General features: G+C 44.2%; 55 protein-coding genes and 1 riboswitch (1 of these 56 running past the window's edge). Of the genes, 35 read left to right on the top strand and 20 right to left on the bottom strand.

The window, feature by feature from the left end:
- From nqrF to ung, 13 genes are all read left to right on the top strand, one after another.
- Positions 1 to 715 carry the 3' portion of an NADH:ubiquinone reductase (Na(+)-transporting) subunit F gene (gene nqrF / locus BB427_RS20755; protein ID WP_010372196.1) on the top strand. 512 nt of this gene lie to the left of the window's left edge, so only the last 715 of its 1227 coding nucleotides appear in the window; its start codon lies off the left edge, out of view; it ends in the stop codon at positions 713 to 715.
- A 108-nt stretch (positions 716 to 823) separates the two neighbouring features.
- Complete coding sequence (locus tag BB427_RS20750; RefSeq protein WP_069022995.1) at positions 824 to 1855, top strand: FAD:protein FMN transferase; 1032 nt, start codon at positions 824 to 826, stop codon at positions 1853 to 1855.
- Between the two features lie 100 nt (positions 1856 to 1955).
- Entirely contained in the window at positions 1956 to 2168 is a 213-nt protein-coding gene (nqrM, locus tag BB427_RS20745) for a (Na+)-NQR maturation NqrM (protein WP_010372193.1), read from the top strand.
- 80 nt (positions 2169 to 2248) lie between these two features.
- Positions 2249 to 2848, top strand: coding sequence for a histidine phosphatase family protein (locus tag BB427_RS20740; protein ID WP_069022993.1), 600 nt, complete (start codon positions 2249 to 2251; stop codon positions 2846 to 2848).
- A gap of 18 nt (positions 2849 to 2866) precedes the next feature.
- Positions 2867 to 2994: riboswitch (cobalamin riboswitch) on the top strand.
- A gap of 69 nt (positions 2995 to 3063) precedes the next feature.
- Positions 3064 to 3861: an ABC transporter ATP-binding protein gene (locus tag BB427_RS20735; RefSeq protein ID WP_069022991.1), complete on the top strand. Its 798-nt coding sequence runs from the start codon at positions 3064 to 3066 to the stop codon at positions 3859 to 3861.
- The gene (locus BB427_RS20730; protein WP_045987679.1) at positions 3858 to 4883 is read left to right on the top strand and encodes a FecCD family ABC transporter permease; all 1026 of its coding nucleotides are present in this window, start codon (positions 3858 to 3860) and stop codon (positions 4881 to 4883) included. The genes BB427_RS20735 and BB427_RS20730 overlap by 4 nt, the downstream gene beginning before the upstream one ends.
- Positions 4876 to 5931, top strand: coding sequence for a nicotinate-nucleotide--dimethylbenzimidazole phosphoribosyltransferase (gene cobT, locus BB427_RS20725; RefSeq protein ID WP_069022989.1), 1056 nt, complete (start codon positions 4876 to 4878; stop codon positions 5929 to 5931). The genes BB427_RS20730 and cobT overlap by 8 nt, the downstream gene beginning before the upstream one ends.
- Entirely contained in the window at positions 5931 to 6713 is a 783-nt protein-coding gene (locus BB427_RS20720) for an adenosylcobinamide-GDP ribazoletransferase (RefSeq protein WP_069022987.1), read from the top strand. The genes cobT and BB427_RS20720 overlap by 1 nt, the downstream gene beginning before the upstream one ends.
- On the top strand, positions 6713 to 7252 hold the full coding sequence (cobU, locus tag BB427_RS20715; protein ID WP_069022985.1) for a bifunctional adenosylcobinamide kinase/adenosylcobinamide-phosphate guanylyltransferase: 540 nt from the start codon (positions 6713 to 6715) through the stop codon (positions 7250 to 7252). The genes BB427_RS20720 and cobU overlap by 1 nt, the downstream gene beginning before the upstream one ends.
- On the top strand, positions 7249 to 8721 hold the full coding sequence (locus tag BB427_RS20710; protein WP_069022983.1) for a cobyric acid synthase: 1473 nt from the start codon (positions 7249 to 7251) through the stop codon (positions 8719 to 8721). Before cobU ends, BB427_RS20710 begins: the two co-directional genes overlap by 4 nt.
- 1 nt (position 8722) lies before the next feature.
- Positions 8723 to 9319, top strand: coding sequence for a cob(I)yrinic acid a,c-diamide adenosyltransferase (gene cobO / locus BB427_RS20705; RefSeq protein ID WP_010606109.1), 597 nt, complete (start codon positions 8723 to 8725; stop codon positions 9317 to 9319).
- A complete protein-coding gene (locus BB427_RS20700) occupies positions 9319 to 10170 on the top strand; it encodes a cobalamin-binding protein (protein WP_069022981.1) in 852 nt (283 codons plus the stop codon). The genes cobO and BB427_RS20700 overlap by 1 nt, the downstream gene beginning before the upstream one ends.
- Positions 10167 to 10835 (top strand): uracil-DNA glycosylase, encoded by a 669-nt coding sequence (gene ung / locus BB427_RS20695; RefSeq protein ID WP_039493728.1) that lies wholly within the window; start codon positions 10167 to 10169, stop codon positions 10833 to 10835. Before BB427_RS20700 ends, ung begins: the two co-directional genes overlap by 4 nt.
- A 196-nt stretch (positions 10836 to 11031) precedes the next feature.
- Here the strand turns inward: ung and BB427_RS20690 are convergent, their stop codons facing one another.
- Together BB427_RS20690 and tal are read right to left on the bottom strand one after the other, a co-directional pair.
- Positions 11032 to 11223: a DUF3545 family protein gene (locus BB427_RS20690; protein WP_010372168.1), complete on the bottom strand. Its 192-nt coding sequence runs from the start codon at positions 11221 to 11223 to the stop codon at positions 11032 to 11034.
- A 405-nt stretch (positions 11224 to 11628) separates the two neighbouring features.
- Positions 11629 to 12579 (bottom strand): transaldolase, encoded by a 951-nt coding sequence (gene tal, locus BB427_RS20685; protein ID WP_045964644.1) that lies wholly within the window; start codon positions 12577 to 12579, stop codon positions 11629 to 11631.
- Between the two features lie 272 nt (positions 12580 to 12851).
- On the opposite strand from tal, the gene yaaA reads away from it, so the two are divergent.
- Positions 12852 to 13628, top strand: a complete 777-nt coding sequence (yaaA, locus tag BB427_RS20680) for a peroxide stress protein YaaA (RefSeq protein WP_069022979.1) — start codon at positions 12852 to 12854, stop codon at positions 13626 to 13628.
- Positions 13625 to 13903: a hypothetical protein gene (locus tag BB427_RS24255; RefSeq protein WP_130163554.1), complete on the top strand. Its 279-nt coding sequence runs from the start codon at positions 13625 to 13627 to the stop codon at positions 13901 to 13903. The genes yaaA and BB427_RS24255 overlap by 4 nt, the downstream gene beginning before the upstream one ends.
- A gap of 9 nt (positions 13904 to 13912) precedes the next feature.
- Here the strand turns inward: BB427_RS24255 and BB427_RS20675 are convergent, their stop codons facing one another.
- The 5 genes from BB427_RS20675 to BB427_RS20655 form a co-directional block, all read right to left on the bottom strand.
- Entirely contained in the window at positions 13913 to 14698 is a 786-nt protein-coding gene (locus BB427_RS20675; RefSeq protein ID WP_069022977.1) for a hypothetical protein, read from the bottom strand.
- 59 nt (positions 14699 to 14757) lie between these two features.
- Positions 14758 to 16737 carry a flavohemoglobin expression-modulating QEGLA motif protein gene (locus BB427_RS20670; protein WP_045988952.1) on the bottom strand — a complete coding sequence of 660 codons (1980 nt, stop codon included), beginning with the start codon at positions 16735 to 16737 and terminating at the stop codon, positions 14758 to 14760.
- A complete protein-coding gene (gene gshB / locus BB427_RS20665) occupies positions 16721 to 17767 on the bottom strand; it encodes a glutathione synthase (protein WP_010372154.1) in 1047 nt (348 codons plus the stop codon). Before gshB ends, BB427_RS20670 begins: the two co-directional genes overlap by 17 nt.
- 147 nt (positions 17768 to 17914) lie before the next feature.
- Positions 17915 to 19555: a methyl-accepting chemotaxis protein gene (locus BB427_RS20660; RefSeq protein WP_069022975.1), complete on the bottom strand. Its 1641-nt coding sequence runs from the start codon at positions 19553 to 19555 to the stop codon at positions 17915 to 17917.
- A 375-nt stretch (positions 19556 to 19930) separates the two neighbouring features.
- Positions 19931 to 22162 carry a S9 family peptidase gene (locus BB427_RS20655; protein ID WP_069022973.1) on the bottom strand — a complete coding sequence of 744 codons (2232 nt, stop codon included), beginning with the start codon at positions 22160 to 22162 and terminating at the stop codon, positions 19931 to 19933.
- A 112-nt stretch (positions 22163 to 22274) separates the two neighbouring features.
- On the opposite strand from BB427_RS20655, the gene BB427_RS20650 reads away from it, so the two are divergent.
- Both BB427_RS20650 and BB427_RS20645 read left to right on the top strand, forming a co-directional pair.
- A complete protein-coding gene (locus tag BB427_RS20650) occupies positions 22275 to 22667 on the top strand; it encodes an HIT domain-containing protein (protein WP_069022971.1) in 393 nt (130 codons plus the stop codon).
- Between the two features lie 136 nt (positions 22668 to 22803).
- Positions 22804 to 23085 (top strand): hypothetical protein, encoded by a 282-nt coding sequence (locus BB427_RS20645; RefSeq protein ID WP_069022969.1) that lies wholly within the window; start codon positions 22804 to 22806, stop codon positions 23083 to 23085.
- Positions 23086 to 23132: 47 nt separating this feature from the next.
- Here BB427_RS20645 and BB427_RS20640 read toward each other — a convergent pair whose 3' ends face one another.
- A complete protein-coding gene (locus BB427_RS20640) occupies positions 23133 to 24833 on the bottom strand; it encodes a dipeptidyl-peptidase 3 family protein (RefSeq protein ID WP_069022967.1) in 1701 nt (566 codons plus the stop codon).
- Between the two features lie 393 nt (positions 24834 to 25226).
- Between BB427_RS20640 and BB427_RS20635 the strand changes: the two genes are divergently transcribed.
- On the top strand, positions 25227 to 26066 hold the full coding sequence (locus BB427_RS20635) for an HDOD domain-containing protein (protein WP_069022965.1): 840 nt from the start codon (positions 25227 to 25229) through the stop codon (positions 26064 to 26066).
- 75 nt (positions 26067 to 26141) lie between these two features.
- On the opposite strand, the gene BB427_RS20630 is transcribed toward BB427_RS20635, so the two are convergent.
- From BB427_RS20630 to BB427_RS20620, 3 genes are all read right to left on the bottom strand, one after another.
- Positions 26142 to 27035 (bottom strand): EamA family transporter, encoded by an 894-nt coding sequence (locus tag BB427_RS20630; RefSeq protein ID WP_069022963.1) that lies wholly within the window; start codon positions 27033 to 27035, stop codon positions 26142 to 26144.
- 349 nt (positions 27036 to 27384) lie between these two features.
- Positions 27385 to 28299, bottom strand: a complete 915-nt coding sequence (rdgC, locus tag BB427_RS20625; protein WP_069022961.1) for a recombination-associated protein RdgC — start codon at positions 28297 to 28299, stop codon at positions 27385 to 27387.
- Positions 28300 to 28456: 157 nt separating this feature from the next.
- A complete protein-coding gene (locus tag BB427_RS20620; protein ID WP_010372128.1) occupies positions 28457 to 30217 on the bottom strand; it encodes a sensor histidine kinase in 1761 nt (586 codons plus the stop codon).
- Positions 30218 to 30415: 198 nt separating this feature from the next.
- Here BB427_RS20620 and BB427_RS20615 point away from each other — a divergent pair, with 198 nt between their 5' ends.
- The 14 genes from BB427_RS20615 (at position 30416) to BB427_RS20550 (ending at position 46225) form a co-directional block, all read left to right on the top strand.
- Positions 30416 to 30781: a response regulator gene (locus BB427_RS20615; protein WP_069022959.1), complete on the top strand. Its 366-nt coding sequence runs from the start codon at positions 30416 to 30418 to the stop codon at positions 30779 to 30781.
- Between the two features lie 240 nt (positions 30782 to 31021).
- Positions 31022 to 33436: a bifunctional aspartate kinase/homoserine dehydrogenase I gene (thrA, locus tag BB427_RS20610; RefSeq protein WP_069022957.1), complete on the top strand. Its 2415-nt coding sequence runs from the start codon at positions 31022 to 31024 to the stop codon at positions 33434 to 33436.
- Between the two features lie 5 nt (positions 33437 to 33441).
- Complete coding sequence (gene thrB, locus BB427_RS20605; protein ID WP_069022955.1) at positions 33442 to 34380, top strand: homoserine kinase; 939 nt, start codon at positions 33442 to 33444, stop codon at positions 34378 to 34380.
- Positions 34380 to 35663: a threonine synthase gene (gene thrC, locus BB427_RS20600; protein ID WP_069022952.1), complete on the top strand. Its 1284-nt coding sequence runs from the start codon at positions 34380 to 34382 to the stop codon at positions 35661 to 35663. Before thrB ends, thrC begins: the two co-directional genes overlap by 1 nt.
- A gap of 257 nt (positions 35664 to 35920) precedes the next feature.
- The gene (gene glyA / locus BB427_RS20595; RefSeq protein WP_010372111.1) at positions 35921 to 37177 is read left to right on the top strand and encodes a serine hydroxymethyltransferase; all 1257 of its coding nucleotides are present in this window, start codon (positions 35921 to 35923) and stop codon (positions 37175 to 37177) included.
- Positions 37178 to 37262: 85 nt separating this feature from the next.
- Positions 37263 to 37712, top strand: coding sequence for a transcriptional regulator NrdR (gene nrdR, locus BB427_RS20590; protein ID WP_010372109.1), 450 nt, complete (start codon positions 37263 to 37265; stop codon positions 37710 to 37712).
- Positions 37709 to 38821 carry a bifunctional diaminohydroxyphosphoribosylaminopyrimidine deaminase/5-amino-6-(5-phosphoribosylamino)uracil reductase RibD gene (gene ribD / locus BB427_RS20585; RefSeq protein WP_069022950.1) on the top strand — a complete coding sequence of 371 codons (1113 nt, stop codon included), beginning with the start codon at positions 37709 to 37711 and terminating at the stop codon, positions 38819 to 38821. Before nrdR ends, ribD begins: the two co-directional genes overlap by 4 nt.
- A 1-nt stretch (position 38822) precedes the next feature.
- A complete protein-coding gene (locus tag BB427_RS20580) occupies positions 38823 to 39479 on the top strand; it encodes a riboflavin synthase (protein WP_010606132.1) in 657 nt (218 codons plus the stop codon).
- Positions 39480 to 39507: 28 nt separating this feature from the next.
- A complete protein-coding gene (ribBA, locus tag BB427_RS20575) occupies positions 39508 to 40620 on the top strand; it encodes a bifunctional 3,4-dihydroxy-2-butanone-4-phosphate synthase/GTP cyclohydrolase II (RefSeq protein WP_069022948.1) in 1113 nt (370 codons plus the stop codon).
- 116 nt (positions 40621 to 40736) lie between these two features.
- Entirely contained in the window at positions 40737 to 41201 is a 465-nt protein-coding gene (ribH, locus tag BB427_RS20570; protein ID WP_010372096.1) for a 6,7-dimethyl-8-ribityllumazine synthase, read from the top strand.
- Between the two features lie 11 nt (positions 41202 to 41212).
- Entirely contained in the window at positions 41213 to 41623 is a 411-nt protein-coding gene (gene nusB, locus BB427_RS20565) for a transcription antitermination factor NusB (RefSeq protein WP_010372094.1), read from the top strand.
- Positions 41624 to 41666: 43 nt separating this feature from the next.
- Complete coding sequence (gene thiL / locus BB427_RS20560) at positions 41667 to 42629, top strand: thiamine-phosphate kinase (RefSeq protein WP_069022946.1); 963 nt, start codon at positions 41667 to 41669, stop codon at positions 42627 to 42629.
- 8 nt (positions 42630 to 42637) lie between these two features.
- Complete coding sequence (locus BB427_RS20555; protein WP_010606135.1) at positions 42638 to 43120, top strand: phosphatidylglycerophosphatase A family protein; 483 nt, start codon at positions 42638 to 42640, stop codon at positions 43118 to 43120.
- A 24-nt stretch (positions 43121 to 43144) separates the two neighbouring features.
- The gene (locus tag BB427_RS20550) at positions 43145 to 46225 is read left to right on the top strand and encodes a ligand-binding sensor domain-containing diguanylate cyclase (RefSeq protein WP_069022944.1); all 3081 of its coding nucleotides are present in this window, start codon (positions 43145 to 43147) and stop codon (positions 46223 to 46225) included.
- A 99-nt stretch (positions 46226 to 46324) separates the two neighbouring features.
- Here BB427_RS20550 and dxs read toward each other — a convergent pair whose 3' ends face one another.
- From dxs to xseB, 3 genes are all read right to left on the bottom strand, one after another.
- Entirely contained in the window at positions 46325 to 48196 is a 1872-nt protein-coding gene (gene dxs, locus BB427_RS20545) for a 1-deoxy-D-xylulose-5-phosphate synthase (RefSeq protein WP_069022942.1), read from the bottom strand.
- A 166-nt stretch (positions 48197 to 48362) separates the two neighbouring features.
- The gene (gene ispA / locus BB427_RS20540; RefSeq protein WP_069022940.1) at positions 48363 to 49262 is read right to left on the bottom strand and encodes a (2E,6E)-farnesyl diphosphate synthase; all 900 of its coding nucleotides are present in this window, start codon (positions 49260 to 49262) and stop codon (positions 48363 to 48365) included.
- Positions 49262 to 49501 carry an exodeoxyribonuclease VII small subunit gene (xseB, locus tag BB427_RS20535; protein WP_045988936.1) on the bottom strand — a complete coding sequence of 80 codons (240 nt, stop codon included), beginning with the start codon at positions 49499 to 49501 and terminating at the stop codon, positions 49262 to 49264. Before xseB ends, ispA begins: the two co-directional genes overlap by 1 nt.
- Positions 49502 to 49735: 234 nt before the next feature.
- Between xseB and pomA the strand changes: the two genes are divergently transcribed.
- The 3 genes from pomA (at position 49736) to BB427_RS20520 (ending at position 52171) form a co-directional block, all read left to right on the top strand.
- Positions 49736 to 50503, top strand: a complete 768-nt coding sequence (gene pomA / locus BB427_RS20530) for a flagellar motor protein PomA (RefSeq protein WP_069022938.1) — start codon at positions 49736 to 49738, stop codon at positions 50501 to 50503.
- A gap of 2 nt (positions 50504 to 50505) precedes the next feature.
- Positions 50506 to 51435, top strand: a complete 930-nt coding sequence (locus BB427_RS20525; RefSeq protein ID WP_069022936.1) for a flagellar motor protein MotB — start codon at positions 50506 to 50508, stop codon at positions 51433 to 51435.
- A gap of 223 nt (positions 51436 to 51658) precedes the next feature.
- Positions 51659 to 52171, top strand: a complete 513-nt coding sequence (locus BB427_RS20520; RefSeq protein ID WP_069022934.1) for a hypothetical protein — start codon at positions 51659 to 51661, stop codon at positions 52169 to 52171.
- 27 nt (positions 52172 to 52198) lie between these two features.
- Here BB427_RS20520 and BB427_RS20515 read toward each other — a convergent pair whose 3' ends face one another.
- The 6 genes from BB427_RS20515 to BB427_RS20490 all read right to left on the bottom strand — a co-directional run bounded on the left by BB427_RS20515 (position 52199) and on the right by BB427_RS20490 (position 57567).
- Positions 52199 to 53401, bottom strand: a complete 1203-nt coding sequence (locus tag BB427_RS20515; protein WP_026000864.1) for an aromatic amino acid transport family protein — start codon at positions 53399 to 53401, stop codon at positions 52199 to 52201.
- Between the two features lie 253 nt (positions 53402 to 53654).
- Positions 53655 to 54731: a tetratricopeptide repeat protein gene (locus BB427_RS20510; RefSeq protein ID WP_010372068.1), complete on the bottom strand. Its 1077-nt coding sequence runs from the start codon at positions 54729 to 54731 to the stop codon at positions 53655 to 53657.
- 216 nt (positions 54732 to 54947) lie between these two features.
- Positions 54948 to 55913 carry a lipoyl synthase gene (gene lipA / locus BB427_RS20505; RefSeq protein ID WP_069022932.1) on the bottom strand — a complete coding sequence of 322 codons (966 nt, stop codon included), beginning with the start codon at positions 55911 to 55913 and terminating at the stop codon, positions 54948 to 54950.
- Positions 55910 to 56563 carry a lipoyl(octanoyl) transferase LipB gene (lipB, locus tag BB427_RS20500; protein ID WP_010372061.1) on the bottom strand — a complete coding sequence of 218 codons (654 nt, stop codon included), beginning with the start codon at positions 56561 to 56563 and terminating at the stop codon, positions 55910 to 55912. The genes lipA and lipB overlap by 4 nt, the downstream gene beginning before the upstream one ends.
- A 19-nt stretch (positions 56564 to 56582) precedes the next feature.
- Positions 56583 to 56861: a DUF493 family protein YbeD gene (ybeD, locus tag BB427_RS20495; RefSeq protein WP_010606146.1), complete on the bottom strand. Its 279-nt coding sequence runs from the start codon at positions 56859 to 56861 to the stop codon at positions 56583 to 56585.
- 166 nt (positions 56862 to 57027) lie between these two features.
- The gene (locus BB427_RS20490; RefSeq protein ID WP_069022930.1) at positions 57028 to 57567 is read right to left on the bottom strand and encodes a hypothetical protein; all 540 of its coding nucleotides are present in this window, start codon (positions 57565 to 57567) and stop codon (positions 57028 to 57030) included.
- Between the last annotated feature and the right edge of the window lie 104 nt (positions 57568 to 57671).

The raw sequence follows: 57671 nt of genomic DNA, 5'->3' as shown, positions 1-57671 counted from the left end.
AGCACCAGCTCACCATGTTAAATATGCAGACTATGATATTCCTGAAGAATATCGTGCTGACTGGGAACGTTTTGGTTTCTTTAAGCTAGAGTCTAAAGTTGACGACGAAACGATCCGTGCGTACTCAATGGCTAACTACCCAGAAGAGTTTGGCATCATCATGCTAAACGTACGTATCGCAACTCCGCCGCCAAATAACCTAACATTACCTTGTGGTAAGATGTCATCATACATCTGGTCACTTAAAGAAGGTGATAAGGTTACTATTTCTGGTCCATTCGGTGAATTCTTCGCGAAAGACACAGATGCAGAAATGGTATTTGTTGGTGGTGGTGCTGGTATGGCGCCAATGCGTTCACACATCTTCGATCAGCTTAAGCGTCTTAACTCTAAACGTAAGATGTCTTTCTGGTACGGTGCACGTTCTAAGCGTGAAATGTTCTACGTGGAAGACTTTGACGGTCTAGCTGAAGAAAATGATAACTTCCAATGGCATGTTGCCCTTTCAGATCCTCAACCAGAGGATAACTGGGAAGGTTACACGGGCTTCATTCATAACGTACTTTTTGAAAACTATCTTAAAGACCATGAAGCGCCAGAAGATTGTGAGTTCTACATGTGTGGTCCTCCAATGATGAACGCGGCAGTTATTAACATGCTTAAAGACTTAGGTGTTGAAGACGAAAACATCCTACTTGATGACTTCGGTGGTTAATTAGGTTTCGGTCTAACAATGAACTTAAGTTAGAATATAAGCCCTCCAGCAAAATGCTTTGCTCGAGGGCTTTTTTATACCCGTTGGTACTAAACTCAGGGAATTCTGATGCAAGCAAGTTACGCTTTTTTATCTAGATTTTTTATTATTTCGTTTTTATTCGTTTTTTTAACAGGGTGCCAAGACGCTAAACCTGAAGCCAAGGAAATCGTGCTGACTGGTAAAACCATGGGCACGACTTACAACATCAAGGTATTCCCCGGTGAAAAGCCGCTCGAACAAGCGCAGTTGCACGATGAGGTTGAGCAAGCATTAAAGGTTGTTAATCAATCTATGTCCACCTATATCCCAGATTCTGAGATTAATCAGTTCAATCGTTTAGCCGCAAATACCGTTATGCCTATCAGTGAAGACTTTCGCTTGGTAGTTGCTGAATCTATCCGCCTTGGAAAGTCGACCAAAACGCTTGATGTTACGATGGGACCGCTTATCGACTTGTGGGGGTTTGGTCCTGACAAAAGGCCAACAATGCGTCCGTCACAGGCAGAGTTAGACGATATGCGCACTCGTATCGGTGTTGATAAGCTTATTGTAAATGACCGTGGTCTTGCGAAAACAGTTGCGGGGCTTGAATTATCATTCTCTGCAACCGCTAAAGGTTATGGCATAGATAAGGTCGCTGAGGTGATTGAGAGTCATGATATTCATGACTATATGGTTGAAATCGGTGGCGAGCTTCGCGTTTCTGGCAAGAAGCCGGATGGTGAGTGGCGTATTGCTATCGAGAAACCCGATGCGCCTGTTGGTCAACGCCAAATTCACCGCGTGATAGAGCCCGGCAAAAATGGTATTGCAACTTCAGGAGACTACCGTATTTTTTATGAAATGGACGGTGAAACCTTTACACACCTTATTGACCCTACAACGGGTCGCCCAGTTAAACATGAGCTGGTATCGGTAACGGTACTACATCCATCTGCGATGACGGCTGATGGCCTAGCGACGGCATTGACTGTGATGGGCACCGAGCGTGCAAAGGCGTATGCTACTGAGCATCAACTCCCCGTGTATTTGATGTATAAAAGTCCTGAAGGGATCAAGAGTTACGCGAGTGAAGCTTTTCAGCCGTACTTGAATTAAGCTGTACAACACCCCATAATTTAATTGTGAGTGACGTCATGAAAGCGTATAATTTGCGCGTCGTCACTCAATTCAATGTAGCAATAAAAGGGGCTAGATAATGTCTTTATTCCTCCTTACTTTCGGTTTACTTATGCTTATCGCTGTTGCGATGGCTGTAGGCGTTATCGTACAAAAGAAATCCATGGCCAGTAGCTGTGGTGGTTTGGGCTCAATGGGCATTGACAAAATTTGTGATTGCGACGATCCATGCGACAAACGCAAAAAGCGGTTAGCGAAAGAAGAGATGTGGAAAGAAAACCAGATCCTGTAGCCGTAGAATGATATTAATTGAAAACGCAAGCTTAGCTTGCGTTTTTGCTTTTTGGGTAACAAACCTTAGGTTAAGTAAAAATGCAGCGGCAGCTATATTTTGTTCGTCATGGTGAAACGACCCTATCAGGCCATTTACTTGGAGTGACAGATCCCGAACTCAGTACCATAGGCGCTCAGCAATTGCTGCAATCGTTAACGAGTCTAAGTGGCCTGCGGCGTATTATTAGCTCTCCAAGGAAGCGCTGTCTGAATACAGCTAAAGCCTTTGCAAAGCAGTATCAACTCCCCGTTGACGTGGAGCCAAATCTCGCCGAATTTGATTTTGGATTATGGGATGGACAATCCTATGATACGCTTTGGCGAGAAACCCAATCTCCAAGTATTGGCGATTTTTGGCACAACCCTTGGCTGCACACGCCTCCTGAGGGTGAGTCTATGTATGATTTTCATCATCGGGTTGCCACATGGTGGCACAGCATTTTGGCGTCGCCAAGTGAAGAGTGTACCGCCGTCGTAGCACATGCTGGAGTAATAAAAGCGCTTGTAGCACTTATTCTTGACCTATCGCCTGAGCTTACTGCATACCAATCGAAGATAGATATTCCTTATGCGGGTATAGTAAAAGTTGAGGTGTTTTACGACAGCTGCCAAACTGCTTGGCCAAAAGTTGTATTTTAGACGTCTAGACTTCATAATGTTGCAAATTTCGTGATAGGCAGATATTGGGAATGAGGTGTGAGTCCTCAACTGTCCCCGCAACTGTAAGTGTATGAGCCTTGTCTCTTGCATAAGTCAGATACCAAGGCCTATCCATATACTTAAGCGGGCAGACTTAAGTCAAAGTTGTCGCTTCTCTATAAGCTACTACTTTGCCGTGCCCAATCAGAGGTGCTATGGCAGTCACTCCACAATTTCAAGTCGATAAACTTAGCGTACAGCTTGGTGGTAAAGCCATCTTAAAGGCACTCAGCTTTGCTATTAATTCGGGTGAATTTATTGGTTTGCTCGGACCGAATGGTGCTGGAAAGTCGACTTTGCTGCGCACTTTATATCAATACACAGCACCAAGTTCTGGGGCGCTACTTTTCAATGATAAGCCGCTAGCTAGTTATGGACGTAAAGCCTACGCGAGACATGTTGCTGTGGTGCTACAAGAGATCTCCGCTGAGTTTACTCTGCCATTATTTGATATGGTATTGATGGGGCTAACACCGAACAAATCACTGCTCGCGACAACGACGGCTGCTGAAAAACAGGCAATCTTACATGCCATTGAGCAAGTTGGATTGAGCCATAAGTTAGAGCAATGTTTTAGCTCCTTGTCTGGTGGGGAGAAGCAAAGAGCAATGATCGCACGTGCCATGGTGCAAGCGCCTCAAGTATTGATAATGGATGAGCCCACCAGCCATTTGGACATTAAATATCAAATCCAAATTATGGAGCTGGCCAAACAGCTTGGTGTTACTATTATTGCGTCTTTTCACGACTTAAATTTGGCTAGCGCCTTGTGCGACCGCTTATTAGTATTAAATAACGGTGAGCTTGTTGCAGATGGGTCGCCACTTGAAGTCATTACCGAAAGCCTATTAAGCCAAGTTTTTGGGGTATGCGCAGAGGTTTCTACTGTCTGCCATCCGCCAAATAACAGTGAGATCCCACATATACGCTTTTATTACGGGTATCAATTATGATTGCCGCAAAGCGGATCGCGTTGATATCGATACTGCTATTGAGCTTGTGCTGTTTTAGCATGCTGATGGCACTTAAGATCGGTGCGATTGATTTATCTTGGCATACGGTTATACAAGCGATTATTAATTTCGATCCCAACGTACTTCAACAGCGGGTGGTAGTTGAACTTCGTCTGCCACGGACGTTACTGGCGATGAGCGCGGGAGCAGGACTGGCGATAGCGGGTCTTATTTTGCAAACCGTGACGCGTAACCCTCTAGCTGATCCTTATTTATTTGGTATTTCTTCAGGTGCTTCATTTGGTGTGGTGGTGCTTATCGCGCTATTTGGTGCACAGTCTAGCCTAATGATGTCTGGGGCTGCATTTGTCGGAAGTTTGCTGTCTATCTTGCTACTTTTATTTGTGGCAAATCGCAATGCGCTACAGCAGGTGGAAACTATGCTCTTGGCGGGCGTCGCACTTTCTTTTCTGTTCAGTGCCTTTACCAGCTTATTGCTTTATTGGAGTGATCCTCAAGCCATCAGTGCAATCTTGTTTTGGAATCTAGGCTCGTTTGCAAGGGCGAGCTGGCAATGGCTATGGCTTCCATGTTTGGTCGTGCTACTGAGTTTTATCACGCTTTTAGTGATGCGTCGGCCACTCAACGCCTTGTTGCTCGGAGATGAGAGTGCCACCACGCTTGGCGTGAATGTAGGACGAGTGCGAATAGGTATGTTGTTATTGAGCTCCTTACTCACCGCAGTACTTGTGGCTGCGTGCGGCGGAGTCGGATTTGTAGGCTTGATGATCCCGCATATCGTGCGCTTTTTTATCTCGCAAGCAAAGGTGATTGGGCTTGTGGCCACCGCGCTGTGCGGTTCGCTTTTGATGCTATGGGTGGACGTATTGTCGCGCACGCTTATCGATAATCAGGAACTTCCTGTGGGTGTGATCACCGCCGCCATTGGCAGCGTGTTCTTCTTAGCATTGCTTATTTTCAAAAATCGCCGCTCTGGAGGCGTCGGAGTTACCCATGGTTAAACCGTTAGATACTCGCTTAAACACGCTTATTCAACAGCGCATTGACTTAAAAACCAAACCGCTAGGTGCGCTAGGTAAGCTTGAAGCCTTGGCTGCGCAGCTAGTACAGATCTTCTCACAAGGGCAGACGCAATTAGACATAGAGCAGTTAGCAATAACACGCCCTGCAATGTTTGTTTTTGCGGGTGACCATGGTATTGCAAGCCATGGGGTTTCTATTGCGCCAAGCGAAGTGACTGGGCAAATGGTTGCAAACTTTGTGCAGGGGGGGGCCGCGATCAACGTCTTTTGTCGGCAACTTGGTTGGCAGTTAACCGTAGTAGACTGTGGCACATTAGTGCCATGCGAGCCTGCGCCGCATTTGCGCTCACAGCGACTTGGCGATATTACTCATGCCTTCCATAAACAGTCCGCGATGAGCGAAATGCAGCTCAAGCAAGGACTTGAATATGGAGAGCAAGTGGTGATGTCCGCTATTGAAGCGGGTAGCAACGTGATTGCTTTTGGTGAAATGGGGATTGGCAATACCAGTTCCGCAGCTGCAATTTTAGCGGCGCTCAGCGGGGCGAGTGTGGAATTATGTGTGGGGCGCGGTACAGGCATTGACGATGAAACGCTTTGCAAAAAACGGGCACTTATCAAACAGGCTCTGGAATATCATCAAGATAAGCTTAAGACACCAGAACAAATTTTACAGCGCCTGGGTGGCTTTGAAATTGTGCAAATGGTTGGTGCCATGCAGGCGGTTGCTCGGGCACAAAAAGTAATCATAGTGGATGGCTTTATCTCCACCGCAGCGGCTATGTTGGCAAGTAGAATAGCACCGCATAGTAAGCAATATATGGTGTTTGCTCACGGCTCTATGGAGCAAGGTCATAAGTTAATGTTAGAGCAGTTAAACGCTGAGCCATTACTACATTTAGATATGCGCTTGGGTGAGGGAACGGGCGCCGCTCTAGCGCTACCATTATTACAAGCTGCGCTAGGCTTTTTTTGCGAAATGGCAAGCTTTGCCGATGCCCATGTTACGCAAGTGGTAGACGCATAATGCAGTGGCAACAAGAGTGGCGACTGTTTAAGCTTGCCGTGGTGTTTTTAACGCGGGTGCCAATTCGTTTGGAACCTGCCCCTTCATCTGATGAACTTAACGAAGTGAGTGGTTACTTTGCTTTAGTTGGTTTATTTGTTGGTGGCTTCTCGGCCATACTTGGCTATGTTGCCAGTAGTAGTGTGTCGCTAATGTTCGGCGCCGTCGTTGCACTGGCTGCGAGTATTTTACTTACCGGCGCTTTCCATGAAGATGGTCTTGCCGATGTTTTTGACGGTTTTGGCGGTGGCTGGAGCCGTGAACAAAAGCTTGAGATCATGAAAGATAGCCGTCTTGGTACATACGGTAGTTGTGCGCTGATATTGCTGTTATTGGCCAAATTTTCGCTTTTGACCATGCTCTTTAATGAATTTGCAGTGACACTCGCTGCACTTATTTTAGCCCATAGTCTAAGCCGTGCCTTTGCGGTGTCTTTAATCGGTACACTTAACTATGTACAGGCTGATGAGCTGAGCAAAGTTAAGCCGGTAGCGAAACATCTATCAAGTGCTGCGGCGACTCGCCTTACGCTCACTACCACCGCGATTTTAATTTTCTGTTGGCCATGGCTTGCGCTTTCACTGTTCGACTTGCTGATGCTGTGTACTTGCTTATTTGTGTTAAGACTTGTGTGCATTAAATGGTTTAACGCGCAACTTGGTGGTTACACCGGAGACTGTTTAGGGGCTGCGCAACAACTTGCTGAGCTTGTTATTTTGCTTTTTATTGTGGGTCATCTCTAATGGCACAAATACAGTTAATACTGGGCGGTGCTCGCTCAGGTAAGAGTCGCTTGGCAGAGCAGCGCGCTATTCTATTGTTAGAGCAAGGTGCGGTGAACGAACTTTACTATGTTGCAACTGCAAAAGCCCAAGATGAAGAAATGAAAAGCCGAGTGTTTGCTCACCAGATGCAGCGCGATAGCCGCTGGCAGCTAGTGGAAGAGCCGTGGCATATTGATAAGCTTATTGCTACTGCACGCGAAGGTGCGCTGTTACTTATCGATTGTTTGACCTTATGGCTGAGTTTTGGCTTATGCGAAATGGGTAAGGCCGCGACCGTAGACAAAAAAGAACATTTGCTGGCGGCACTAGAAAGCTGTGCTGCCACTGTTATTTTGGTGAGTAACGAAGTGGGGCATGGGATAATTCCGCTGGGCGAGCTAAGCCGTGAGTTTGTTGATGAGTCTGGTTGGCTCCATCAAGACATTGCTAAAGTAGCCGACAGAGTCGATTTTGTTATTGCAGGCTTGCCACAATGTTTAAAAGGTCAAGACGTATGAAAACCTTAATGGTGCAGGGCACCACGTCGGATGCCGGTAAAAGTACACTGGTTGCGGGACTTTGCCGGGTGCTGCAACGAAAAGGCTTATCGGTTGCGCCTTTTAAGCCGCAAAATATGGCACTAAATAGTGCGGTCACACCTTGCGGCGGTGAAATTGGTCGGGCGCAAGCACTCCAAGCCGAGGCCGCAAAAGTTCCGCTATCCACAGACTTTAATCCTATTTTGCTTAAGCCAAACTCTGACACTGGCGCTCAAGTGATCATTCACGGCAAAGCCATTAGCAATATGGAAGCAGCCGCTTATCATGACTACAAAAAGGTAGCGATGGAGGCCGTACTTTCCTCACATCAACGCCTCAGCGAACAATTTGAGCTGTGCATAGTGGAAGGGGCGGGGAGCCCTGCTGAGATCAATCTGCGTGAAAATGACATTGCCAATATGGGGTTTGCCTGTGAAGTTGCATGCCCCGTGATCATTATCGCTGATATCGACAAAGGCGGGGTGTTCGCACACTTGGTTGGCACACTTGCGCTATTAAGTGACTATGAACAAAGCTTAGTTAAAGGGTTTGTGATCAATCGCTTCCGTGGTGATATTGCGTTATTGCAATCTGGACTTGACTGGCTCGAGCAAAAAACGGGTAAGCCTGTACTTGGTGTATTGCCCTATTTGCATGGCTTAGCGCTTGATGCAGAAGATGCGGTGACGGTGGACAATATCTGTGAACGGGGATCGTTAAGCGTCAGGGTTTTACTACTTCCTCATATTAGCAATCACACCGACTTTGACACCTTGCGCTTAAACCCTGAAGTGGATTTGCGTTATGTACGCTATCAAGAATCTATCGGTCCTTGTGACTTAATCATTCTGCCTGGCAGCAAAAATGTGTTGAGCGATTTAACCTTCTTACGCAAACAGGGTTGGGCAGAAGAAATCAAACGGCACCTGAGGTACGGTGGTAAGGTACTAGGTGTGTGTGGCGGTTTGCAAATGTTAGGTAAGTTCATCAGAGATCCAAATGCGGTGGAATCAACACTCGGTGAAGTCGCTGGACTTGGTCTGGCTGACTTTGAGACCACACTCTCAGAGCAAAAAGTACTGACGCAAGTATCTGGCATTTGCCAATTGAATGAGCAAAGTGCTGAAATTTGTGGTTACGAGATCCATGCAGGGGTTTCTTCTGGAGCGGCACTAGAGGTGCCATTCTTGCGATTTAACACACATCCAAATAACAGTGTGAAAGATGGTTTTATCTCTCGAGATAATCAAATTGCAGCCACCTATTTACATGGTTTATTTGATACGGTCGCCGCCACACAGGCTATCTTGTCTTGGGCCGGTAGTAAGCAAGCGGGCACTGCCGCGATTGATTTAGCGAAGCACAGAGAGCAGCAAATTACGCGTCTTGCCGACAGCTGTGAAGCACATTTAGATTGGCAAAAATTGATGAAAATAATTGAGGAATAACATGAGCGAACAACAAGATAAGTATCAGCAACGACAGCAAAAAGTAAAACAACAAGTTGATGAAAAAATTGCCGCAGCGCAGCAAGAGCAGGGCATTTTACAAGTGATCACGGGTAACGGTAAAGGTAAGTCAACATCTGGTTTTGGCACCGTTGCACGCTGTGTCGGTCATGGTATGAACGCTGCGGTTGTACAATTTATTAAAGGAACCTGGGATTGCGGTGAACGCAATTTGCTCGAAAAAGTCGGCGTGCCATTTGCGGTCATGAAAACGGGCTTTACATGGGAAACACAAAACCGTGAAACTGACACTGCTGCTGCGCAGGCGACGTGGCAGCAAGCAAAAGTATGGCTACAAGATGAAAGCATCGATTTGGTATTGCTTGACGAAATTACGTATATGTTGAGCTATGACTATCTAGATTTGGACGAAGTCATAACGGCGCTAGAAAACCGTCCTACCATGCAATCAGTGATTGTAACTGGGCGCGGTGCACATCGACGCCTGACCGAGCTTGCAGATACCGTGAGCGAAGTGCGTAATGTGAAGCATGCGTTTGAGGCCGGCATTAAGGCGCAAAAAGGGTTTGACTACTGATGCGAAAATTCGCCTTATTTATTGTTCTAGGTTTTGCCTTTAGCGTTAGTGCTAAGCCCGCAGAGCGGATCATCGCGCTTGCGCCTCATATTGTCGAAAATCTTTATGCAATAGGAGCTGGGGAGCGGATTGTAGGCACGGTAGCCTATGCAGATTATCCAGAATCAGCCAAGCAACTGCCCCAAGTTGGTGACTATCAAGGCATTTCGGTTGAGAAAATTTTGGCACTTAAGCCTGATCTGATAATCGCGTGGAAAAATGCAAGTCACGTTCCTATGCTTGAAAAGCTCGAAAGCTTTGGTGTTGACGTGATTTATAGTGAAGCGAAATATCTCGATAAACTACCCGAGGAGTTGCTACGCCTAGGTAAAATTACTGGCTTTGGAGCCCAAGCTCAGCAACAGGCGGATTTATTTACTAAACGTTTAAATGAGCTAAAAGCCCTGTATAAACAAAGCGCTAGCTTAGCTGTATTTTATCAATTGTGGCCATCACCGCTAATGACAGTGGGAGGCGAAAGTTGGTTACAGCAAGTATTTACTGTGTGTAATGTGAAAAATGTTTTTGCCGACGCCACCACGGACTATCCGCAAATTAGCATTGAAAATGTTCTGTTGAAGTCACCACAAGTGATTGTGATCCCTGAAGAAAAGACCAAACAAGAAGTTAAAGCAATTGCATGGCAGCAATGGCCGTCGATCCCTGCGGTAAAGTACCAACAAACTATTTCGGTAGATGCCGATCTGCTCCATCGTTATAGCTATCGTATGCTCGAGGGAATATCGGATTTATGTGGTAAACTCGACGCTTCTCGAAGCCATTATAATATGATGAAAAAAGGTGAAGCATGACAACGTGGAGTGACGTGTTAGGTCAGGAAAAACAACAAGATTACTTTAAGCAAACCATGGATTACGTGGCAGAGCGTCGCGCTCAAGGTATAAATGTGTTTCCGCCCCATGAACAGGTATTTGACGCGTTCAAAGTCACGCCTTTTGATCAGGTTAAAGTGGTGATTTTAGGGCAAGATCCCTATCACGGCCCCAATCAAGCTCATGGTCTATGTTTCTCTGTGTTACCAGGGATTAAGCCGCCACCGTCGTTAAATAATATGTATAAAGAGTTGGTGCAGGATATTGACGGCTTTCGCATACCTAATCACGGCTACCTAATTGACTGGGCTAAACAGGGCGTACTGCTGTTAAATACGGTGTTGACGGTAGAACAAGGCCAAGCCCATTCACATAAGCATTTGGGCTGGGAGCGCTTTACAGATGTAGTGATTGAAAGGCTGAATGCCCACAGCGAAGGTGTGATTTTCTTACTCTGGGGCTCACACGCCCAGAAAAAGGGTAAGAGCATAGACACAAACCGTCACCATGTTTTACACGCACCACACCCTTCGCCGCTCTCAGCACATCGCGGCTTTTTTGGTAGTGGCCATTTTAGCAAAACTAATCAGCTGCTCACCCAAATGGGTAAGCAGCCAATCGATTGGCGATTGGCCGAGTTATAATACCAATTAGTCTTAATACTTGCGCAATTTGAAGGAGTAAATCTGACGCTAACTGCGTTAAAAATTTATTATTTAGAACAACTAAATAGCAAAATTTTTGCCTTGTTATCGACAAGATTTTCTCGCCTCAAAATAGACCACTTAATTAAGCGAATTGGTATAACAACAAAAAAGAGCGCCGTGAAGGGCGCTCTTTTTAGTTAAAATCAAATTCGTCTAAATCAACACTGTCTGCGAAAATATCCAATTCCTGTAGTTCTTTGCGTAGTCGCTGTTTATCTTTTAGCGCTTCAATTTCACGCCATTTTCTTTTTTTGCCCTTAGATGAAGTTTTTTTCCTAGTATCCGGACTTTCTAATAATTCTAATAACTCGTCTAGGGTATCCATGAAAATCTCCTATTGATAAAAACAACCTAAAGTGGCATTTGCTTCGGCTGTTGTTAGCACTACAACTGCAATGACACCGTTGATTTCTTCATACTATTTGGCAAACCTCAATATGAGGAACCGATAAAAGTCTGATAGCTAAAGTACGCTACAAACAACCCCGCGTTGCTTGCTTTTTGTACCAAAACCAGAAAGTAGCGGCATCAATTTTCACTTCAAGTGATATTGATATACCACAGACGGGATAAAAATAAAACACAATTGTGTCTTTTGGGTTAAAACCAAGTGACAGTTTGATGAAGGTCAATTCGGGTGATATCTAGGAGGTGTCAGAAAGGTTTGTATTGAGAGCGATAACAAAAACGCCGCAATATGCGGCGTTTCGAAATCGAATGTTTAAGGCACTTACAGTGCTTTAAAGCGTGCGACTAATGTTTCTTGTGCATCGGCAAATGAGCGAATACCTTCTGCAAGCTTTTCTGTGGCCATTGCGTCTTGGTTATGTAACCAACGGAACTCACTTTCGCTAAGCGCAGCAGGTTTTGCTTTAGGCGCAAAGTCAGCCTCAAGTAGGTAATCTTCGTTTGCAGGCATTGCAGCAAGCTCTTCTAATAGAGAAGGGCTAATCGTGAGCTTATCACAACCCGTTAGGGCTAGAATTTCACCTGTATTTCTGAAGCTGGCGCCCATTACAACGGTTTTATAACCGTGCTGCTTATAGAATTCAAAAATACTACGAACAGATTGTACACCCGGATCTTGTAGTGGGTCAGTTGGTTTTTCTAGGCCGTTGGCAACGTGCCAATCTAGAATACGCCCAACAAATGGTGAAATTAAAAATACGTTTGCATCGGCACATGCACGTGCTTGCGCTTCGCTAAATAGCAACGTTAGGTTACACTTAACACCTTCTTTTTCCAGTGCTTCAGCGGCTTTAATACCTTCCCAAGTCGATGCAATCTTAATCAAGATTTTGTCTTTGCTTACGCCTTGCGCTTCATATAAATTTAATAGCGTTTTTGCTTTTGCGATAGTCGCTTCGGTATCAAAAGATAAACGTGCGTCTACTTCTGTTGAGATATATCCCGGCACAGAGTTTGCGATTTCTTTACCAATCACAACGGCAAAATAGTCACAAGCCAGCGCTAATTGCTTTTCAGCGTCACTTTCATTGGCTTTGGCATAATCCCAAGCTTCTGTTAGATAAGGCTGATAAGCAGGCGTCTCTGCCGCTTTAAGTAAAAGAGAAGGGTTAGTTGTTGCATCCTCTGGCTGTAGCTTGCGGATGGCTTCAATGTCACCGGTGTCAGCGACGATTGATGAATGTTGTTTTAGCCTATCTAATGCTGAAGTCATGTGTTCCTCATTCCAATATTGATAACAGCGAAGTGATATTAGACGCCTTATGTTGCAACACCATTAAATAGCTGAATAGGTCATATGTCCGTATCGGGCGACATATCACACTCGTTATTTAGGGTTATTGTTATATAAGGTCGAGTTGTAAAGCGAAGCTGTACTTTAACAGCGAATTGCTTAAGCCCAAGTGAAAGCGGACAAACACTTGAAGTTACTTGGGGATAGTGTTGAAATTGACATTAATTACTAGCTAAGTCAATAGGCAAACCATGATCACAGTTATCTCTCCAGCGAAAAACCTAGACTATGAAACACCCGCACCAACCAAGATGCACACACAGCCAGAGCTGCTGGAGCATAGCGAGTCACTTATTCAAGTTTGTCGCGATTTATCACCACAGCAGATCGGTAGCTTAATGAAGATAAGCGACAAGCTCGCGGGCTTAAATGCGGCAAGGTTTGCCGAGTGGTCAGAGCCTTTTACACAAGACAATGCTAAGCAAGCTATTTTTGCTTTTAATGGCGATGTGTATGTCGGTTTAGAAGCGCAAAGCCTAACTGAGGCTAATTTAAATTATGCGCAAAATCATTTACGTATCTTATCTGGGCTGTATGGCATCCTAAAACCACTTGACTTAATGCAGGCCTATCGTTTAGAAATGGGTACAAAGTTAAGTAACCCGCGTGGCAAAAACCTGTATGAGTTTTGGGGCACGATTATCGCTGAAAAACTGAATAAGGTCATGGAAGAGGCACAAACACAATACTTGGTAAACTTAGCTTCAAATGAGTACTTTAAAGCGGTAGATAAGAAAGCGCTGAAAGGCGACATTATCACTCCTATCTTTAAAGATTGTAAAAATGGTCAATACAAAGTCATCAGTTTTTACGCGAAAAAAGCGCGCGGTATGATGGCAAGGTATATCATTGAGAACCAAGTATCGGATTTGGAAAGCCTGAAAGCGTTTGATATTGCAGGATACCGCTTTAGTGAAGAAGCAACGCAAAAGGCCCAAGAACCGGTGTTTTTGAGAGCAGAACAATGACAACAAAATTATGGGTAGCAGCAGTGTTCGCCGCTGTGTTTGTTAGCGGCTGTAGTGGACATTTTACAACTAGAGTCAGCAATGTGCCGGTCGATTGCGAAGGTGATTCACGTTCGTGTTCTATGAGCTGTCGCAGAGATTACTCAGATCCGATGCAAGTACAAAACTGTGAGGACAGGTGTTTTCAACAGCAAAATCAATGTCGAGTGGATAGACCAACAGAAGATAAATGGGAAATTACGGACGAAAAACCGACTTATCCCGCTTCCTTCTAATTCACTACGCTACGCGCCTTTGGGTAAGCTCATATAGGCGCGTACAACTCTGTCTCTAAATGCTAAATCCGCTGCTTTTTCGGCAGCTCTGTAAAGTTGGCAAAACCCCTCGGGCTTTCCTGTCTGCAATAAGATGTCATCTAAAGCATCGATGCCAGTTAGGGTCTGCTGCCAGCGAGATACTAGGTTAGTGTCAGGCTCTGGCAGCTGACAGAGGATTTGCTCAGATAACCTAAACTCACTGTTGGTAGCGACTTTGATCATATCGTCATTGGCCGCAGCTAACCAAGTAGCGCCTTTTGCGTTGACACAAATTAACGGTAAATAAGGCGCGATGGCTGGAAAGGCTGTGTTTTTAAACACCTCCACTTGCCAGTAAGCGCGAGCAATCTTCACAAACTGCTCGAAATTAGTGATGGCTGAAAAGCCTGATTGTGCGATGGGTTTGATTTCAACTCTGGGTTTGTTTGCATTCACCGTATCGTTTGCGGTATCTATATACCAATCTCCCACCAACATCGCATTTTGAAAGTACTCATCGCGTAGCGAACCCCATACTTTTTTGAGCTCGGCATTCTCTTTAAGCATGTAATTTCTGAGCACAGATAAACGTTCTGAATTTTGCTTGAGCTCCGTGGTGACGAGTTTAAACATTTCATCGCGAATTTCTAGGCAGCGACCAAGCGGGTAGGGTTTATCTGAAAAATAACTGTACTTTGGTGCAAGCGCAAGATCGGCTTTGAGACGAAGGTTTGCCAGCTCAAAAGCGAGTAAATCTATTTCCTGTTGTGTCAAAACAAAGCCACTGGGTAGATACTAGATGGCACTAGTATAACCACAGTGGCGAATTTGGCCTATTTAATTGAAGAAATTAAATAACTTAGGATTGCATCTGGCTTAGGATCTCGGCTCGTATCCGGCAGATATTTAGGCCTTGTGAATATACCTTGCTCTACTAACGCGTCCAGTGCATCTAAGTGCGCAATGCCCGTTTTACCGAGATATAAATTATCTAAGCTGCGGGTATTGGCAAGCTGCACTATGTCTTTAAAGCCTTTTAAGTAGAGGTGATCTTTAGTAAATCCGCCACCACGGAAGATACGCGTGGTCAGCGCAAAGGCTTCATTGACGTTTAATACACCTGAGTCAGCCAAAAATTCATACACTTGATAGAATTTGTCGCCTTTAAGCAGCATGTTGACCGCAATCACCCTGAGCGCCAATACTTTCAATCGTGTCAAATTTATTTGCCCAGATTGATACTCACGATAGATGGCAAGGCCTTCTTGAGTATAGGTATTGCCGGGTAGACCTAAGTGCAGCACTTTAAGTTGCTGGGCGTCAGCATTTAAGGTCGTGAGCAAGTGCACGCCTATTTCATGCTCTATCAAGGCATTGATATCAAGCTCAGATAACATTGCACTGCTATTTACAAGCAGAAGACGCTTACTATTGTCGACCATTGCTTTGGCAACAAGCTTGCTTGATATAGCGACCTTACAAGGTAAGCCCATGGTCTCAATCGCTTGATTAAAACGTACTAGGGCCTGCTCGGCGGTAATGTCTTTTTTTGGCAAGGTTTCGGTTTCGCGTGCGTGCAGCAAGAAGGTCGCATTATTTATATCGTTGTAATCCGGCTCACCATAATAGCGTAGCGAGTTATACAAAAAGGCTTCGCGACCAATTTGGGTGATCAGTTCGATTTTTGTGGCGTAGCTGTCGATCACTTTACGATATAAATCTTTTACGATCGGATCTTGGATTTTTCCAACGGGCAAGCGATAGAGTTGCTCTTTAAACTCATACGGGTCAATTTTCAGCGGGCGATATTTAAACGCAGGTTGATAATGACGTTTCGAGAAAAAGCGACGTTTCTCTTGTGCGATATTACTTGGGTTAACGTAATGCAGCGTTTCAAGGTTTCTGGCTATGCGGTATAGCGCTGAGTCCACGTTAATCAGCGCAGGGTCAAGCTGCGACGTTGATTTTGCTTTGCGAAGTGGCTTATAGCAGTGATTTTTAGCAAATGTTTTTGCCGTTTTACTCAAAGCAACATGCATGTTGCGCTGTAGTTTTTCAAACACCACAGGGAATAATTCGCCACTGTTTTCGTCCATAAAGACTTTTTTGACTTCCAGCGGTACCACTAAGGTGTTATCAAAGTGGCTGGTAATATATTGCGCTTGATAACCATGGCCCTGAAAGACGGTATTTTCAGCACAATCCACCAGCTGGCCTGCCAGTTTTTTCAGTCCTAGCTGCTTTTTCAGCTCATCTAATACGGCGCGAAAACGCAAGGTATCAAGTTGTGCAGTGCCAATATTAAAGGTTGGTGCATAAGGGTAGCTACGAATTTGATAATTATAGCTGTGCACATCAAATAGCAAGCAGGCACCAAACTTACGCTCAAGCGTGGTTAACAGTGCACTGAGCACACGGTAATAGGCTGCATGCTTTGACAAGCTAACATCTATGTCTGCATTTGGTAGCGCTTGGCTCCACACTTGTTTACCCCATGCTTCTTTGTATATCGCAAGCTCTGGCGCACGGTTAAGATCGTATTCGTAACGTGAGTCACGCGCGATAAGCGTGATGGGTAATGATTCAATCATGCCGTCGGTAAACGGATCTTCCTCTTGTAAACGCTCAGCATCGCTAATGGCGAACAAGCCTTTTAGGCTAGCACGGGTGCGGTGGCCTGCGTGTACAGCAGTGGCGACATAAGGCACGTATTCCCTCACTTCGAGGTGAAAAGCACCTTCAGCAAATTGTCCACTGATGGGTTTGCCGGCTTCAAGCGCGGCAATGATGGCTTGTTCAGATAGCATGAGCATCTTCTATTACTTGACGGAATTGGTTTTTGCGATGCGTTACTAGCTCTTTGGCGTGCACCACACTCTCTACAAAATCGATAACTTGCACTTGCAGCTTACAGCGGTTTAAACGGTTAATACGGGTTATCCCGCCAGGCGAGAGTACATTAACTTCGATAAGCTTGCCGCCTATTACGTCAATGCCAACAAAATACAAACCATCACGCACAAGCTTAGGACCGATATGCTTACATAGCGCTTTTTCTTGGTTAGTGAGTTTGTGTTTCACCACTTTGCCACCGGCATGTACGTTGGCACGCACTTCATTTGCTGCAGGCACACGTTTCATGGCACCAATCGGTTCGCCGTTAAGCATTAGGATGCGAACATCACCCTCGTCGGCACCTTCAACATAATCTTGTAAAATGACGTAGTTGCTGCCTTTACCAGCCTCGTCGCCACCAATATAAAACTCAAGGAGTGAGCTAAAGCTTTGCTTCGCGCGTTTCTCAACGACGATAACACCGCGACCACCAAAACCATCAAGCGGCTTTAAGATCATTTTCTCTTGCTCTGACTCAGAGAATATACGCTCTAAATACTCTTTGTTTTTAGATACATGCGTATTTGGAATAAATTCTCTCGCGATGCCTTGGAAGGATGCCGTGTATAGCTTGTTATTAGCAATGCGCAGGCCATCAATGTCGTTGATGATGAAAGTATCATCACGAACAGAGTCTAAAAAGTTCATCGCTAAGGTATCAAGCGGCGGATTAGCGCGCATAAATATTGCGTCAAAACCTGCCAAAGGAAGCTGTACTTTTTTAAACTCAGCTTTGTTGTAAAAGCTCACGAAGTTATCAGATACTTTTTGGCCCGCAACAAATACATCACAGAAGGCACTAGCAACACTTTCACGAATAGTGAGGTTGTTTACGGTGGTGATGGCAACGACGTGACCGCGCGATACGGCTTCGTGGATAAGTCTTAGCGTGCTGTCGTTTTCAGCTTCTACACGCTCCCAAGGGTACATAATAAAACAGATTTTCACGGGCTATTTTTGCTCAGCAAATAAATTGGCAATATAGCGGTAAAATAGCTTAGACGCTCACGGATTATTTTTATCGACAAGATAAGGAATATCAATCATCTATTGGGCAAGAAGCAGAGCACTGACAGGTGCTCTGCAAGGTGGATATCATACTCTAAAGCGGTTAACTATGTCACTCAATTCGTGACTTGCTCGTGTTAGTTGCTCACTGGTGTTGTTGAGTGAATGTGTGGTATCCAGAGAGTGATGGGTGGAGTCAGAAAGCTGAGCTATTCGCTCATTAACTTCTTGTGCTGCAAGACTCTGCTCGTCGGTGGCTTTGGCGATGTGGGTACTCATATCCGAGATAGCGTCAATAAGGCGCTCAATTTCGGTTAATGCGATATCGGCAAGCTGTACCTGTTCAACCGTTTGCTCCGAGATTTGTTGGCTAATTTTAACAGCTGCTACGGCCTGCTGCGCTTCTTTTTGCAGTCGCTCGATCATGTTGTGGATTTCATCTGTGCTTTGACCTGTACGACTTGCAAGGGTGCGTACTTCATCTGCAACAACAGCAAAGCCTCGTCCTTGTTCACCTGCTCGAGCGGCTTCTATTGCCGCGTTTAATGCAAGTAAATTGGTTTGCTCCGCAATACCTCGAATAACATCGAGCACTGACCCTATATGTTGACTCTCTTGCGCAAGGCTCGTTGTGGTCACGCTCACAGATTGAATTTGCTCCGACAGTTTTTTAATGGCGGCAATAGTTTGAGAAATAGTTTGTTTGCCTTTTTCACTGTAATTGCGCGCGTCTGCGGCAGAATGCTCTGCAGTGTCTGCATTGCTACTGATCTCACGAACTTGCATGGTCATTTGTTCAGCAGCCGTGGCGACTTGGCGGCTATTGTCATTTTGCGACTCAATAAATGCCAAGTTTTCTTCGCCAGCCGCTTTTACCTGATTGGCCAGGGTTTCAACTTCTTTAGCGTTATGGGCCACTGTCGCGATGGAATGACGCATCTTCTCAGTATACAAGTTAAAGTATTTGGCAAGCGCGGTTATCTCATCTTTACCGCTTTCGTCGAGTTGTCGAGTCAAATCGCCTTCGCCTTGAGCGATATCTTTCATCATGTCTTTGGCTTGTTGAATGGGGGTGATGATGCTCTTACCTATGATTGCACTAAATGGGAATAGCAAAATAATAAGCACCGCCATCTCAATTAATAGCAAATTTCGAATGTGTGCAAACTCAGCTTCGATAGTGTCGAGGTACACACCGGAGCCGATGATCCAGCCCCAAGGTGTAAACGCTTTGACGTAAGATATTTTTTCGACAGGGGCTTCTTTACCGGGCTTTGGCCAAAGGTAGGGAACAAACCCCGCACCACTTTTTTCTGCCACTTGTACCATTTCAACGAATAAGCGCTTGCCAGTGGGATCTTTTGATTGGCTGAGATCTTTGCCGTTGAGCTCGCTTTTAAATGGGTGCATCACCATTTTTGGGTGATAGTCGTTGATCCAAAAGTAATTATTACCTTCGTATCGTAAAGCGGCAACGGCATCAAGGGCTGCGGATTTCGCTTGCGCCTCTGGGAGTTTCCCAGATACATATTGTTGATGAAAGTAAGCCACTAAACTATAGGTATTTTCAACAAGGTTTTGAGTTTTATGATATTGCTGCTTTTCGAGAGCATCATACTGTTGCGATAAGCTTACTGCGCTTTGAAGGATAACGCCGATAATAACTACAATGATAAGTAACGCGAGGCGCTGGAAAATGGTGAGATTTCGAAAAAACTGTTTGGACATAACGCAATCCTTATGTCGTTTTTATTATTGAAAGTAGAAGCGCAAACGCCTCATCAATTCATACTAATTAATCTTAGTAGTAATACCAATTGCGTTAATTCTCCAACCAATTTGAAGGGTGAAATACCATATTAGCTTCGTTAAAAATTTCTCATTTAGAACAACTAAATAGCAAAATTTTTGCCTTGCTACTAAAGCTATTTCTCCGCTTCAAATAGCTCATTTACTTAATGCAATTGATATATAACTTGGATAGAACAATAATTTCAGTTTTTCTTAGTCTAGAAGAATAAACAATTAGACCAATGGACTAGAACTAAATGGAGAGAAAAGAAGAAGTGCCCAGCTCATAGGAAGCTGGGCGCTATTAAGTGTTTACTTAGCTTCAACGTCAAAATGACGATTAAAGAAGTCAGTAATGGTTTGATGCAAGTGGGTTTGTACTTTTTTGCCACGCAAGCTGTGCTTCGAGCCTGGATAAGTCATCATTTCAAATGGCTTAACCTCGTCCTGCAACTGCTTAAATAGTTTCGTTGCATGGGTAAATAGTACGTTATCGTCCGCCATACCGTGATAAATCATCAGCGGGCCTTTTAGTCCATCAGCATAAGGGAACACCGCGCTTTGCTCATAGCCCTTAGCATTTGTATCTGGGTGACCCAAGTAACGCTCAGTGTAATGCGTGTCATATAGAGCCCAATCTGTTACTGGCGCACCAGAGACACCAGCTTTAAAGTAGTCGCCTGCTTTAAACATTGTCATCAGCGCCATGTAACCACCATAGCTGTGACCATAAATACCAATACGCTCAGGGTCGACGTACTCTAGTGTACGTAAGAACTCAACGCCTTTAATTTGGTCAGCCACTTCCACTACACCTAAGTGCTTGTAGATTGGATCTTCAAACTTTTTACCACGGTTGTATGAACCTCGGTTATCTAATTGGAAAATCACATAGCCTTGTTGTGCAAGATATTGGAAATACAAGTTTTTGCTACGCCAGCTGTTGGTCACGCGTTGTGCATGAGGTCCGCCATACACGTTCACAATAACCGGATATTTCTTACCGTTTTCAAGCTTTGCTGGCTTAAATAAGCGGTAATACATGGTTTGACCATCTTCCGCTTTAAGCGTGCCATATTCTGGCGTAGCTAGATTGCTCAAATAAGGCGTTAACGGATGTTCGTTATTCAGCGCATTTTCTTCAAGCCAAGTCACAAAGTCACCATTCACTTTTCGTAACGCAACGGCTGGTGGACGGTTTACAGAAGAGCTTTTATCGATAAAGGTGCGGTTATCTTTCGCCAGTACGACACTATGATAGCTGCCTTTTTCGGTAATACGTTTTGCATCACCATCTTTAAAAAGTGGTACGCTGTATAGGTGGCTTTCAAGCGGTGTGTCTTTGCGGCCGGAGAAGTATACGATACCTTTTTTCTCATCGATGCCCTGAAGGCTTTCAACAATCCAATCGCCTTTAGTAATTTGGCGGACAAGTTGGCCATTGGTTCTGTACAGGTAAAGGTGTTTAAAGCCATCGCGCTCAGATGCCCAAACGAAATGCTTTTTGTCCTTTAGGAATTCAAGGTCAAAGTGTAGGTTAATCCAAGTATCACTGGTTTCGGTCAGGGCAACCTGCTGTTTTTTGCTTTTAGTATCGTAAAAGCGCAGTTCCAGTTTTTGCTGTGAGCGATTTTGCCACTGGTATGACAATGTTTTGTTGTCTTTTAACCAATTTGCACGGGCAATATAGATATCTTTATCGTCGCCTAAATCAATCCAATCCACCTTTTGGTCATTGATCTTTACAACACCCAGTTCAATTTCAACGTTAGCAGTACCCGTATATGGATAGCGTTGATTGAATAACTTGACCTCTTCGGCATAGATTTCGTTACGAATGGCTTCTTGAACAGGGCTTTCATCAATGCGTGTGAAGGCGATTTGTTGCTCATCACCCGACCACCAATAGCCCGTCATACGGCTCATCTCTTCTTGAGCAACGAACTCAGCCATGCCGTTTTTAATTACGCCACCGCCGTCTTTAGTTAATTGCGTTTCTTTACCCGATTTAAGGTCAATGGCATAGAGGTTTTGCTCACGAATAAAAGAAACAAAGTTACCTTTTGGTGAGAAGCGAGCGTCGGTTTCGAATGCTTCCGTTTCCGTTAGTTTCTTGCTCTTACCAGAAGCGATTTCATAGTAGTACAAGTCGCCATTGAGTGGGAAAAGTAGCGCTTTGCCATCTTTTGACCATTTGTATTCTAAAATACCACGGCCAAAAATACGTTGACGCTCACGACGTGCTTTTTCTTCATCTGAGAGGTTCTCTGGGCCAGAAAATAGCGCCGCAGAATCTACCAACAAGCGGTTGGTATTGTCTTTTAGATTGTATTCCCAAAGGTCGTAACGGTTATAGTCTTCTTTTTTACCTTGAAGATAAGTAACACGAGAACCGTCAGGAGAAAATTGTAGTTTTACAGGCGCTTTACCTGAAAGAGACGGGTCGTCAAAAAGTCGCTCTAGCGTTAGTTGCTCTGCGCTAACGGTGACAGAGGCAAGCGCTAACGGAAGGGCGATGGTGTAGTGTTTAATGCGAGAGTGCACGGTAGCCACCTTGTTATATTTTTAAAGTCTGATCGGATGGTAATGAAGCCGCTTTGCAATAGCAACAAATTCGGATAGAGTGCCGAGTAAATAGGATTTAAAGAGTTTCACTATGTCATTTGAATTAGCTAAAGAATTACAACGAGACTGTATCTTAATTACCGAGTGGCCGCTGTGTAGCGTATTGTTAATGAATGACTCACAATACCCTTGGTTTATCTTAGTACCTAGGGTTGTGGGCGCGAAAGAAATTATTGATTTACCTGAGTCGCAGCAAGTTCAATTTTGGCAAGAATCGGCCAAGCTGAGTCGTTTGTTACAAGACACCTTTATCCCAGATAAATTAAATGTGGCTGCGCTTGGTAATATGGTGCCGCAACTACATGTGCACCACATCGCACGATTTAAAACCGATATTGCATGGCCAAAACCGGTTTGGGGGCTCTATCCAGCAAAACCCTATAGTGATGAGGAAGTTGAGCAGCTAAAAGCGAGTTTTGCTTAAAGCCTCAAAAAGGCCATTAGACTGTAAACACATCAAGCGCTTTACAAACTTTTAAGCTCTACGTGTTTTGTGTTTATAGCTGAAACTGTTATAACTGAAATTGACTTTTGCCGTTTTAAATCAAGGAGTACGCGATATGAATAAAAGTTTAGTTGTTATTTTGGCAGTATCATTATTATCCGCCTGTAAGGCGACTGTGCCAGAGCCTTATCAAAAAGATCGTGAACCAGAATCCAGAACTGAATATAGTGGTGTGGAAGGGTTGGCGCAGCAACAGCAGGATCAAAACTATTTGATGCGCAAAGAGCTACAAGACAAATGCGATGATGCGAAAGTAAATTTAGCGATTGCTAAATCTGACAAAGCCACAAAAGCCATCAAAAAACACCAAAGAGAAATCGAAGATTATTGTATCTAGGATTAATTACACCATGGTAGTAAGCACTACCATGGTGTGCTCGGTAATTACAGTCCTAGCACCTGCTTACCTTGCTTAAAGGTAACATCAACAGGAATGTTCGCTTTGGAAAGCTTATCTAGATCTTTTTGTAGTTCCGCTTTGATATCGCCGTGTGTGGCGATCAGTTGATCGACTTTTTGATAGTCGCCGTCACCTTGTAGCGTTAGGATAAGGTTAGACAGTTTCTCCATCGCTGCGCCCATCTTCTCCATATTCACTTGATATAAACCATCCGTGTTCTTAGAAAATGCGCCTTCTTCTTTAAAGAAGTTAAAGCGGATCATGTTCGCTTTACCATGTGCACTGGATGCGCCAAAACGTACTGAGCGGAAGATACCAGCCATAAAGGTGATGTAGTAATCCTCAAGCGTACCTTCGGTGATCTCGCCTTTTTTAAGTAGTTGCTCAACCATATATAGGCCTAGGATATCTGCTTTGCCTTCTTCAAGCGCACTGGCGTGTTCTTGCAGTGATTGGCGCACAGTACCTTTACCTGTAATAGTATTTTTAATGCCTAGACCATGGGCCACCTCATGGAACATGGTATTAGCAAAGAAAGCATCAAAGGTGATGTGCTTACGTTGCTCAGGGACGATAAGTTGGTCAGCAATTGGTACTAAGATCTTATCGAATTTTGCGCGCATGGCGTTTTTAAGCTGTAGGCGACGCGTACCTTTTTGGAGTTGCACTTCTTCGTCATTTGGCAGGTTAATCGCAATGGTTTTACTACCCGCGTTTGAATGGCCTGCATAATAAATGACGTCATATGCGTTTAAGTCAGCATCAGATCCAGGCACTTCTTGCTTGTATTTATCGTCAACTGGCAAGCCGGTTTGTAGCTCAGGTAAAAAAGCGGCAAATTTAGCGAGACGCTCACTCCACGCTAAGTCTTTAACCAGAACGTAAGACTCAAAAGCGGCGCGATAGCCAAATAGCTGGTCTTCATAGGTTTCAATTGGGCCAATTACCACATCAATCGGGTTATTCTTCATGTCCATCCAAGCGAAATCAGACGCTTGGTAGCTATTATTGACTAATGCATCTGCGCGCAAGTTTAAGTAGTTTGCAAACTCTTTGTCTTGTGCCAGTTTACTTGCTTGGCGTAAAAGCTCTGCGGCTTTATCCAATTCTGATTTATACGCGGATGAGTAAGAAGTGCTGTATAGCTTGCCGCTTTCATCGCGGCGGATAACAGAATACAGTCCTGTTTTATCTTTTACATCGGCGTTATTTAGCTCGTCTTTGGTGATGTCGCTTGGATAAAATTCTGCACCCAGTGCTTTTTCTTCAAAGCCAGAAAGAAAAACTTGGTCGCCATTTAAACGATCCCAAGGCCCATAGTTAATGTCCGCGAATTGGCGTACTTTTTCGTCTGAGATTTTGCTTAGGAATGTTGCTTTGTCTTCGCCGAACGCTTGCTGCCAAAATAAATCATCCATAATAACCGAAGCGTCGATGAGTAAAGCTAACATCTTTTTCTGGTTATCGTTTAAGTGACTCAAGTCTGTTTCTAGCGTTACTGGGGTATAAATATCTAGCCGGTCTTGAGATGCATTAACTAGCTTATAGCCTGATTGTTTAGTATCAACTTGTGCTTGCTCAGTTTGTGCACTAGGTTTCTCTGAAGAGGTTGATGGCTCAGAGCAGCCTGTTAGGGTGAGACCTGTTGCAAGCGCGATTGCAACTGAAATCATAGAGTGTTTCATAATGCTCCCTTGTTGTCTTAATTATGTGGCGATCACCTTACACGATTTTGTATCACAATACTTAGTTAACTTAGTTTAGCATGTGGTACGTAAGCCGCTGTTAACGTGAAAGGTCATCATTTGTGTCCAGCTGTGGGTCATTTTCAGTATTTTTGCGGCAAAGTTTGCCACAATACACCGTATGCTATGAATTCTAACTTGCTAATTATTGAGGGTATATAAATAAAATATTATTTTTTTAGATTTTCTTAACTTTATCCGAAAGTTAGACAATACTTACGTCATAGATACTAAAAATCAGCAGTGTGACCTCCAGCAAGCAAGTGCTTACTTTTGCCATAAGCTTATGCTTGTAGTCGGGTCTTTTATTCAGTTATTAAGGGATTTGGTTTCATGTCTACAGAAAATGCTTTGCTCACGATTCTAACTGACAGAATTAATAACGACACCTTGGTATTGCCGACATTACCTGAAATCGCAGTGCGAGTTAGGCAGGCGGCAGATGACCCTGAAATTAACTTGATGCAGATGGCAGATGTTATTTCTCACGACCCAGCCCTTGCAGCACGTATGATCAAAGTTGCCAACAGCGCTTTTATGGGCCGTTCGGTGAAGGTAAACACCTTAAACCAAGCAGTAACTCGTATCGGTCTCAGACAAATCAAGAATATAGCGACTGCAATGGCGATGGAGCAGCTATTTGTTTCTAATAACAAGCTTATCAAGACTTACATGGACAAAGCTTGGCAGAAAACGCTAAAAGTTGCTTGCCAAGCGATAACAACGATGGATTTTTATCTTCGCGTCAACAAGCATACATCGCTTAACAAAGATACAATCACGTTGGCTTCTTTGGTGTTTAATATCGGTGTTTTACCGATTTTGACAGAGGCTGAACGTCACCCTGAAGTGTTTGCCAATCCAAGCTTTTTGGCTCATGCCATCCAGAAATTAGGCGGCAAAATTGGGGGGGCAATAATGCGAGAGTGGGAATTCACCGATGAGTTTGTTGAAGTCGCAGAAAGCTGGGCAAATCCTAATTATCGGCCTGAACATGTTTGTTATGTCGACTTTATTCGTGTTGGAGCAATCGTCGAAGGTATATTGCAGGTGTCGGATAAGTCTGCAGCGCTAAAACAGTATGAAGAAAAGGGTGTGATAAGGGAAGTTGATATGTTTGCAGGTGACACTTATTTGAGTGTACTCGAAGACGTTAAAACAATGTTTGCTTAATCCTTGTACTCAATACGCGGTTTCAGCGCCTTAGTTTGCCGTGAATATAAAGACCTCTGTTGAGGTCTTTGGCGTTTAGGGCATAGCCTCGGCCTGGGGTTTTTTAAATATTTTACTTATCCGAGCACCTGTAACTGAAATCGTTAAGCCACATAAAATAAAACCACCCCCAATGGCTTCCATTAGCATCAACTGCTCATTAAGTAATAACGCTGAACCTACAATGCCGACAATAGGGATTAATAAAGCAAAAGGCGTCACTGCAGCGGCCTTATGATTTTTAAGTAGCCAACCCCATACTGCAAAAGCAATCAGCGTCGAGATATAACCCACATAGGCAATGGATAACCAAGACTGTGTTGTGGTGTTCAGTAGTAAGGCCAATGGGGCGTCAGTTTCAATAAAATAAGACAGTGTAAAAAGTGGCAATGGCGGCACTAGGCTTACCCAAACAATAAAATGGAGTAAATTAACGTCTTGCAGGCGCTTCATAATGAGATTTGAAAACGACCAAAATAATGCCGCGAATAGAATGAACACCGCGCCCAATATTGTCGTTGACCCAGACGAGTTGATAAAAAACAAACTAAAGCCAAACGTTGCAATGCTAATCCCCACCACCTGAAAGCGCTCCATGGTTTCCTTTAACAACAAAACACTTAGCAAAATCGTGAAAATGACTTGGGCTTGTAGCAGCAAAGAAGCAATGCCGGCTGATGCATTTGATTCCATCGCAATAAACAGCAAGCTAAACTTAAGCACACCTAAAAATAGCCCAACCCCGAGTACGTTCCATACCGACGTGTTAGGAAAGGGAATGAAAAATACTGCTGGGATCGCGACTACCAAAAAACGCAAGCCTGAGAATAAAATAGGAGGTAACTCTGCTAGGCCAAATTTAATGACCGAAAAGTTAAGCCCCCAAATTATCACTACTATTAAAGCCAATGAAATGCTTTTTACATTCACGCGCGTCAAACTCCGTTTAATTGTACGAGTTACCGTTTTCGGGTATCGGACTACTGGCGTAAATTGTCTTCGATACCTGAAATTCAGGTTAGCAAAGCGTTACTGCCAAAGCCGAATTGCTATCATGCCATTGAAGAGTAAATAAAGCGCGACAAATGCGTTGGTTAGTGCAAATAAAGTGGCGAGTCAGTGACTATACGCTCGTACTTGAGTGCGTGTAATCCGTTCGCTATTGGCGCAAAGTGACCTTGTGAAGATAAAGTATTGAGCAGGATTAAGAAAAATTGATAGCCATATCCGCTATCAATTTTTCGTACCCAGAGGCCAACAGGCCCTAAGTGATACTAAATTAAGACTCTAGGCCTTCGTCGTCACCAAGACCTTTGGTTAGATCTTCTAACAACTCTTTGATTTCTTCCGATACCAAAATAAAGTCAGCATCAAGTTTAACGGCTAGATCTTCTTTAGGGATATCCGCATTTTGGTCTTTAAGTGCTTCTGCATAGCTTAAACGTTTTAATGTGCCATCGTTTTGTAAAACGAACTTCACGCGCTCACGCCAATCTAACGCGAGTTTAGTCACACGTTTACCGTTTTCTAGGTGCGTTTTGATTTCGTCTGATGAAAGGTCATGTTGTTTTAACTTGACTTGAGCACCGTTGTCGTCTGGCTCTTGCAACTCAGCGTCGGTGCCTATTGCAAAGCCTTCAGGTGCACTAAACTCGGTGAGCCAGTGTGTTAGCTGTAAGTCTAAATCATAGTTTGCAAACGCAGGTACAACAGGAAGCGTGCCCAGAGACTTACGCAGTAGTGCAAGTAGTTCTTCCGCTTTATTGAAGCTGGCACTATTTACAATCACCCAACCTGATTTTTGGTCGATAAAAGCAAATTGCAGGCTCGATTTTTTGAACGCTTGAGGCAATAAAGTGGCTAGGATATTTTCTTTAATATCGTCTTTTTCTTTTTTCTTTACTGGACGATTTTCTTGTTGCTCTATTTGCTCAATTTTTTCGGCGACCATTTCATTGACTACGGCTGCAGGAAGCACTTTTTCTTCACGCTTAGCACAAACTAAGATACTGTCTTGAGAAAAATGTGAAAGCATCTGACCATGTTTACCGAAGGCTTTTGTCCAGCCAAAAGTGGTCATGTCTTGGCTACCACAAGGACGAAAAATATCCTGCTCGAGTGCTTTTTCGAAATCTTCTTGTGTGTAAGTTACATCTTGTTTGAATTTGTAGCAGATTAAGTTACTGAACCACATAGAAATATGCCCGTCTGGAATAAAATTGCGGTCATCATAGCAAAAAGGTCACAGCTTGTATTCCACTAGATGATGTTTGGTGGTGGGGGAGATATCTTGCGCCAATACGCCACTTTGCAGCTTGGCGTATTGGACGGTTGTCGTGTTCTAAACTTGGTTAGCTAAACATCGCCATTGGTTTTTGTAAGTCTTTTGGGAAGCTGATGTAGTAGGTGAGGCCTTTGCCTTCTTCACTATTTACTTCGATATCCCCATTCAAAGTTTGTTTTACGAGGTTTAGGGTAATATGGGTACCAAGCCCACTGCCACCTTGATCGCGTTTGGTCGTAAAGAAGGGGTCAAACAAACGGTCTAGTTGGGCCTTACTTACGCCCTTACCGTTGTCTTTGTAGACGATATTTACCATACCATTGTCTTCTTTGATTTTAATATCTATTTGTCCTTGGTCTTGATTTTCAAAACCATGGATCAAAGAGTTCATGATAAGGTTAGTGAATATTTGGCTAATTGCCCCAGCTGGTAAATTTAGCGTCATGTCTTCAGGGCATTCAACATTCACTTGATGATGAGTTTTCTTCAATTTTGGATGTAATGAGCGGATCACTTCACCAAGGTATTGCTTCAGGTTAATGGTACGAACCGCTTCACTGGCCTGATCGACTGCAATTTGTTTAAAGCTTGCGACAAGCTCCGATGCACGGTCTAAATTGGTGGTAAGTAGGCTAGCACTTTGCTTTGCTTCGCTAATGAATTCTTCTAGCGCTTTTGGTGATAAGGTTTTGCCGTTGTACGCCGCCTCAAGCTGATCTAAACGTTCCTGTAAGAACGACGTTGCAGTCACGCCGATACCAACGGGGGTATTAATATCGTGCGTAATACCGGCAACGAGACCACCAAGTGCCGCCATTTTTTCAGAGCCCACTAAGCGCTCTTGAGCCATATTTAGCTCGTCTACGTATTTCTCAAGCTCTTTTTGTTTAGTTAGTAGTTCTTCTTCTGTTTGTTTTCTTAAATCAATCTCTTCTGTGAGCGTTAACTTCTGCTTTTCTAATTCATACTTTTGTTGCTGGAGATCCATCATCGCTTGGCTCAGGTTTGAGGTTTTACGTGCGACTTCTTGTTCCAACTGAATATTATGTTGGTCGAGTTTTTCATTGCTGATCAGCAGCTCTTTTTGAGTTTGGTCGAGTTTTTTACGATATTCAGAGACCTTATCAATTAGCTTATTGAATGCCTCTTCCATGATCTTTAGTTCATTGCGCTCTTTTGCGCCGATATCTATTTTATGGCCATCAACGTTGTCGACCTCAAAGTCTTCAATTTGCTCGGTGAGGTCGCTTAATGGCTCGGTAAGTAGCTTTCTGAAGGCAATTAAAAACAGAATAATCAAGAATGTTGTCTTGATCATCGCATTACCTATCAAAAAGTAGATAGAAATCATGATGCGGCTAAAGACGACTTCTCGGCTAGAAAATAATGTTACGTCGCCGACTTGCGTTGCACGTCCCGAAAATTCAAAAATTAATGGAAATGTATAACCAAATAAACCGGATGGCGTATCTTCGATTATTGCTTCTTCTTGAACAAGCTGTTGGCTATACAGCTCGTGAATATCTAGTGAGCGACCAAGCTGCGAAATAATCTCACCGCTGTCATCACGTACAATAATTCCTTCGATCATGGGGATCGCAAGTAGCCCCTCAGCCGTAGTAACGGTCTGCTTCGTATTGAGTTCCCAAATGGCACGGGTCAAACTGCGGCTAAAGGTTTTTTGCAGCATGGTAAGTTCATTGCGAATATAGTCTTTGGTATTGACGTATTCAGCAACGATTTGACCACATGTGACGACAAAGGTTAGAAGGAAGTAAACCGACAGCACATTGGTGAGCAATTTTTTTGAGAGGCTTTTTTGCAGCATGAATTAAGCTGAGCTCCTACGGTAAGTTCATCGCCTTTGTATAATCTGTTTTTAAAGTTAGCCAATAAATGGTTAAAAATAAATAATTATCTTCATTAATTATGCTTTTTAGCGCCTTACCTAGGAAAGTTTAATGTGTTATAAGATAGCGATATCCAGTGACCGTTTTATTAACGATAGTACAAGACTGACCACTTTATGAGTTATTCCGTCTTAGTTTGCGATGATTCGGCTGTCGCCCGTAAACAAGTCATTAAAAACTTACAGAGCAAATTAGACCTGACCTTGCACCAAGCACAGAATGGCCAGCAGGCGATTGATTTACTGAAAACTCAGCAAATAGATTTATTGTGTCTGGATTTAACCATGCCAATACTTGATGGGATTGCTGTGTTAGAGGCAATAAAAGCACACCGAATTGAATGTTTCGTGGTGGTTATTTCGGCAGATGTTCAGGCCAAGATGAAAGAAAGAGTAGCAAATTTGGGGGCGTTAGGGTTTTTAGAAAAACCGGTTAAAGCAGAGCAGTTATTAGAATTACTGCACCAGTTTGGTATCCGATAACTTATCTATGCAAATTACAAATGTCACTATTAAAAATTTGCATAATCTATTTTGCTCTTTCGTATTGACAGCGCGGCTAAACTTCAGGCACTCTAAAATTATGAAAACGAATATTATCACTACGACCATTATTACAACCACCATCCTAACGGGATAGTGGCATAGGTCAGTGCGAGTTTGAAAAAGGCCTGTGTTCACTAAGAACACAGGCCTTTTTTGTTTTTGGAATGAGGAAAAATGATGCGAGTACTAAAGTTTGGAGGGTCTTCCCTCAAAGATTTTGCCTGTTTACAAAGAGTCAGCGAGCTAGTTAAAGACCATGGCCAACAACAAGCGCTTATCGTGCTGTCGGCACCCGGTGGCATGACAGATCAGCTCGTTGAGCTTGCTGATTTGGCTGGACGAGGAGAAGCGTTTGACTCCCAGTGGCAGTCATTTACTTCCCGCAGCCAAGGCTTATACGATGAAGTACAAGCGGTGTACGGTGGTGTTGTAGGCTGGCCTGACTTTGAATTACTTAAGAATAAATTAGATGGGGCCAAGTTACTGGGACACTGCCCAGATCAAGCAAGAGCCTATGTTATTAGTTTTGGTGAACGCATTAGCGTGGCGCTGATGGACACTATGCTGCAATCAGATTCAGTGGCGCTCAATGCTGACGCGTGTGTAAAAACGCAGGGCGGGTATCTTGATGCCGAGGTTGACCTTAAGCTAAGTAAGCTATGTTTTGCAGAATTAGTGCGTGCCCAAGCGTCGCGTTTTTATATCATGGCAGGATTTACGGGAAGCAATGAAGCAGGAGAGCTAACAACGCTTGGTCGCAATGGTTCTGACTACTCTGCGGCAGTCGCTGCTGCGTGTCTTGAAGCCGAAATCTGTCAAATCTGGACTGACGTTGATGGTGTCTACAGTGCAGATCCTCGCCTAATAAAGAAAGCGACTAAGGTCGACGTGCTATCTTATAAAGAAGCCATGGAGCTATCTTATTTTGGCGCTAAGGTGCTGCACCCAAAAACAATTTTACCTTGCGCCAAAGCCGATGTGCCTTGTGAAATTAAAAATACTCATGATCCAGAAGTGCCAGGTTCACTGATTTGTGCTCAAGGCGGTGGCGAGGCTCCAGTAAAGGCGCTTTCGAGTCTCGACAAACTTGCTATGTTGACCGTGGCAGGACCTGGGATGAAAGGCAAGGTTGGCATGGCTGCTCGGGTCTTTTCCGCACTGGCATCAGATAATGTATCCATCGTACTTATTACGCAATCTTCTTGTGAATTCAGCATCAGTTTCTGTGTCCATGAGCAAGACTTAACACTTGCGCTGGTTGCGCTTGAACAGGCATTTGAGCTTGAAACGCAAGCAGGATTAATTGACCCAATTGAAGTGCAACGTAATCTTGCTATCGTTACTTTGGTTGGCGACAACATGAAAGCGCACAAAGGTCTTGCGGCCAAATTCTTTGCGTCACTTGCACAGGCTCAGGTGAATATTGTTGCCATCGCGCAGGACTCAACGGAGAGTTCTATTTCGGCGGTGGTTGACGGTGAACTTTGCCAAGATGCAGTAAAAGTGTGTCACGAAAACTTCTTCACGCACGTGCCATCCATCGATGTTTTCTTGATCGGCTGCGGTCTAGTGGGTCAAGAATTAATGAAGCAGTTTCATAAGCAGCAAGCATGGCTTGAAAAACGCAATATCCGTTTGAACCTCTATGGCATTGCAAATTCAAGTAAGTGTTACTTAGACCCAGAAGGCGTACCGTTTGATAACTGGGAATTGGCGCTTGAGAAAGCGGAGTCTGGCTTTGATTTACAACAGGTGAGTCAGTTTGTTAGACAAAATCATTTAATTAACCCTGTGATTGTCGATTGTAGTGCGGCTCAGTTTGTTGCTGATGGCTATTTAGACTTTCTTAATGCGGGCTTTCATGTCGTTGCGGCCAACAAAAAAGCCAATACTGGCAGCTATGAGTATTATCAGTCACTGCAGCAGGCTGCACTTGCTAAGCGCCGTCACTTTCTATACGAAACCAACGTTGGCGCCGGACTCCCTGTATTAGACAACCTTAAATTGCTGTTTGGCGCAGGAGATGAATTGCTTTCATTCAGTGGTATTTTGTCTGGCTCGCTATCGTATATCTTTGGCGTATTGTCGGATGGTTTATCGCTATCGGAAGCGACAGAGAAAGCCAAACAAAGCGGTTTTACAGAGCCAGATCCGCGCGATGACTTATCTGGTACGGATGTCGCGCGTAAGCTGCTTATCATTGCCCGTGAATCGGGACTGCCGTTGGAGCTCAGTGATATTGAAGTTGAATCAGTATTACCTGAAGGGTTTGCTGAGGGCGCCAGTGTTGATGAATTTATGGCGCAATTACCGCAATTAGATGATGCTTTCGCAGCGCGTATTGCTGCGGCAAATGCACAAGGCCAAGTGCTACGCTATGTCGGTTCAATCGTTGACGGTAAATGCCGCGTTGGCATTGAAGCCGTAGACAAAGAGCACGCTCTGTACGATATTCGCGATGGTGAAAACGCACTGGCTATTTTAAGCCAATATTATCAACCAAAGCCTTTTGTGATCAGAGGTTATGGCGCGGGCGCAGAAGTGACCTCTGCTGGCGTATTTGCTGATATCCTAAAAACGCTGTCGAGGTAGGAGTTATGAAAACGTTTTATGCACCAGCGTCAATGGGCAATTTTTGTGTTGGCTTTGACGCCCTTGGCGCCGCACTCCAGCCTATTGATGGCAGTTTACTGGGTGATCAGGTCAGCGTTGAAGCCGCAGAGCGTGATACGTTCAATTGTATTGGTCCATATGCCGAAAAGCTCTCCGCCGATCCTAAAGACAATTTGGCGTTTCAGTGTTTACAGCACTTCAAACAGTATGTAGCTCCCAGCATGCCTGCGGTTGCCATGACCTTGTATAAGGGCCTTCCTGTTGGTTCAGGTCTAGGCTCTAGCGCATGCTCTGTGGTTGCCGCTTTCGCTGCACTCAATGATTTTGCCAATACGCAATTAAACCAAGAGGCGCTCATTGAATTGATGGCCGACTTTGAAGCAAAAGTCAGTGGCGGTCGTCACTACGACAACATCACGCCATGCTACCTTGGTGGGCTACAACTGACTGCGGACTGCATTCCAAGTAAAGCAATCAGTGTAGCGCATGATGAAAGCTGGTTTTATGTTATTGCATATCCTGGCTTTGCATTGAATACAGCGAAAGCAAGACAAGCACTACCGCAGCAATTTTCTTTGCATGATACGGTGGAATTTGCCCAGCGACTGTCGGGCTTTTGTTTATTGATGCAGTCAGGTCAATTTGACAAAGCATTGTCGATGATGAAAGACAGTATTGCCGAGGAAGCGAGAGCGCCACTCATTGCTGGCTTTAACGAAGCAAAAGACGCGCTACCAGCTTTAGGTGCTGAGCTGGTGAGTATTTCAGGGGCAGGGCCCACACTATTTGCTATTTGTAAGTCTGAGCAACAGGCAAATGCAGTGCAGCAGTGGTTGCAACAAAATTACATTAATGAAGCGGGTTTTAGCCATATTTGCCGATTAGATACGCTTGGCACAAGAGAATTAAAGGATCAAAAGTAATGAAATTAGTGAATTTAAAAGACGAACATCAGGTTGTTTCATTTGTTGAAGCGGTACAAATTGGTTTAGGTCGTAACCAAGGGGTTTTTTTTCCTCCTACATTTGAGCGTATTGCGGATGTTGATGCACTACTTGAATTACCTTTTGCTGAGCGTAGTGCCAAGGTATTACATCACCTTATTGGTGATGAACTACCACAAGATACGCTTGATGCGATGGTAAAACGCGCCTTTAATTTCCCTGCTAAGTTAGTCGAAGTTGCTAAAAATCAGCATTGTTTAGAGCTTTTTCATGGACCAACACTGGCGTTTAAGGACTTTGGCGGCCGCTTTATGGCGGAATGCATTAGCATGTTTAATCAAGGTGAGCGCGTGACTATCCTCACCGCAACAAGTGGTGACACGGGCGCCGCCGTTGCCCATGCATTTTACGAAAAAGAAAATGTCGATGTGGTGATCCTTTATCCTCATGGCAAAATTTCGCTTGCCCAACAAAAGCTGTTTACAACACTTGGGAAAAACATTCATTGTTATGCTGTAGATGGCAGCTTTGATGACTGCCAAGCGATGGTAAAGTCTGCATTCCTTGATGATGAAGTAAAGCAAAAGCTTGGTCTTAATTCGGCAAACTCCATCAACATCAGCCGTTTAGTGGCGCAAGTGTGTTATTACTTTGAAGCGTTAGCGCAATTACCTAAATCGCAGCGTGATAAAGTGCATGTTTCAGTGCCAAGTGGTAACTTCGGCAACGTATGTGCAGCAATGATTGCGGCGGCGATTGGATTACCTATTGCTAAGTTAAGTGCCACGACAAACCAAAATGATACTGTGCCCCGTTACATTGCCTCGGGTGAGTGGCAACCAAATGAGACTTTGGAGTCACTCTCTAATGCGATGGACGTGAGTAAACCTAATAACTGGCCTCGTGTTGAAATCATGTTGGAAAGAGGGGATTTTAACAAACATGACTTTTATTCACGTTCGGTATCGGAAGCACGGACTCAGGCGGTAATGCAAGAATTACATGACAAAGGTTACTTGGCTGAGCCACACACTGCGATAGCCTACGAAGGATTAGCGCTGGACTCTCAAGCGGATGAAACCGGAATTTTCCTTGCCACTGCGCATCCTGCGAAGTTTAAAGAATCTGTAGAAGGTGTTTTAAATCAGCAGCTTGATATGCCTAAACCGTTGAACGATGCATTGCAAAAACCATGTTTGGCAGAGCCGCTTAGTGCAGATTATGATGCTTTGAAGGCGGCAATGTTAGCAAAACTCAACTAAATCAGAGAGCCTGTCTGAGTGGGTAGAACGCCCACTCAGATAAGGTCAATTCCGAGACTATATTAGCTTTTCAAATGCAACTTAGGTTGTCTTATTTAAAATATTAATGTTTAAATAAAAAAATATCATCGCGATAGGGGTGTGAAATAAATTCAATCCCTGCTTAAATATGCCCATGCTGATTTCATAGGCAAACTGGTTATCTTGTGATGCTAGATTGTCTTTAAAAATACCCTTACGTTTACCTAGGAGAAACCATGTTAGAACGTAACATGAATATTGCAGATTTTGACCCAGAACTATTTGCAGCGATTGAAGCAGAAACTTCACGTCAAGAAGAGCACATCGAGCTTATCGCTTCTGAGAACTACTGTAGCCCACGTGTACTTGAAGCGCAGGGTTCTCAGCTAACAAACAAGTATGCTGAAGGTTACCCAGGTAAGCGTTATTACGGCGGTTGTGAGCACGTTGACGTGGTTGAGCAACTTGCGATTGACCGCGCCAATGCGCTATTTGGTTCGACTTACGCAAACGTTCAGCCTCACGCAGGCTCACAAGCAAACGCGGCGGTATTCCAAGCGTTACTTCAGCCACATGACACTGTGCTAGGTATGAGCCTTGCTCACGGTGGTCACTTAACGCACGGTTCACACGTAAACTTCTCTGGTAAAACGTACAATGCTATCCAGTACGGTCTAAACGAAGAAACTGGTGAAATCGATTACGCGCAAGTTGAAGCGTTAGCACTTGAGCACAAGCCAAAAATGATCATCGGTGGTTTCTCTGCGTACTCAGGGATCGTTGACTGGGCGAAGTTCCGCGAAATCGCTGATAAAGTAGGCGCTTACCTACTTGTTGATATGGCGCACGTTGCAGGTCTAGTTGCCGCTGGTATCTACCCAAGCCCAGTGCCTCATGCACACGTTGTAACAACAACAACGCACAAAACGCTAGCGGGTCCTCGTGGTGGCCTTATCATCTCTGCTTGTGATGATGAAGAAATCTACAAAAAGCTAAACTCTGCGGTATTCCCTGGCGGTCAGGGTGGTCCTCTATGTCACGTTATCGCTGCAAAAGCGGTTGCGTTCAAAGAAGCACTACAGCCAGAGTTCAAGTCATACCAAGAGCAAGTGGTTAAAAATGCACAAGCTATGGTTGCGGTACTTCAGGAGCGTGGTTATAAAGTGGTTTCTGGCAAAACTGAAAACCACCTGTTCCTACTTGACCTGATTGATAAAGACATCACAGGTAAAGATGCAGATGCTGCGCTTGGCCGTGCAAACATCACAGTAAACAAAAACTCTGTACCAAACGATCCACGTTCACCGTTCGTTACTTCTGGTCTGCGTATCGGTTCTCCTGCAATCACTCGTCGTGGCTTCAAAGAAGCTGAGTCGAAAGAGCTTGCTGGCTGGATCTGTGACGTACTAGACAACATCAATGATGAGTCTGTACAGGCACAAGTGAAAGAAAAAGTAAAAGCAATTTGCGCTAAATTACCTGTTTACGCATAATTTCGCTCACAAAAAAGCAGTTTTTTGTTATGATTAAGGCCGCATTCAAGCGGCCTTTTTTGTTTTTGAGTCAACGAGAGCGTCTATGCATTGTCCATTCTGTACAGCCAAAGATACCAAAGTGATAGATTCACGTTTGGTTGCTTCCGGCCACCAAGTCCGTCGCCGTCGTGAGTGTATTTTATGCCACGAACGCTTTACTACCTTTGAAGGTGCTGAGCTCTTAATGCCGCGCGTGATAAAGCAAGATGGTACCAGAGAGCCTTTCAATGAAGATAAGTTACTCAATGGCATGCACCGAGCGCTGGAAAAACGTCCCGTCAGCACTGAACAAATTGAAGAAGTAGTACACCAAATTAAATCTCAAATTCGTGGTACTGGTGAACGCGAAGTACCAAGCGACATGATTGGCGAATGTATTATGGAAGCCCTCAAAAAGCTCGATAAAGTGGCTTATGTGCGATTTGCTTCGGTATATCGCTCTTTCGAAGATATCCGTGAGTTTGGTGAAGAAATTGCGAGGTTGGGGGATTGAGCCAGTTCACAGCGCAAGACCATGATTTCATGAGCCGCGCCATCACGCTTGCAAAACGCGGTAAATACACCACAACACCCAATCCAAACGTCGGCTGTGTGATCGTAAAAGACGGTGAAATCGTCGGCGAAGGCGCGCACTTAAAAGCAGGTGAAGGCCATGCTGAAGTGCATGCGCTTAAGCAAGCTGGAGCTAAAGCCGCTGGTGCAACTGCCTATGTAACGCTTGAGCCATGTAGTCACTATGGTAGAACGCCGCCATGTGCTAAAGGTCTGATTGACGCAGGCGTCAGCAGAGTGGTTGCAGCCATGGTTGATCCCAACCCACAAGTTGCAGGGCGTGGATTGGCAATGTTAGAAGCCGCGGGAATTACAACGGCTTTTGGTTTGTTAGAGCCACAAGCAAGGGCACTGAATACCGGATTCTTGAAGCGAATGGAGCATGGATTGCCGTTCGTGACTTGTAAGCTTGCCGCTTCTGTTGATGGGAAAACCGCACTAAACAATGGCCAGAGCAAGTGGATTACCTCAGCGGAAGCGCGCTTAGACGTACAGCGCCACCGCGCGCAGAGCTGTGTGGTCTTGACCGGAGCCGATACGGTTATGGTAGACAACGCCAGACTCAATGTTCGTGAAGAATTTTTGCAAGACACCGATTATCCTCAATCTGAGCTACGCCAGCCGATACGTGCGATTATTGACTCACAAAATCGTCTGACACCAGATCTTGCGCTATTTAAAATTACATCTCCGGTGATTATTTTTCGCCGTACTATTGATAATTCAGCGCAATGGCCTCATTTCGTAGAGCAAATTGTCGTGCCTGAAATCAACGGTAAGCTCGACCTAAAAGCCGTGCTCAACAAGCTGGCTGAAAAGCACTGTAATTATGTTTGGCTAGAAGCCGGTGCCACCCTTGCGGGGGTAATGCATGAACAAGGGCTAATCGATGAATATATCGTCTATTTGGCACCGAAAATAATTGGCGCTGGAAAAGGGCTGTTTAACACCACACCACTGAGTGCCATGTCGCAAATACCAGAGTTAGTGTTTGGCGACGTTTGCCAAGTGGGGCCTGATCTCAAACTTATCGCGACTAAAGAGAAGTAAAATGTTTACAGGTATTATCGAAGCAACAGGAACATTAACTCAATTGCAGCTCAAGGGCGGCGATTTAATTGTTCGTGTGACCACGACATCTCTTGATATGAGCGATGTAAACTTGGGTGATAGTATTGCCACGAACGGGGTTTGCCTAACTGTAACTGAGAAGTTTCATGATGGCTTCAAAGCCGATGTTTCTAACGAAACCTTAAGTTTGACGCGTTTTGCCGAGTACAAACAAGGCCAAAAGGTAAATCTTGAAAAGGCGCTGCAGCCGATTTCACGTCTAGGCGGTCATTTGGTGTCAGGCCATGTGGATGGTATTGCTGAAGTGGTTGAGATAACCGCTAATGCCAGAGCGACTGACTATTGGTTAGCCGCGCCGTCATCGCTAATGAAGTATATTCCGTATAAAGGTTCGGTTGCTATTGATGGTATCAGTTTGACGGTCAATGCCGTGGAACAAAACCGCTTTAAATTGACCATAGTGCCACACACGGCGCAAGAAACGACGATTGCAGGTTTTCAAGTCGGGTCAAAACTAAACCTAGAGGTTGACCAAATCGCCCGCTACCTCGAAAGACTAATTCAGGGTGAGCCAAGCGCTGCCAGCGAGTCCACTCTCACAACCAGTCTATTGGCGAAAGCTGGCTTTATAAAGTAGCCACAGACAAAGTAAAAATGGGAAAACTATGAGTTTAAATAGTGCTGAGGAAATCATCGCGGACATTAAAGCCGGTAAAATGGTTATTTTGATGGACGATGAAGACCGAGAAAATGAAGGTGATCTGATCATTGCAGCAGAGCACATTACACCAGATGCAATTAATTTCATGGCAACATATGGTCGCGGGTTAATCTGTTTGACCATGACACAGGAGCGCTGTGAGCAGCTGAACTTGCCACTAATGGTGAAAACCAATGGCGCTCAGTTCTCTACCAACTTTACTTTGTCTATTGAAGCTGCAAAAGGGGTAACGACGGGGATTTCAGCGGCAGATCGTGCTCGTACAGTGCAAGCTGCAGTTGCCAAAGGTGCAGTGCCTGAAGATATTGTCCAACCTGGTCATATCTTCCCAATCATGGCGCAACCAGGCGGCGTTTTAACGCGTGCAGGCCATACTGAAGCTGGATGTGATTTAGCACGTTTGGCGGGATTGGAACCTGCATCTGTGATTGTTGAAATTCTAAATCCAGACGGCACTATGGCACGTCGCCCACAACTAGAAGTATTCGCAAAAGAGCACGATATTAAAATCGGCACCATTGCTGATTTAATTGAGTATCGTAATTTAAACGAAACCACTATCGAAAAAGTAGCAGAGTGTAGACTGCCTACTGAGTTTGGTGAGTTTAATCTAGTGACGTACAAAGACACCATTGATAATCAACTTCACTATGCGATGGTAAAAGGCGAGATAAAATCGGAAGAAGCCAATTTAGTACGTGTGCATCTGCAAAGCACGTTTAACGATATTCTTCATTCAGATCGCAGCGCGGATAGAAGCTGGACACTGCAAAGTGCCATGAAGCACATCGCCGACAACGAAGGCGTATTAGTCATTCTCGGTAAGCAAGAACGCAGCGAGGAGATGGAAGCGTTGGTTAAGGCATTTGCTGCGGAAGATGCGGGTGAACAGGTGAACTACCGTAAATTCCAAGGTACTTCGCGCACCGTAGGTGTGGGGTCGCAAATTTTGGCTGATTTAGGCATTCAGAAAATGCGCCTAATGAGTCTACCTAAAAAATATCATGCACTGTCTGGTTTCCACTTAGAAGTGGTTGAATACGTCGAACCAAAATAATTCCAAAATGCCAAATTGATCGCAATCGCCTATATTCAGATAGTAGGCGATTGCCACATTACTGTGCTATCATGCGCCTCAATTTGGCAATTGCTCATACAGATTAGGAACATCTAATGAAAGTAATCGAAGGTAATAAATACGCTCCTGGCAAAAAATTTGCCATTGTCATTTCACGTTTTAACGATTTTATCGGTAGCAGCTTACTTGAAGGCGCTGTAGATGAATTAAAACGTACCGGTGGTGTTAGCGATGAAGACATCACGGTTGTATATGTACCGGGAGCGGTTGAACTACCACTAGCAGCAAAACGCGTTGCGATGAAAAAAGAGCACGACGCGATTATTGCGCTAGGTGTGATTATTCGTGGTGGTACGCCACACTTCGATTTAGTTGCTAACGAGTCTAACAAAGGCTTAGCTAGCGTTTCATTAGATTATGACATCCCTGTTGCTTTTGGTGTACTTACTACTGAAAGCATTGAGCAAGCTATCGAGCGCGCGGGCACTAAAATGGGCAACAAAGGGGGAGAAGCCGCCCTTGGAGCTCTAGAAATGGTGAACGTGCTAGAGCAAATTTAAGAGGAATCTCAGTGAAACCAGCAGCTAGACGCAAAGCACGTGTACTTGCTTTACAAGCTATTTATTCTTGGCAGCTAAGTGGTAACCCAATTGCCGATATCGAACAGCAAATGCTGATCGAAAACGACGTAACGAAAGTCGATGTAGAATACTTCAAAGACTTAGCGCGTGGTGTTGTTGTTAACCAAAAGCAGCTAGACGAAGCAATTCGTCCGCATTTAGCTCGTCCACTTGAAGAATTGGATATGGTTGAGCTTGCCGTGTTACGTGTTAGTGCTTATGAGCTTAAATTCCGTGAAGATGTGCCATACAAAGTGGCTATCAACGAAGGTATTGAGTTAGCGAAAATGTTTGGCGCTGAAGAAAGCCATAAATTCGTTAACGGTGTACTAGACAAAGCGGTTAAGTTTATTCGCAAATAAGCTTTACTATAGGAATAGCCGGCCTTGGCCGGCTTTTTTGTGTATGAAAGAATTTGAGCTAATCAATCACTACTTTAAAGGCCGCGGTATTATTCGTCGAGATGTAGAGCTTGGGATCGGTGATGACTGTGCCCTAGTTTCAGTTCCTGCTGGCAATCAGCTTGCGGTAACAACGGATACGCTAGTTGCGGGTGTGCACTTTTTTGAAGATATTCCACCACGGGCGCTTGGCCATCGTGTGATTGCGGTAAACCTTAGCGACTTAGCTGCAATGGGCGCTGAACCTACTTGGGTGTCACTTGGTTTAACCATACCCAACGCTGACTTAGAGTGGTTAGAGGCCTTCACCGAAGGCATGCATGAAATCGCCGAGTACTATAACGTACAAGTAATAGGTGGCGATACAACGCAAGGTCCATTGACTATCACTGTATGTGCAAAAGGTATTGTACCAACTGGTAAAGCACTCAAGCGCTCAGGAGCGCGAGTGGGTGATTGGATTTATGTAACAGGTCCACTTGGTGACGCAGGGCTTGCTATTGAAGCGCGAAAGCAGGGCTGGACGCTTGAGCCAAAACATTACAAAGTGGCGCTTGAAAAGTTTCACTACCCAGCGCCACGGGTTGCAGCTGGCCAAGTGCTTAGAGGGCTTGCTACTTCAGCAATCGATATCTCAGACGGTCTACTTGCGGATCTTAAGCATATTTTACGTAGCTCGTTAGTTGGCGCTAAGATAAATGCCGATAAAGTCCCACAGTCTGATGCGCTGCGCTCAAGTCTTGATGAAGATGCACGCATGCGGCTCGCGCTCGGTTTTGGTGATGACTACGAGTTACTCTTCACGGTCAATGATAATAACAAAAATGCCGTGGAAACCAGATTGAAGCAATATGGTGTTGAGCCAGTTTGCATTGGCCAAATTACGGCTAATAATGGCGAAATTCAATTGCTCAAAAAAGGTCAACCTTACCAGCTCTCAGGGCTTGGTTTTGAGCATTTTAGCTAGGAGTTGGTTTGGCTAAGCAGTATGTATTTAATTTAAAGAAGCCGCATCAATTCTTTGCACTCGGGTTTGGTCTTGGTTTAGCGAAAAAAGCACCTGGTACTTTTGGCACCTTCGCCGCATTACCGTTTATTTTTGCAACCCAGGGCGCACCAATTTGGCTGCAATGTCTGGTTGCGATTGTCATGACATTATTTGGGATTTGGGTGTGTGGTAAAACAGCGGACGATGTTAATGTTCATGACCATCCAGCCATTGTCTGGGATGAAGTGGCAGGCTTTTATATTACCATGATAGGGGCGGCACTTAGCTGGCAGTCATTAATCGTTGGCTTTATTTTGTTTCGCTTTTTCGATATTTTGAAACCGGGTCCGATAAGATGGCTCGATAAACGTTTGCACGGTGGCTCTGGGATTATGCTAGATGATGTATTAGCGGGCATTTTTTCATTGATTTGCGTGCAAGCTTTGTTTAAAACTGGCATTTTAGTCTAACTGTGCTGATGTGATGGAATCGAGATGACAAGGCTATTGTTTTTCATTTTCACTTTGCTGCTACCAATTACGAGTTTTGCGGCGATAGATGATTACGTAGTTAAACAGTGGAATATCCAAAGTGGATTACCGTCACAAAGCGTTAAGAGTGTTGTTCAAGACAATCAGGGCTACATTTGGCTCGGAACTCAGTTTGGCTTAAGCCGGTTTGATGGTCATCAATTCCAAAACTTCAACACCCAAAACACCGAATTCTTAAATAGCAATGCCATTAATAAATTGGTGGTGGATCGATTTGGCATGCTCTGGGTTGGCACGCGTCGAGGATTGTTAAGACTCAATCCCCAAACCTTAGAAGCTCGGCGCTTCGATCTGCAGGGGCCTGTACGGGATATCTTGCAAGATGAAGATGGCGGGATCTGGATTGCTGCGAATGGTCTGTATTATGTTTCTGCGAAAAAGCTGACGTTAGCCGCCAATAACATCGAACAAAGTACGTTAGATGTTACCCAAATCAATCAAATTGTAGGTTCCGTGACTAAAATGGCGCTGGTGCCAGATGGCATTTGGTTGGTAAATGAGCGTCATTTACTTAAAATCAGCGAATCCAGCAATCGTACTGGCGATGGGGTTCGGCTTGAATTGGCAAGTAAAGTGTCATTACCTGAACAGTTAGCGCAAACCATCATACATGACTTAGCTTGGGTCGACGGCAAGTTGTTCTTAGCATCAGAGCTGGGCGCCTATTTTCTAGATATTGATGAAGTACTACGTCGTTACCAAGAAGTGGGTAACAATGCGGTATATAAGTTTCTTAACGATAAAGAGGGCGGCCTGTGGGTTTCCACTTATGGGCGATTGTTATACCGACAAAATAATGGCATTTGGCAAGCTGTTGAGCCAATTCAACTAGATCAGAGCATCTGGTTTGCCGATATTTTTATGGATAACGATAATAATATCTGGCTCGCTAGTTTAAATGAGGGACTTTGGCTTGCTCACTCAGGTAAGGTTGAGCGTCATCATATCGGTCAACGGACAAATCAAGCTATCTCAGCAATTACTCAAGGCCCCAACGGTCAATTGTGGGTAGCTAGCAGAGAAGGTCTTGGTATTATCGGGTTAAATGATAGTTATCAACCCGTGCTCACAAGTGCTCAGTTAAATCGCTCTGTAATACACGACTTAGAATTTATCGGTGAAAAGCTCATTCTTGGTACTGACCGTGGCGCGCTTATCTATGAAGATGGCATACTGCAAAAGTTAAGTGAGCGTGAGCTCAGGCAAAATCCGGTATTTTCTCTCAGCCCTTCAAATCGTGGGGGGATGTGGTTCGGTACAGGTAGGGGCTTGTATCGTCTTGATTACAAGGGGATAACGCCGTTTGCCTATAATGCCTTTCTCGGTAGCCAATTCGTCACTTTTGTTGAAGACTTCCCTAGATACGGCTTCATTGGTACAAACAAAGGTGCTTATCGTTACAATGATAAGGGGATCGAAAAAATTGGTTCTCAAACGTCGTTGGATACCGCTTATATCACCAGTATTTTGCATTTGGATACTGTGACGACTTTAGTTGGCTCTCTCAACGATGGGTTATTCTATCGTACCTCAGACGGTGATTGGTATCAGCTTGATGCTTCAAATGGATTGCCTTACGGATCGATATTTTCGCTGCATTATGACAAGAGCAATCAGCTCATCTGGGTGAGCACAATGAAAGGGGTATATCGCATGCCCGTTGCGCAATTCGGTCATGTTATAGAGAGTTTGCAAGTTGAACAAGTAATAAGCCCATTCGATAGGCAGCTCGATGGTAGACCAAGCCAATGTTGTTCAGGACTTGGGCATGATGCCGTGGTTGAAACCGAGTCAGCTATTTTTTACCCCAGCTTACAAGGCGTTGTTGAAATCCCTAAAAATGTCCAGCTTTTTGGTGGTGGGGATTTATTGCCAAGACTCGAGTCATTGTCTACCCACGATAGAGTATTTAGTACAGAATCATTAAATCAAGTGATCCAGCTTGATACATCTGAGCGTGATTTAACCATTAATTATACTGCAATCGATTTTTACGCGCCGCATAGCATTGAATTTAGATACAAGCTAGAAGGGCACGATACGCAATGGCGTGATGCTCAGTCACGCCGCGAAGCAATTTATACCAATTTACCACCAGGCAACTTCACCTTTGTTTTAGAAGTTAAGCGCCAAGGGCAAGATTGGGAGCAGGCGAAGGTGCTTAACTTATCCATTACGTTACCGCGCCGTTTCGACGAGACTATTTACTTTAGGCTGTTTATCACTTGTGCGTTTATATTTATGTTCTATCTCATTTTCTGGGTATTTAGAGCACAAGAAAGAAGAAAGCAAGCCGCGCTAGAAGCGTTGATAGCAGAGCGTACGACAGAGCTCAGAAAAGCCAACGAAAAGCTTAATCAGGTCAATACTCAGCTTAAACTTGTAAGTCACTCAGATGAATTGACTGGGCTACGTAGTCGTCGCTTCCTCTTTGATCAGTTACCAAAAGATGTCGAGCATTATCAGCGCAATGCACAATCATTACAGGCTCAAAATAAGAGTTTGGTATTGATGATCATGAACATTGATGATTTTAGCAAAATTAATGATTCTTATGGTCCAATTGGTGGTGATAGTTGCTTGCAGCAATTAGCGACGTTACTTAATACACGAACGCAAGGTTCTGATTATGTTGTCCGTTGGAGTGGTGATGAATTCCTATTACTACTACGTGACTTTAGCAGAGACTATATCGAAGAGTATGTCAGCGACTTATGTAAGGCGATTGCTGAAACGGATTACCGCTTACCGAACGGTAAAACGACCAAATTGACGGTGTCGATGGGGTGGTCATATTATCCATTGCCACTACTAGGCGGTAAGGTCATTGGTTGGGAATCATCTGTGAACCTAGCTGATATCGCATTACATCAGGTCAAGCAACGTGGCGGTGATGGTGCTGCGACAATCATCTTTGACGATCAATTGGATGCATTCGAATTTGAGCAAAGCGCGAACATAGAGTCTCAGTTACAACTTTTGCAAAGCAATGGACTTGCGGAAGTGAGAGTGTGGATGAGGTAAAGCTCATCACTAGCTCTTAAACTGTCAACATATTTCAGGGCGAGAGGCAGAGCATAAAAAAGGCTTCTAAATGGAAGCCTTTTTTAGAACTGCTCAAAGTCAAGACTGTGGATTGAGCCAAGCCTTAATTTGCTGACTTATTCCTTCGCTGCTTAAACCCAGTTCGGCGTGGATCTCGGTTTGTGAGCCATGCTTAATAAACTCATCAGGCAGGCCGAGTAATTTGATTGGCTTTAGATGGCCTTGGGCTAATAGATATTCGCTCACAGCTGAACCTGCACCACCAGCAATCGCATTGTCTTCAAGTGTTACAAAGCGCTCGTGAGTTACCACTAACTCTTCGATAAGTGCGGTATCTAAAGGTTTTACAAAGCGCATATCAACTAGTGTAGCATTTAGCTCTGCGGCAACGGCTTGAGCGTTTTCAAGTAATGTACCAAAGCTTAAAATAGCCAGCTTTTCACCTTCTCTTACTACCTTGCCCTTACCAATTTCCAGTTCGCTCATTTCTGCACTAATCTCTGCGCTTCCCGCACTGCCCCTAGGGTATCTTACCGCAGCTGGCCTATCTAGGCGGTGACCGGTATAGAGCATTTGGCGACACTCATTGAGGTCGCTTGGTGCCATTATCACCATATTAGGAATGCAGCGCAAAAAGCTTAGATCATAAGCCCCTTGGTGCGTTTCACCATCGGCACCAACGACACCTGCGCGGTCAATAGCAAAAAGTACTGGCAGATTTTGTAGTGCAACATCATGAATGAGTTGGTCATAAGCACGTTGTAAAAAGCTTGAATAAATAGCAACAATAGGATTTAAGCCCTCACAGGCAAAGCCTGCACCAAGCGTAACAGCATGTTGCTCCGCAATTGCAACGTCAAAATACTGGGCTGGGTACTCTTTAGAGAAACGCACCATGCCAGAGCCTTCACGCATTGCAGGTGTTATAGCCATCAGCTTATTATCTTGTGCGGCCATATCACAGAGCCAGTCACCAAATACTTTTGAAAAGGTCGGTGCGCTGGGCTTTGATTTGGGTAAGCTGTGCACGGTTGGATCAAACTTTGGTACGCCATGGTAGCCAATAGGATCCGCTTCTGCAGGCTTATAGCCTTTCCCTTTTTGCGTTTTAACATGCAATAACTGTGGCCCCTTAAGGTTACGCATATTACGCAGCGTATCAACTAGGGTGCCAACATCATGTCCATCGATTGGGCCAATATAGTTAAAGCCAAGCTCTTCAAAGAAAGTACCTGGGATTATCATCCCTTTTAAGTGTTCTTCCATTCTGCCGGCAAGTTCTTTAACTGGCGGTACACCAGCTAACAGCTTTTTACTGCCTTCACGAATATTGGTATAGAAGCTACCAGAGAGGATCTTAGCGAAATGGTTTGTAAGTGCGCCAACGTTTTCTGAGATAGACATTTCATTGTCGTTCAAGATCACGAGCATGTCCGGATTAACATCTCCCGCGTGGTTCATGGCTTCAAACGCCATACCAGCAGTCATTGCGCCATCACCAATAATAGCAACAGTTTTACGGCCAATTGCTTCTCTTTCAGCGGCAATAGCCATTGCGAGCGCTGCAGAAATTGAGGTGCTTGAGTGACCAACACTAAAGGTATCGTATTCACTTTCCTCTCGATATGGGAAAGGGTGTAGCCCATCTTTCTGGCGAATTGTATGCATCTGGTCACGGCGGCCTGTAAGGATCTTATGGGGATAAGCCTGATGACCTACGTCCCACACCAATCTATCCTGTGGTGTGTTGTAGACGTAATGCAATGCAACGGTCAGTTCGACCGTGCCAAGACCTGAAGCTAAGTGACCGCTGCTTTGAGAGACTGAGTTTAGCAAATACTCTCGTAATTCATCACTTAACACAGATAACTTATGCTGGGGTAATTGACGAAGTTGACTTGGGTCGTCAATTAACGCGAGTAAAGGATACTTGCTACTATCAAGTTTCATGGTATTTATCAGAGTCCTAGTGAGTCTTTGCTGAGTATTTACCCGCGCAGCTCACTTCATAATTATTAAAATTCGTCACCAACTGGTCATAATATTATGTTAGCCAGTATTTACAAAGTACTTGTGAATATTTTCTTAGCTTGGCGTAGTTATTTTATACGTCAGCTTAATATTCTCGATCTATGATGTATTTTGCTAAATCTGCAAGTATTTCTGTGTCACCATCTATTTTCGTAAGCGCATCCAGTGCTTCATCTATCAACTGTTCGGCTTTTTCTTTTGCTTGTTCTAAGCCTAACAATGCAGGGTAGGTAGACTTGTTATGTTCTATGTCAGAGCCTTGTGGCTTACCAAGCACCGCCGTGTCACCTTCTACATCAAGAATGTCATCTCTGACTTGGAATGCAAGGCCTATTGCACGACCATAAGTGCGTATTGCACTACAGGCTTGCTCGGTAACTTGCTCTGAGTTGCCGCATAAGATCCCAAGCTCCACAGCACAGCTTAGCAGTGCACCTGTTTTTAGCTTATGAATACGTTCAAGTTCGTCTATGGTAATTGAACGATCAGTAGCAGCTATATCAAGTGCTTGGCCACCAACCATGCCTTGTAGACCCGATGCTTTAGCTAGCGCGGAAATCATTTTTATTTGTGCATGGTGGTTTACTGCGAATTGATGCCCACTTAATAGCTCAAAAGCCAGAGTTTGTAAGGCATCACCAGCTAAGATAGCTGTCGCTTCATCAAATTGAATATGGCAGGTTGGACGGCCGCGCCTAAGTTCATCATCATCCATCGCGGGTAAATCATCGTGCACCAACGAATAGCTATGAACACACTCTATTGCTGCAGCGGCCTTGTCTAAGTCTTCTGGAGCCGCACCAAACAATTCACCAGTGCAGTACACCAAGAATGGTCGCAAGCGTTTACCACCATTTTCTATACTGTAGCGCGTTGCGGCTTTGATATTTTCTTCAGTATCAAGCACATTATCAAAATAGTGTAAAACGGTGGTTTCTACACGCGTCTTAGCAGACAGGAGTTTTTCTTGTAATTTTGCTGACATTAGGCTTCGTTTTCAAATGGCTGTAATTGCGCGTGCTCATCTTCGCCCATTAAAATAGCGACCTGCTGCTCAGCTTGCTGAAGTTTTTGGTTTGAAGCTTTTGCGAGCTTTATCCCACGCTCAAATTGTTTAAGTGCTTGATCCAGAGGTAAGCTACCATTTTCCATGTCTGCAACGATTTGTTCCAATTCTTGCATAGCCTCTTCAAAGCTCAAGTTATCAGGTTTTTTTACCGCCATATGTCACACTGACCCGTAAAGTAAAAGTGTGGCAATTTTAGGGGGATTGCGCGCCAAGGTCAAAAAAACCAGAGACTTTTTGATCTGACGGAGTATCGGCATTACAAGATCTGCTATAAACTCGCATTTTAAACACTTTTTAATATAATAGTGTTAAGTTGTAGAGAAACTTGCCGATAACTCAAACAATAATAACTGCGTGATTTATCACAAATAACTTCCCCCGGAGGACATGTGGATTTAGCAACGGTAATAGGGATCCTGGGTGCCATAGGTTTGATTGTAATGTCGATGGTACTAAGTAGTGATGGCCAGATCGCTATGTTCTATAACACGCCTTCCGTCGTTATCGTATTTGGTGGTTCAATTTTTATCGTATTGTCTAACTTTACGCTTGGACAATTTTTCGGCATTGGTAAAGTGGCCGGGAAGGCCTTCATGTTTAAGATTGAAACCCCTGAAGAGCTGATTGAAAAAGCAGTTGAGCTTGCTGATTCTGCGCGTAAAGGTGGTTTCTTAGCGTTAGAAGAAGCTGAAATTCCCAACCAATTTATGCGTAAAGGCGTTGATATGTTAGTCGATGGCCATGACGCTGATGTTGTGCGCGCCACACTGCAAAAAGATATTGCTTTAACGTCCTCAAGACACCAGTTAGGCGCCGGTTTATTTAAATCCCTCGCTGATATAGCGCCTGCGATGGGCATGATCGGGACACTCATCGGCCTAGTTGCTATGTTGTCTAACATGGACGACCCAAAAGCAATAGGGCCTGCCATGGCTGTTGCTCTTTTAACAACTTTGTATGGTGCGTTTTTAGCTAACGTGGTTGCGATCCCAATTCAGGTTAAGCTTGAGCTTCGTAAAGATGAAGAAGAGCGAAATCAGCGGCTCATCTTAGATGCTATTTTAGGTATTCAAGATGGCCAAAACCCGAAAGTCATTGAAGGCATCTTGAAAAATTATTTGCCTGAGTCTAAACGTGGCGCTGAGGCTGAGGAATAACCATGTCAGATGAGAATGAATGTAAATGTCCTCCCCCAGGTCTTCCCGCCTGGATGGGGACATTTGCTGATTTGATGTCATTACTGATGTGCTTCTTTGTACTGTTACTGGCATTTTCTGAAATGGACGTGCTGAAGTTTAAGCAAATTGCCGGGTCGATGAAGTTTGCTTTTGGTGTGCAAAACAAAATTGAAGTAAAGGATATCCCAAAAGGTACCAGTGTTATCGCGATGGAATTTACTCCGGGTAAGCCAGAGCCAACACCAATTGAAACTATCCAACAGCAAACTGTAGAAATGACGCAACAGATGCTTGAGTTTCAGGCTGGTGATGAATCGTCTGCGGGTGGTCGACAAGAGCAGCGGGGCAATAAGCGTGGTGGTGAATCAGCCAGTACTGCTCAAGAAATGGCGTCAACTCAAGCAATCGCATCCGCAGATCAAGAACAAGTTAATGAGCTTGTTAAAAAGATTGCGCAGCAGCTAGAGAAGCAAATAATGGATGGCGCGATTGAGCTTGAGTCTTTAGGGCAGCAAATCATTATTCGTATCCAAGAGAATGGTTCTTTCCCAGCAGGTAGTGCGTTTTTACAACCTAAATTTGAACCAGTGATTGCCGAAATTGCAGAACTACTTAAAGATGTACCCGGTGAAATTACTGTCTCGGGTCACACAGACGATTTTAGAGTCACTAACGAACTTTACTCCAATAACTGGGATTTATCGGCGACGAGAGCGGTCGCTGTTGCGACTGTGATGGAGCGCGTTCGTGGTTTTGATAAGAACAGAATGGTTGTGGTTGGTCACGCAGACACCAGACCGCTTGTTCCCAATGACAGCGATGCAGATAGACGCCGCAATCGGCGCGTTGAAATCTCAATTTTACAGGGCAAACCTAAAGAGTCAGACCCTATTGAAGTGAGGCAAAATTAATTACAGTTTATTGCCAAGTTACAGGGAATTCGCTATTGTTTCGTTTGGTTCTACTTAAAGGAGAAATAGAATGATTTCAATAAAAAAACCTCAAAATTTTAGACTGCCAGGCGGTAATGGTGAAGGCGGTGATGAAGAGGCGGAAAAAAAGCCGTCTTAACCGACTGTAATAATTACTTGACCCATTAAAAAATCATCTTAACTAATAATTAGAAGAGTAAATATGTTAGAGGCTTGGGAGTCGGTTAGGCTTTTTTATATCCAATACAGCATTCCACTATCGCTGATTGCAGTGTTGGCCTGTTTAGTTTTAAGAGATATAAAAGCCGCTCGTTATGCTATTTTGATTGCTTTATTTTATATTATTGGCTCTTTTACTGGTGATTTTATTAGAGCGATAGACGATGAGTTGGTTTATCGCTATATATTTTGGGCATTTAACGATATTGTGTTTATGGCTATAATTGCTGTTTGGGCTATTAAGGACAAAGTTTATATGTGGCAGAGTGTAATTGCTCAGCTCATTATTATACCTGCACCAATCTTACAGTTGTTCCGCTTAGTTGATAGGCATTTAATGGAACTTAGCTATTCGTCTTATCTCTACGTTACAATTATCCCAATAGTTAACTTTGCTACTCTATGCTTAGCATTTGTACCCGTAATTGCTTATTTTCAATTGAAACATAAACGAATGCAAGACGGTGCGCTGGAGAGAATCGAAGTAGGCCGTTAATAGACCTACATCGTCTTGATAATATACTCACCCTAAACTAGGAATAAGGCCAGCCATTTGCATTAGCTGAGAGGTGATGATCATCACACCGAAAATGGCTGCAAGTCCTAGTCCAAGCGTACCACCTTTAACCTGATATCCGTCATTACCTCTAACTTTTCTCTGTTTCCATACCATCGCAACTGGTAGAAATACCGCCAATACCACGAGCGCAATTGCTGCATATCCCAGTGCCATAATAAAGCCCTTTGGATAAAAGAGGGCAAAGCCAAGCGGTGGTAAAAAGGTAATGAACGCCGTTTTTATACGGTCTTTCTTGGTATCTTGCTTTTTAAAGGCATCAGCAAAAAAGTCGAATAAGCCGAGACTAACACCTAAGAATGAAGTCGCGAGAGCAAGATCTGCAAAAACCGTCACAAATAATTGTACGTTGTCGTTGTGTGCGATAGACGAAATACTGGTGACAAAACCTGGCAGTCCCTCACTTGCCATTAAGCTCTCTTGCCCCATAACACCTTGGCTTAGTAGTTGCCAAAATACATAGATGATAAGCGGGAGGGAAGCACCAAACATCATTACTTTACGTAATTGGCGGATATCTACGCCCACGTACTTAACGATTGACGGGATTGAGCCATGAAACCCAAATGAAGTGAAAATTACAGGAATTGCTGCAATTACCAGCCCTTGTTCTACTGGCATATCGATAAGGTGTTGGCCATGGACATAGGGAGTCAGGATAAAAAACAAACTCGCGAGCACGATAACTTTAATGGTAAATAGTAACTGGTTAAGCTTGTCGACAGTACTTGTGCCTAATGTCACTATGGTTGCTATGATAACAGCAAGCAATACTGAACCGAGTTGGGGAGTGATCCCATCACCTAGTACACTAACCAGTTTGCTTTGAAGTTGTGCACCACCTCCCGCGATGTAAGCTGCGCACAGTGCATAGAATAAAAATACCATAGAAAAGTTAGCGACATATTGGCCCGTTTTACCGAGCAAGTTTTTCGCCAGTGTATTTAGCGTTGCGTCTTGATCTGCGTATTGATGTACTTCCAACATAAGCAAAGCGGTATAGGTCATTAACAACCATGTGATTGCTAATAATGCGATAGCGGTAGAAAAGCCGAGTCCTGCTGATGCAATAGGGAGGGCGAGCATACCCGCGCCAATTGTAGTACCTGCTACAATCAGCATGCTGCCCAAAGTTTTATTCTTAAGCACGTTTTGCCCCTGATTATTATTATCTGGTGAGGCAAGATATAACGAATAGCGAGGAAATGAAACCGTTTTGCTGCTAATACCGATTCGCGTATAAAATTTATGCGTTAAAAACAAAAAAGCCGCATATCAATATGCGGCTTATTCTACTCACTGGTATTTTCATCCAGTGAGTTTGTGCTTGTACCTTTAACTTTTATATAAAGTCTTCATCTCTCATGAAAATGCACCGTATCAAGCTAACTTACCTAAGAGTCTATTGCGCTCGTACTAAATTGTCAAACCAATCTTGACCTCTCGAACTGAGCGACTTTAGCACAATAAGGTCACTTTCACCGTCGGGCAGCTTCAATCTTAAATGCTCATCAAGCGCAATTGCACGTTCCAAATGGCTGCGGATTTCACCCAGCGTCCGGACCATACAATCTAGCTCCTCAGGTAAGCCTTCGCTAAAATCTATACGAGTCTGGTAACAGGCTATATTCCAATGCATACGAGCTCTAACGGACTCACTCATATCTGAGATGGAAAGTGCGCTTTCTAGCAGCTTGATGGCTTCTGCGAGCTTACCATCTCGGCTGAGTGCTCTGGCTTTTATGCCAATTGCTCTTGCATGGTTTGGATGAATGTTGGTAAGAATGTCATCACAAACCTTAATTGCTTCATCGTATTGTGTGTTTGCAATCAATTCCCTAGCGCGTTGGAGTGCGATTTCTACGGTATTCTTACGTGCTATTTCATACTCTTCTTTAACCTTTTGTTGGATGTCATTGAATTCATCTTCGCCAACGTAGCGCTTGTAGGCGCTAGAAACGAGTCCTACACCACCAAAACCGCTTAAAATAGAGAATGAAAAGATTTTAATCCAAGTCCAAAATGCTTTATCAGAACCGGTAATTGAGTCGTTTTCCCGCTTCAAATTGTGCTCAACGACCACTTTGATTATACGGTTGATCTCAACGGCATTATCGTTATGCGCAGATGAAAACATCGCCACGGGAATGAGTATCTCGTCATTGTTTTGATGGTGGGAGTCGTGCTCCCCATTTTGATATGATTTAAATGCATACTTACTGACTGGGCTGAAGTCAGCAGCGCCCGCCATGGTGAGCACACCGATTGCCATAAATGCTGAGATCACACCGGCTAGAATGACACCGAATCCACCTAAGTCCCAATACTCTGGGGCGGCGCTATTCGCACTCTTAAACTTAGGTTTGCGAAATTTATATGACGACGTTGAACGCATCGCTTGTAGGAGCCCGCCTAAGGAGCCTCCAAGTACCACAACGGCAATAAAAATAGCGTAAAAGCTGATTGGTCCGTATTCCATATTATTATTCTAAGTAACTTGAGCTGGGGATAATTAATGCCTTGTTACCACTAAAACTCTCTGGCTATACAAGGGTGTAAATTAAGGGAATTTTGGCTATTTTACATTGAATTTACATAAATGCGTAGAGGGGAAGTCGGAAATTGTATGGGTATTGCTCCTACTGACGACTAGGAGCAATATCCGTGTTACTTGGACTTAAGTTCGGAGCAGAAGTTATTTTACTTCTTTACCGGCGGCTTGCTGATCTGCATGGTAGCTAGAGCGTACAAATGGTCCGCAAGCTGCGTGGCTAAAGCCTATTTCGTCGGCATATTCTTTTAGCCCATCAAACTCAACCGGTGGCACGTAGCGCTTGACTGGCAAGTGGTGCTTTGAAGGTTGCAGATACTGGCCTACGGTAAGCATATCTACGTTATGCTCGCGCAAGTCTCTTAAGACTTCTTCAATTTCAGAGATTTCTTCGCCTAGTCCAACCATCAGGCCTGATTTAGTTCTTACTTCTGGATGCGCTTCTTTAAAGCGGCGTAGTAATTCGAGCGACCACTTATAATCGGCGCCTGGACGCGCTAGCTTGTAAAGTCTCGGTGCAGTTTCAAGGTTGTGGTTGAATACATCTGGTGGTGTTTCACTTAAGATCTCTAAAGCTCTATCCATACGACCACGGAAATCAGGCACAAGAATTTCGATTGTAATACCTGGGTTGTGCTTACGGATCTCACGAATACAGTCAGCAAAGTGCTGCGCACCACCGTCGCGCAAATCATCACGGTCAACAGAGGTAATAACAACGTAGCTCAACCTCATGTCTTTGATGGTAAGTGCAAGCTTTTCCGGCTCTTGGGCGTCAGGTTTTAATGGACGACCGTGGGCCACATCGCAGAATGGACAGCGGCGAGTACAAATTGCACCTAAAATCATAAAGGTTGCTGTACCGTGATTAAAGCACTCAGAAAGGTTAGGGCAAGACGCTTCTTCACAAACAGAGTGCAAGCCGTGCTTTCGCATTGCTTGTTTAATGCCATCGATACGTTCACTTGATTTTGGCAAACGGATCTTTAACCACTCAGGCTTTCTCAGCATTTCTTCGCGTTCTGTTGGCATGACTTTAACTGGGATCAATGCCATTTTTTCAGCATCGCGGAGCTTTACCCCTGGCTCCATTTTGACTGGTTTACTCATACGTTTTCAAACCCTTCAGTGTATTCGACATGCTCAGCATTAATGCGTTTTAGCATGTGTTTTACCAGACCAGCCCCCGCATCAGCGACGGTTTGAGGTCCATTAATTTCGCTACTTTGCACCATATTCATGCCCGCGTAACCACAAGGGTTTATTCGTAAAAATGGACCAAGATCCATATTGACGTTGAGTGCGAGCCCATGAAACGAGCAGCCACGGCGGACTCTAAGTCCAAGAGATGCTATCTTGCTATCGTTGACGTATACACCTGGTGCATCGGCTTTAGCGTAAGCCTCTATCCCATATTCTTTTAGGGAGTCGATAATGCTTTCTTCTAGCCAAGTGACAAGTTCACGTACCCCTATTTTCAATCGTCGTAAGTTGAGCAGTACATAAAGCATTTGTTGCCCAGGCCCGTGGTAGGTAACTTGACCGCCGCGATCCACTTTTACGACAGGAATATCACCTGGCGCCAAGACATGCTCTTCTTTACCGGCTTGACCTTGTGTAAAAACAGGCTCATGTTCCACCAGCCAGATTTCATCCGCTGTGGTGTCATCACGCTCATCGGTAAAAGATTGCATTTTGTGCCAAATTGGCTCGTAACTACAAAGGCCGAGTTGGCGCACAATTAACTTACGAGATTCCATAACTAGGGGTCCTTACCAACTACAGGATGTAACGGACGTCTTCGATGCCACCGATCTCGGTATAAATCTGCTCGATATGCTCTTTGCTGGTTACGGTAACGACAAGAGATACGGCTTCATAGGTGCCTTTGCTGCTTGGTTTAACCTTTGGTGCATAATCACCCGGTGCAATAACCTGCAGTTTAGCTAGGATCTGATCCGTCAAATTGACATTTGCTAGGCCCATAATCTTGAATGTAAATGGGCAAGGAAATTCTAAGTATTCATCAAACTTAGTATTTTTAACTGGTTTTACCACGACGGTATCCTCACAACGAACTACTTGCTGACGCCTTTATTTGGTCACTTAGCGGCTCTTTCAAGCCTTGAGTTGCCAAGGTCGTCATTTATTGGCCGCATTCTATCATTTTTGGCGCAAAAAAAAACGTCCACGATAAGGACGTTTTTGTTGAGTCATTTTGAAGCTAGCTTTCACTATTGATTATGTCTTTACAATCATCAAAAACTGCTAAAGTAGCTAATAGAAGGAAGCAGTGATTGCTAATTGTTAAGCCTTCCGAGTCGAAGAAAAGTCGAAATACTGTTGTTGTTAATAGTAGTATCAAAAGCGCTGTTTTGTTGCGTTTCAAGGTCTTTACTATGTTTCTTTTAGACTGCTTGGTTCTAGCGCTAAGAATTCGTACCAGCTGATAAATGATGATGCTAACTACGGCAAGATTGATGCCGGTAATAAGCATTGAAGGAGGTGAGAGAGTAACAATACTAACCAATAGCAGAATAAATATTGGAATGTATCCCAAATGCCTCATATTGGTTGTTTCCGCTTGGGTATTGTTAAGCAGCGTAGCAAGTTGATAAAGTGCGCCATACAGAGCAATATAAAAACCAAGGTACAATAGTACGGGTTTATTTAAATAATCACTTAGGATGAAGCAGACAATAAATACAGCCATGCTAATGTGGATATAGATAGGAGATTCTTTAAAGTATTGAGTAATGGTCATTGCGTAGTTTTCCTTTTTCTCGCTTTCCTTTCGAGTTTGGAAATTGTTGCTTGGGGTGTAAAAAGTCAATCAGTATTTAACACAGGGTGGGATTCCACTTTGCT

Source organism: Pseudoalteromonas sp. BMB, assembly GCF_001709235.1.
Lineage (GTDB): Bacteria > Pseudomonadota > Gammaproteobacteria > Enterobacterales > Alteromonadaceae > Pseudoalteromonas > Pseudoalteromonas maricaloris.
Note: the sequence above shows the minus strand (reverse complement) of the source record. Positions and strands in the feature narration are given on the sequence as shown.

What these genes read in the sequence shown, in the direction of transcription:
- BB427_RS20750 (WP_069022995.1), top strand. Translation starts at nt 824, where the DNA reads ATGCAAGCAAGTTACGCTTTTTTATCTAGATTTTTTATTATTTCGTTT.
- nqrM (WP_010372193.1), top strand. Translation starts at nt 1,956, where the DNA reads ATGTCTTTATTCCTCCTTACTTTCGGTTTACTTATGCTTATCGCTGTT.
- BB427_RS20740 (WP_069022993.1), top strand. Translation starts at nt 2,249, where the DNA reads ATGCAGCGGCAGCTATATTTTGTTCGTCATGGTGAAACGACCCTATCA.
- BB427_RS20735 (WP_069022991.1), top strand. Translation starts at nt 3,064, where the DNA reads ATGGCAGTCACTCCACAATTTCAAGTCGATAAACTTAGCGTACAGCTT.
- BB427_RS20730 (WP_045987679.1), top strand. Translation starts at nt 3,858, where the DNA reads ATGATTGCCGCAAAGCGGATCGCGTTGATATCGATACTGCTATTGAGC.
- cobT (WP_069022989.1), top strand. Translation starts at nt 4,876, where the DNA reads ATGGTTAAACCGTTAGATACTCGCTTAAACACGCTTATTCAACAGCGC.
- BB427_RS20720 (WP_069022987.1), top strand. Translation starts at nt 5,931, where the DNA reads ATGCAGTGGCAACAAGAGTGGCGACTGTTTAAGCTTGCCGTGGTGTTT.
- cobU (WP_069022985.1), top strand. Translation starts at nt 6,713, where the DNA reads ATGGCACAAATACAGTTAATACTGGGCGGTGCTCGCTCAGGTAAGAGT.
- BB427_RS20710 (WP_069022983.1), top strand. Translation starts at nt 7,249, where the DNA reads ATGAAAACCTTAATGGTGCAGGGCACCACGTCGGATGCCGGTAAAAGT.
- cobO (WP_010606109.1), top strand. Translation starts at nt 8,723, where the DNA reads ATGAGCGAACAACAAGATAAGTATCAGCAACGACAGCAAAAAGTAAAA.
- BB427_RS20700 (WP_069022981.1), top strand. Translation starts at nt 9,319, where the DNA reads ATGCGAAAATTCGCCTTATTTATTGTTCTAGGTTTTGCCTTTAGCGTT.
- ung (WP_039493728.1), top strand. Translation starts at nt 10,167, where the DNA reads ATGACAACGTGGAGTGACGTGTTAGGTCAGGAAAAACAACAAGATTAC.
- BB427_RS20690 (WP_010372168.1), bottom strand. Translation starts at nt 11,223, where the DNA reads ATGGATACCCTAGACGAGTTATTAGAATTATTAGAAAGTCCGGATACT.
- tal (WP_045964644.1), bottom strand. Translation starts at nt 12,579, where the DNA reads ATGACTTCAGCATTAGATAGGCTAAAACAACATTCATCAATCGTCGCT.
- yaaA (WP_069022979.1), top strand. Translation starts at nt 12,852, where the DNA reads ATGATCACAGTTATCTCTCCAGCGAAAAACCTAGACTATGAAACACCC.
- BB427_RS24255 (WP_130163554.1), top strand. Translation starts at nt 13,625, where the DNA reads ATGACAACAAAATTATGGGTAGCAGCAGTGTTCGCCGCTGTGTTTGTT.
- BB427_RS20670 (WP_045988952.1), bottom strand. Translation starts at nt 16,737, where the DNA reads ATGCTCATGCTATCTGAACAAGCCATCATTGCCGCGCTTGAAGCCGGC.
- BB427_RS20660 (WP_069022975.1), bottom strand. Translation starts at nt 19,555, where the DNA reads ATGTCCAAACAGTTTTTTCGAAATCTCACCATTTTCCAGCGCCTCGCG.
- BB427_RS20650 (WP_069022971.1), top strand. Translation starts at nt 22,275, where the DNA reads ATGTCATTTGAATTAGCTAAAGAATTACAACGAGACTGTATCTTAATT.
- BB427_RS20645 (WP_069022969.1), top strand. Translation starts at nt 22,804, where the DNA reads ATGAATAAAAGTTTAGTTGTTATTTTGGCAGTATCATTATTATCCGCC.
- BB427_RS20640 (WP_069022967.1), bottom strand. Translation starts at nt 24,833, where the DNA reads ATGAAACACTCTATGATTTCAGTTGCAATCGCGCTTGCAACAGGTCTC.
- BB427_RS20635 (WP_069022965.1), top strand. Translation starts at nt 25,227, where the DNA reads ATGTCTACAGAAAATGCTTTGCTCACGATTCTAACTGACAGAATTAAT.
- rdgC (WP_069022961.1), bottom strand. Translation starts at nt 28,299, where the DNA reads ATGTGGTTCAGTAACTTAATCTGCTACAAATTCAAACAAGATGTAACT.
- BB427_RS20620 (WP_010372128.1), bottom strand. Translation starts at nt 30,217, where the DNA reads ATGCTGCAAAAAAGCCTCTCAAAAAAATTGCTCACCAATGTGCTGTCG.
- BB427_RS20615 (WP_069022959.1), top strand. Translation starts at nt 30,416, where the DNA reads ATGAGTTATTCCGTCTTAGTTTGCGATGATTCGGCTGTCGCCCGTAAA.
- thrA (WP_069022957.1), top strand. Translation starts at nt 31,022, where the DNA reads ATGCGAGTACTAAAGTTTGGAGGGTCTTCCCTCAAAGATTTTGCCTGT.
- thrB (WP_069022955.1), top strand. Translation starts at nt 33,442, where the DNA reads ATGAAAACGTTTTATGCACCAGCGTCAATGGGCAATTTTTGTGTTGGC.
- thrC (WP_069022952.1), top strand. Translation starts at nt 34,380, where the DNA reads ATGAAATTAGTGAATTTAAAAGACGAACATCAGGTTGTTTCATTTGTT.
- glyA (WP_010372111.1), top strand. Translation starts at nt 35,921, where the DNA reads ATGTTAGAACGTAACATGAATATTGCAGATTTTGACCCAGAACTATTT.
- nrdR (WP_010372109.1), top strand. Translation starts at nt 37,263, where the DNA reads ATGCATTGTCCATTCTGTACAGCCAAAGATACCAAAGTGATAGATTCA.
- BB427_RS20580 (WP_010606132.1), top strand. Translation starts at nt 38,823, where the DNA reads ATGTTTACAGGTATTATCGAAGCAACAGGAACATTAACTCAATTGCAG.
- ribBA (WP_069022948.1), top strand. Translation starts at nt 39,508, where the DNA reads ATGAGTTTAAATAGTGCTGAGGAAATCATCGCGGACATTAAAGCCGGT.
- ribH (WP_010372096.1), top strand. Translation starts at nt 40,737, where the DNA reads ATGAAAGTAATCGAAGGTAATAAATACGCTCCTGGCAAAAAATTTGCC.
- thiL (WP_069022946.1), top strand. Translation starts at nt 41,667, where the DNA reads ATGAAAGAATTTGAGCTAATCAATCACTACTTTAAAGGCCGCGGTATT.
- BB427_RS20550 (WP_069022944.1), top strand. Translation starts at nt 43,145, where the DNA reads ATGACAAGGCTATTGTTTTTCATTTTCACTTTGCTGCTACCAATTACG.
- dxs (WP_069022942.1), bottom strand. Translation starts at nt 48,196, where the DNA reads ATGAAACTTGATAGTAGCAAGTATCCTTTACTCGCGTTAATTGACGAC.
- ispA (WP_069022940.1), bottom strand. Translation starts at nt 49,262, where the DNA reads ATGTCAGCAAAATTACAAGAAAAACTCCTGTCTGCTAAGACGCGTGTA.
- xseB (WP_045988936.1), bottom strand. Translation starts at nt 49,501, where the DNA reads ATGGCGGTAAAAAAACCTGATAACTTGAGCTTTGAAGAGGCTATGCAA.
- BB427_RS20525 (WP_069022936.1), top strand. Translation starts at nt 50,506, where the DNA reads ATGTCAGATGAGAATGAATGTAAATGTCCTCCCCCAGGTCTTCCCGCC.
- BB427_RS20520 (WP_069022934.1), top strand. Translation starts at nt 51,659, where the DNA reads ATGTTAGAGGCTTGGGAGTCGGTTAGGCTTTTTTATATCCAATACAGC.
- BB427_RS20510 (WP_010372068.1), bottom strand. Translation starts at nt 54,731, where the DNA reads ATGGAATACGGACCAATCAGCTTTTACGCTATTTTTATTGCCGTTGTG.
- lipA (WP_069022932.1), bottom strand. Translation starts at nt 55,913, where the DNA reads ATGAGTAAACCAGTCAAAATGGAGCCAGGGGTAAAGCTCCGCGATGCT.
- lipB (WP_010372061.1), bottom strand. Translation starts at nt 56,563, where the DNA reads ATGGAATCTCGTAAGTTAATTGTGCGCCAACTCGGCCTTTGTAGTTAC.
- BB427_RS20490 (WP_069022930.1), bottom strand. Translation starts at nt 57,567, where the DNA reads ATGACCATTACTCAATACTTTAAAGAATCTCCTATCTATATCCACATT.